The sequence below is a fragment of the Streptomyces flaveolus genome (genome assembly GCF_014648815.1).
Taxonomy (GTDB): domain Bacteria; phylum Actinomycetota; class Actinomycetes; order Streptomycetales; family Streptomycetaceae; genus Streptomyces; species Streptomyces flaveolus.
On record NZ_BMRV01000013.1, the window covers coordinates 1 to 54,841 of the forward strand.

Sequence of the window (54,841 nt, forward strand, 5' to 3'; positions counted from 1 at the left end):
ATCCGCCCGCACCCCGTGCGGTGCACGCACCGGCGCCATGCTGATGGGCCCGCACGACGGTGGAATCGGCCGCCATGTCCCAGCAGACCTCAACACCGCATCAGCCTCCGCGTCGACCTGCTGAAGCAGCCGCTCGCAAGTTCCCTCAGCCGAGGGCAGGCTGTGTCGTTCATAGACGGTTTTCCACGGGCCGACCTGTTCAGGTGAATCACGCCGCCGCGCGCCGGTCGTACCCCACGAAAACACCCGTCGATCACCTGCCGATGATCCCGCCCCGCCCGCAACAACCGTTACTGACCAGGGACGTCCCCAGGGACGCCCCTTCTTCATGTTTCCTGGGTTCAGCAGGCGTCGCCGGGGATGGATCCGGCGGAGCGGACCTCGATCCGGTCGCCCGCGAGGTGGTTGAGGAATCCGGCGGCCATCTGGGAGCGCAGGCACCGCCTACCGGGCGAAGACCGTGATCGTGGCGACCGGCTCGCAGCACCGCAAGCTGGGCTTGGCGGGCGAGGACGCGCTCTCCGGCCGGGGTGTGTCGTACTGCGCGACCTGCGACGGCTTCATCTTCCGCGAGCACGACATCGTGGTCGTCGGCGGCGGCGACACCGCGATGGAAGAGGCCACCTTCCTCTCCCGGTTCGCCAAGACGGTGACGGTCGTCCACCGACGGGACACCCTGCGTGCCTCCAAGGCCATGCAGGAGCGCGCCTTCGCCGACCCGAAGATCTCGTTCGCCTTCAACAGCGAGGTCGCAGACATACGCGAAGAGGGCGGCAGGCTCGCGGGCCTGACCCTGCGTGACACCGTCACCGGCAAGACCTCCGAACTACCGGCAACCGGACTGTTCGTCGCCATCGGCCACGACCCGCGCACCGAACTGGTCCAGAGCCGGCTGGACCTGGACCACGAGGGCTACCTCAAGGTCGCCTCCCCCTCCACCCGCACGAACATCCCCGGCGTGTTCGGCGCGGGCGACGTCGTCGACCACACCTACCACCAGGCCATCACCGCCGCCGCCAGCGGCTGCCAGGCCGCCCTGGACGCCGAACGCCACCTCGCGGCACCGGGTGACGAACACGCCGTCGCCGCAGCCCCCGCGTAAGAGCAACAGGACAGCACTGGGACACCTGGTGAGAGGCATCCACCGTGACGTGGACGCTGCCAAGCCCATGTTGAGGGGTTGCAGGACCGGCTGCTGCAGCACGGATCTGAGGCGGCTCAGGCGGCTGCCGAGGCCGGCCTTGTTCGTCGCCTCAGATCTGCTCAGTCCAGCACGCATCCGGCTTGCCTCGATGCTGCCCGGCCCCTCCGCCCGTCGGCGCGCCCGTGTTCCGCCACCGAAGACTGGTGGCCGCTCGAGCCGAGCTGAGGTCCCCGGGCGGCCAGCACGGCGGTGAGGTCAGTGGCTGGCGAGTTCGCCGGTGAGCTTGCCGTGGAGGTCGGCGCTGGGGTCGTTGAGGCCGATGATCTCCACCGTCTTGCCGCGCTGGGCGTACTTGGTCTCGATTGCGTCCAGGGCGGCGACGGAGGAGGCGTCCCAGACGTGTGCCGCGCTCAGGTCGATGACGACCTTGTCGGGGTCGGTGGCGTAGTTGAACTGGCCGACGAGGTCGTTGGAGGAGGCGAAGAACAGCTCACCGGTCACCGAGTAGACCACCGTGGTGTGGTCGGGGTCGGTGACGGAGGTGACGTTGGCGAGGTGGGCGACGCGCTTGGCGAAGATGACCATGGCGGTGACGGAGCCGACGACGACGCCGATGGCGAGGTTGTCGGTGGCGACCACGCAGGCCACGGTGATGACCATGACGGCGATCTCGCCCGCCGGCATCCGCTTGAGGGTCTTGGGGGCGATGGAGTGCCAGTCGAAGGTCGCGAAGGACACCATCACCATCACCGCGACGAGGGCGGCCATGGGGATGTCGGAGACGACGGGGCCGAAGACGATGCACAGCACCATCAGGAACGAGCCTGCCAGGAAGGTGGACAGGCGGGTGCGGGCTCCGGAGACCTTCACGTTGATCATGGTCTGGCCGATCATGGCGCAGCCGCCCATGCCGCCGAAGAAGCCGGTGACGATGTTGGCGATGCCCTGGCCGATGGACTCGCGAGTCTTGGAGGAGTGGGTGTCGGTGATGTCGTCGACGAGCTTGGCCGTCATCAGCGACTCCATCAGGCCCACCAGCGCCATCGCGAGCGCGTAGGGGGCGATGGTGGTCAGGGTGTCCATGGTGAAGGGCACGTCCGGCAGGCCCGGCACCGGCAGGGAGGAGGGCAGTTCGCCCTTGTCGCCGACAGTCGGCACCGCGACGCCGGCGGCGACCGTGATGACGGTGAGAATGACGATCGACACAAGCGGGGCCGGGATCACGGTGGTGATCTTCGGGAAGAACACCATGAGCGCGAGGCCGCCGATGATCAGCGGGTAGACGGGCCAGGGCACGCCCGTCATCTCGGGAACCTGGGCCATGAAGATCAGGATGGCGAGGGCGTTGACGAAGCCCACCATCACGCTGCGCGGCACGAACCGCATCAGCTTGGCCACGCCGAGCGCGCCGAGGACGATCTGAAAGACGCCAGCCAGGATGACGGCGGCCACGAGGTAGCCGAAGCCGTGCTCGCGGTTGAGCGGTGCGATGACCAGGGCGACTGCGCCGGTGGCGGCGGAGATCATCGCGCGGCGGCCGCCGACGATGGAGATGGTCACGGCCATGGTGAACGAGGCGAACAGGCCGATCGCGGGGTCGACCCCGGCGATGATGGAGAAGGAGATCGCCTCGGGGATCAGTGCGAGGGCGACGACCAGGCCGGCCAGGACCTCGGTGCGCCAGACCTTCGGATTGTTCAGCCAGTCGGGACGCAGGCCGCGCAGGTGCGCGGCCGGGGACAGTGAGAAAGTGGACAAGGAAGCGAGTACCTGTCGGGTTCGGGCACACCCCGCCGACGGGCAGGGGTGTGCGGGAGGGCGCGGAAGGCCGGGCCGGCATCCCGCGGACGGCCCGCTCGGCGGGCCGGAAGTCTGTGATGACGGAGCGGCAAGCGCGGCCGCGTACGCGGCCGGGGCTCTCGTCAGGGGCAAAGCATCACGGCGGGCAGGCAGCGGCGCAGGGCACCATGAACACGCGCACGCATTTCTCCCGCAAGGATCGAAGATCTTCGCCAGGGGCGCCATCGGCCCCGGCACGGCAGCGGGGCCGGACTCGAAGCCCGCGCCACACAGCGGAAGGCGGCGGGCGACCGTCCCTCAACATCGGCAACTCTACCCTAACGTTAGAGTAGAGGTCGGTGGGAAGCGGCAGCACCAGGGGCGACAACGGTGAGGACCACGGGCGTGGACAGCAAGCACATGCAGATCGGCGAGGTCGCCGCGCGGACGGAGCTGTCGCTGCGCACCATCCGGCACTACGAGGAGACCGGCCTGGTCATCCCCTCCGCCCGGTCCCGGGGCGGCTTCCGCCTCTACACCGAGGCCGACATCGCCCGCCTCATGGTCATCCGCCGCATGAAGCCGCTCGGCTTCACCCTGGACGAGATGCGCGACCTCCTGGATGCCACCGACCGCCTCGACTCCGATGAGCCGGCCGACATCGACGAGCGGGAAGCACTCCTGGAGCGGATCAGGGCCTATGAGCAGGCCGCCGCCCAGAAGATCGAGGACCTGCGCGTCCAGCTGGCCCGCGCCGAAGACTTCGCCGCCACCCTCCGCGCCCGGCTCGGGACCGCCCGCTATCAGCAGGGCGCCTCGGCCTGAAATCACCGGCCGGCGGCCTGCACCGCTCAGCGCACGCCGGGCTCCCAGGCGGCCACTGATGAGCGGTTTTACGAGGTGTCAGCTCGGACGCGGAACGCCAGCCCGTCCGGACTGCTCAGATGCTCTTACGGCCACGGCGCGACTGCCGCATCTGGCTGACTCCCATAAGGATGAGACCGGAGAACATGAGGGCGTTCGTGCCAAGGAAGCGCAACTCCCAGGACGGGCTTGGCACGAAGTGGAAGTAGAACAGCCCCTGGATCACGCAGGTCGCGCCCACCAGCAGAGCTCCGAGCCCATTGACCCGAGGGCGGGTGAGACGACGGCGTACCCAGGGCAGTGTCCAGCCGGTGCGCATCGACGCCATGCCCAGGGTGATCGCCAGCAGACCCAGGAACATGCCACTTCCAACGACCCATTCCGTGGGCCCCTCCCCATCGCCTGAACCCGCCCGCACCTCGCGAACTCGCCCGCTGATCATCCACCCAATGCCAAGAGCTCAGCCCGGCCGTCGCCGGCAGCGGTCTTGCTACCTGTCTAAAGGACGCGTCAAGAAACGCGGGGTGTGCCGGGAAGTCTGGTCGGCGTCCGTAGGGCCGTTTGCCCTTTTGCCGACACCCCGGAGGTTCGCCGTCTTGGCTGCTGCCCCGCGCTCCCGTTCCCCCTTCCTCGGCCTTCCGCCCTAACCAGAACGCCAGGCCGTTGCCCGGCGTTGCGCACGGAGACCGTCGGTGGGCTGGTCCTGCTGGCCGCAGCGGTGGTGGCACTGGTGTGGGCGAACAGCCCACTGGCCTCCTCCTACAGCACCCTTCGCGACGTCCGCTTCGGGATCCCGCACTGGGTTTGGACTTGTCGGTCGGCCACTGGACCTCCGACGGGCTGCTGACCGTCTTCTTCCTGGTCGCGGGGATCGAGCTGAAGCGGGAACTGGTGGTGGGCTCGCTGCGCACGCCGGCCACCGCCGCGCTGCCGGTCATCGCCGCCGCGTGCGGCGTGGCGGTGCCCGCAGCCTCCTATGCCGCCACCGCCGCGGCCGGCGGGGGCAGCATGGACGGCTGGGCGGTGCCGATGGCCACCGACATCGCCTTCGCCCTGGCGGTCCTGACCGTCATCTCCACCCACCTGCCGACCGCCCTGCGCGCCTTCCTGCTCACCCTCGCGGTCGTCGACGACCTCGGTGCGATCCTGATCATCGCGCTCTTCTTCACCTCCGACCTCAATTTCTGGGCGCTGGCCGGGCTGGTCGTCTTCTACCTTCTGCAGCGGATGCGGGTGCGCGGCTGGTGGTGGTACCTGCCGCTTGGGGTGGTGATCTGGGCGCTGATGTACAACGGCGACATCCACGCCACCGTCGCCGGCGTCGCCATGGGCCTGATCCTGCGCACCACCCGCGACGAGGGCGAACAGGATTCGCCGGGCGAACGCACCGGGCATCTGCTGCACCCGCTGTCCGCAGGGATCTGTGTGCCGCTGTTCGCGCTGTTCGCGCTGTTCGCCGCCGAGGTCAGCGTCTCCGGCGACGCGCTGGGCGAGGTGTTCACCACCCCCGAGCCCCTCGGCGTGGTCATCGGCCTGGTCGCGGGCAAGATCCTCGGAATCTTCGCCGGCACCTACCTGGCCGCCCGCTTCACCCGCGCCCAGCTCAACCCCGAACTCGCCTGGGCCGACGTCTTCGGCCTCGCCACGCTGGCCGGCATCGGCTTCACCGTCGCCCTGCTCATCGGTGCACTCGCCTTCCCCGGCACCGCCACCGGCGAGCACGTCAAGGCCGCCGTCCTCATCGCCTCCCTGGCCGCGGCCCTGCTGGCCGCGCTGCTCCTGCGCCGCCGGAACACCGTCTACCGCCGCCTGTATGTGGAGGAGAACATCGACGAGGACGCCGACGGCATCCCCGACATCTACCAGCGCACCCCAGGCAGCGGCGCATGACACGACCACGCGCGCACCGTCCACGGGCCACCGCAGCGGCATGGCTGCTGATCTGCATACTGGCCACCGTGGCCCTCATCCTCACCACACCAGCCTGGGGCAAGATGCTCTGGCTGATCGCTGCCGCCGCCCGGCGACGGGTGGCGCGGGATCCTGCCGACATCTCCCGCAAAGGGCAGCCCGACATCCAGAGCCTGGGCAAGCTGCGGTACGTCGTGGAGCAGACGTTCGCCCTGCTGCACCAGTTCAAGCACCTCGCCGTCCGGTGGGAACGTCGCCTGGACCTCCACGACGCCTTCGCCTCGCTCGCCTGCGCCCTCATCTGCCGGAGGAGATTCCGGAAGAGGTAGCTTGATCGTCCTGCGGCCGAAGCAGAGGCGGAAAGGAGGGACGAGTGTCCGAACAAGTGGTGAGGCCAAGCGAGGTCCTGGCCCAAGACGAGGTCCGACTGCTCCAACGGGCTCTCGGTGAATAGGGTGGGCCAGCTCGGTACAGCGATGAACTCGCCTTCGGTATGGGGTTTGTGGACGCTCACGATCTGCTCGGTCAGTGCCGCATCCTGATCCGCGCTCTGGGTGACGATGATCCAATCAAGCCGGTCGATTGGGCGCGGACCCTTCTGGCTGCGGAGATCGTCTTCGTCAGCGACCTCGTCGGCTCGGGCGTCGAGTGGCACACGACCACGGGGCTCACCGACGAGGCCACCCTCCCGCTCCTCCGGGCAATCCAGCGAAAGCTGGCCAAGACCGTGAGCGCCTACGACGGAGAGCGCCCGGACGCGTAGCCAAGATCGTGTTACGAGTTCTTAAGGTCTGGAGAGCGGGTGCAGGGTGTGCGGGGAACGATCCGGCGAAAGAGACGGACCCCCCACAGATGACCCTGTTCGGCGTCGAGCACATCTTCCCTCCGGACCAGGAGACGGACACCCTGGCCGGGACCGAGTTGCGCGAGCAGGCGGCCAAGGCAGTCGGCTCCCTGCTGAACGGCGAGATCCCCATGTACGGGGCGGCCTGCTCCGGGGTGATGACGGTGGATACACTCCTGCGCCGGAGGGGATCACGGGGTGAGTGAGATAGAAGAGGCGCCCGCGGAGCCTGGTTGGCTGCGCCGGACGTTGTCGCACAGCAGGCGCGGCCCGTTGCTGCTGATATCCGCGCTGGTGCTCGTGCTTGTGGGTACCGGGCTCGGTACGTGGGCGGCGGACACGTGGCCGTGGCCGAAGGACCGCTACTGCTGGGGCGCCTGGGAAGAGGACAGCGGTCCGGGCTTCCTCGGCGACGAGGCCTTCGGCGATGATGACGACGGGTCACGCACCGGCAGGGAGACGGCACCTACCCGCGAGCGTCCGACCGGCAGCTGCGAGGTCGCCATCGCCAGCGACTACAAGAGCAGTTACGACGGCGACAAGGTCACCACCGACCAGAAGGTGTCCGTCGAGTACGGCCCGGTCCCCAAGGCCGCGGAGGCCCGGCTCGCGATGGTCCAGGACGGTTTCCTGGGCGGTGACACGGTCCCGCTCCCGGACGGTCTACCGGGCACGGTGAACGGGCGCGGTGGTCTGCTGGTGCTCCCGAAGTCCTGCGATACGCAGGACGGCCGGCCGACCGTCGTCACCATGCACGCGTCCGGCACGTACGCCAGCGGCCCCTCGTACACCGAGAACGATCCGGCCGACCTGGGCGGCGCCCGGGAGGCGGCGGTGCTGCTCGTCGCGGCGGCCAACCGAGGGATGGAGGCGGCCGGTTGCGCGCCGCACGAGCCACTGAGGGTCAGCTCGCCGCTCTACGACCTGCCGGGCAAGCAGGAACGCGTCTTCAGCCCCTCTGACGACGTCTGCGGCATCCGCGGCCTGCGCCTCGACACGGAGGACATCGAGTACCAGATCGGCGCGGTCACCCGCGACCTGCAGACCTGCAGTGTCCGTGGCGATCGCGACGGCGTGCCATACCTGGACCTGGCGATGGTCGCGCAGCCCCGGCTGGCCGCGGTGTTCGACGGCATCGCGGGCGAGCGGCCCGCGGCCCGTGGCTGGCGCGGCACGGGCACCCTGGGCAAGGAGCACGCGATAGTACAGGCCGACTGCGCCGGCCGGCCCGTCGTCTTCCTGATGGGCGCCTCCACCGACCCCGGCCACCTCGCCGTCTTCGCCAACGCGGTCGCGGCCCGCCTGGGCTGCGCCCCCATCGCCCCCAAGGGAGCCGGCCGGTGAGCAGCACTGCGGACGAGCCGAACCGATACGAGCAGCCCCTGCCCGCCGAGCGGGAACTGCTCAGCGAACGGCGACTGCGCCGGTGGCACTGGCGCAGGCTGCTGCGCGGCCGGGTCCGGCCGCTGCTGGCCGCGGGTCTCGCCGGGATGCTGCTCGGCGCTGGGGGCATGGCCTGGCAGACGCAGGCCGGGCCGTTCGCGCCGGACGAGGTGTGCTGGGGCGCCCTGTCCCGCGACGACCTCGCCGCAACCTTCCGCAAGCCGGAGGACGTGAAGGCGGTCGAGGCTCCCGTGCTGCACAGTGGGCGATCCATGGACGGCCCCACCGGCAGTTGCCAGTTGACGAACAGCGACGGCGACGCATGGGCGCTCACCGCCCGGGTGCACCGGCTGGACGACCGCAATGGCGACGACGGCAAGTGGGCCGACGAGTTCCTCTCCGCCCGTCTCACCCCGCTCGGCGGCGGCCTGCTGGGCATGGCCTCGGACAACCGCGCCTGGCTCGCCATCCCGGACGGCTGCCTGGGACGCCCCGGCGACCTCGACGGGCCGACCGTCGTGGACATCGCCCAGGGCAGCTGGATCACCGACATGGAGCCGCGTACCAAGGAGCGGGATGGGATGGCCCGCATGGTCGTGAAGCTCGCCAACAAGGTCAGCGCGGACCTGGGCTGCACCGGCACGATCGCCGATCCGGTCGACCGCCTGCCGAAGGCCGCCCGCTACACCCGCACAGAGAAGCCGAACGCGCTCTGCGGCATCAAAGGGCTGACCCTGGGCAAGAAGCGCCAGCTGCACCAGTACCCCATGATCACCGACGGGCACGGCCCGGTGCGCACCTGCGACCGGGACATCACCGGCTCACAGCCGAAGCAGCGCCTGATGACCGTCGAGGACCCGAGACTGGCCGGGATCTTCACAAGAGTGGCGCTATACGAGGGCGACCGGGTGCGCTCCGCCGCCGGCTACGGCGGCCTCAGCCCTAACCTCGGCATCTTCCAGGCCCGTTGCCAGGCGGGCGAGACGGTATTCGTCGTACAGGCCAATGGGGACGGGGCGAGCGCGGACCTGCGCACCCTCTTCCCCCGCTATGTCGAGGCCGAGGCCGCCCGCCTCGGCTGCGGCCCGCTGAAACTGAAACTGCCACGGCCGGGCGAGGGTCGCTGACTCCCGCCCGGCCGCCGTGCCGTATGTCACCACGACCGTTATTGCGTGTGCCGGGTCGTCTGCACCGGCGTTGGTCAGATGGACCTCGCAGTGCGCGAGCGAGAGGGCGAGGGCGGCCCTGCTCTGGCGCTCGAGTCCCTCGTCTCCGGTGAGTGTGGGGAGGCTGAGGGCAGAGGCTCCTATGCCGGCTTCTCCCAACCAGAGGGCCACGGCTGTCGCCACGGCGGTACGTACCGGCGTTCCTGTACGTGACGTTCATCTGGCCGGCCCGAGAGACCGGTGCACGATGCCCGATACGACGGCCGTGACCCAGATGAGCACCCCCCTAGCCCACAAGGACCCCGAGCCACGCCCCTGGGGTCCTCCCTGGCAGCTGCCCGCTCCCGGGCCCTCGCGGTTCGCTCACACAGTGGCCTGCGCTGCCCGGGTCTCCAGACCTGACCGATGCTCGGCTGGACGGTGAGGCCGCACCCCTTGAAGGGGGTGCGGCCTCACCGTCCGTGTGCGCTCTCACGCACAGGAGACTGAGCCATACACACGGAACGGTCGTTCCCGCACACGGGTGTGCACGCGCGCACACTGCTCCGCCTTCGTCCCACTCTGCTCCGAACGGGCCATGGCCTCCACCTCGCACAGCCGGACACCATGACTGGGTGTCTCACCGCTCGGTTCGTGCCGCACATCCGAAAGCGAGGGCCCAAAGTGCCACAGGGCCCCTGTGAACGAAAGGATCACCACTGATGCCCAAGTCAACCAGGAAAGCGGCCGCCGGTCTTTTCGCCGCCGCAGTGTCCGCCCTGGCTCTCGCCCTGCCCGCCGCACCGGCCAGCGCAGCTGCGTCCGCACTGGACACGCTGACCTGCACCAGCACGTCCACCACCACCTACGACCCGCCCATCACCACCACCGCAGCCACCAGCACCCGCACCATCGACCAGACCTACGGCCCCTGTGTGGGCACCGGTGCCGCTGCAAGCATCACCGGCGGCACCCATACCTCCTCCAACACCACCCAGCGCTCCTGCCTGCAACTGCTGTCCACCGCGACCGTGAGCTGGACCATCAACTGGAGCAACGGACAAAGCAGCACTGTCACTGCCCAACGCGTGTCCAACCTTGTCGGCGCCGTCTTCACCAACACCTTCACCGGCACCGTCACCAGCGGCTACCTCGCCGGACGCAGCTTCATCGAAACCATGACCGCCCCTTCCCTGCAGATCACCGCCTGCACCCTGCTCGGCGGCACCGTCTCCAGCCTCGGCGCCGCGCACACCTTCACCCTCCTGTAAGCGACAAGGCCGGGCATGACCGCATCGGCTGTTCCGAAGGCCAGGGAGAGCGCCGCCGCGTGGGTGCGAGCAGCGGCGGGTGCGGCATAGCGGAGTGCGGCGTAGCGGCGGTCCTGCCGTCGCAGGGCGGCGTCTGCAGCGACCGCCGCTGTCAGCTCACGGCCCTCGGCCTCCGGGCCGCTCCGGAGGAGAGCCCCGGGGTGGCCCGGAGGCCAAGGACGGTGAGGTGTTCCGGCAGAGGATCCGCGTGGCCGTGGACCGCTGGACCACGGCCGCGCCCTGCGTGTCTCGCGCCGCCAGGCCCTGCCCGGCGCGCCTGGCGGGCGATCTGGCGGAGGCGGCGTCCGGCGATCCAGTGGACGCCCCGCCGGCGATCTAGCGGGTGGACCCGGTGTGCTCGCGCACAGTGGCCGCCTCGTTCACCGTAGTACCGGCCCCCGGCTCGGCGCTCTGCTTCGCGAAGCCGCGCCGACCCGGCAGGATGGCGAGGACGATCAGGGTTCCGGCGGCCATGATGATCCCGCCGATGAGGCTGGTCTGGGCGACTCCGTGGGCGAATGCCTGGTGGACGGCGTCCACGGCGGCCTGGGCTTGCTGAGGCCCGGCGGAGGGATCCTGCGCGACCCGCTCCGCGACGGCCAGGCCGGCGCCGACCGAGTCCTTGGCTGTCTCCATCGCCTCCGCCGGGAGCCGGTTGCCCACCAGGTCGGTCAGCTCGTCCCGGTAGGCCGTGCCCAGCAGCGAGCCCAGCACCGCGATTCCCAGCGCCCCGCCCAGCTCCAGCGCGGTGTCGTTGACACCGCCGCCGACGCCCAGCTCGGACTCGGGGAAGGAGCCCATGATCGTGTCGGTCGCCGGGGAGATGGCCAGTCCGAGCGCGAGGCCCAGCATCATCAGCGGCGCCAGGAAGTCCCCGTACGTCGACCCCTTGTCGATCTGGGTGAGCAGGAACATGCCCGCCGTGCCGATGGCCAGGCCGGTCACGGCCATCACCCTCACCCCCAGCTTCGGGGCGAGCGCCCCGGTCACCGCGGACCCGAGGAACACCGCACCGCCCAGCGGCAGCAGCCGTACACCCGTGTCCAGGGCGCCGTAGCCGAGAACGAACTGCAGGAACTGCGTCGTGTAGTAGATCACGGCGAACATGCCGAAGAAGAAGAACATCACCGCGAGCATCGAGCCGCTGAAGGGCCGCAGCGCGAACTTTCGAACGTCCAGCATCGGGTGCGGGTGCCGCAGCTCCCAGGCGATGAAGGCGACCAGACCGGCACCGGCGACCACGGCGCCGGTGACGGGGCCGACGCCCCAGCCGGCGTGCGGGCCCTCGATGGCGGCGTAGATCAGGGAGCCGACCGTGACGATCGACAGCAGACCACCGACGTAGTCGATCCGGCCCATGCCCTCCGCCTTGGACGGCGGTACCAGGGCGAGCGCGCCGAACACGGCGAGGACGGCGATCGGCACGTTGATCAGGAAGGTCGAGCCCCAGGCGTGGTCCTCAAGCAGCCAGCCGGAGACCAGCGGGCCGACGGCTACCGCCACCCCGGAGGTCGCGGCCCAGGCGGTGATGGCCTTGGCCCGCTCGCTCCGGGGGAAGGTCGCGACCACCAGGGACAGCGTGGCCGGCATCACGACCGCGGCGCCCACACCCATGATCGCGCGGGCCACGATGACCAGAGAGGTCGCGTCGACCATGCTCCCCATCACCGAACCGCCGGCGAAGATCAGCAGACCAAGGACCAGCGCGCCGCGCCGGCTGTACTTGTCGCCGATCGCGCCAAGGACCAGCATCAGCGCCGCGTACGGAACGGTGTAGCTGTCGACGACCCACTGCAGATCACTGCTGCTCAGGCCCAGGTCGGTGGTCATGTCTGGGGCGGCGACGATCAGCGACGTGTTCGCCATCACCGTGATCAGCAGGCTCAGGCACAGCACGAGGAGCGCCCACCAGCGCCGCGCGTACGGCCCGGCTATTTTCTCCACGGGGGTGTTCGCAAGGAAGGGCATCAGTAGCTCCTGAGAGGGACGGGGCGGACGAGCGGAATCACTTGATTGCTCGTGAGGGGAGCGGGCGACGGGCTGAGATCTCAGGGCTTCGAGATCACCCTGTGGCCCCTTTAGGGCTTCCCCCGGTGATCCTCTGGAGGGCCGCGTCGGTGTCCGCGGTGGCCAGCATCCTGTTGATGTAGTCACCGGCCAGTGCGCCGGCCGCCGCGGAGGCCCCGACCTGGGCGACCGGATCGGTGGCGTTGCCGGCCACCCACACACCCGGCACCTCGGTGGCACCGGCCATGCCGGAGGCGAAACCGCGGCCCGTCGGCAGGTCCTGCACCGGCAGGCCCAGACCTTCCAGGCCCTTGGTGCGGGCCTGCATCTGCGGGGTGACCGCGAGGACGCGGCGGGCCACGATCTGGCCGTCGGCCAGGCGCACTCCGGCGAGGGCGCCGTCCTCGTCGTTGACGACCTCGGCGACCGGGGTGTCGATGACGCGGATGCCGCGGGCGTCGAAGCGGGCGCGGCTGTCCTCGTCGAGGTCGGTGCCGTGGGTGAAGTAGGTCAGGTCCTCGGTCAGCTGACGGAACAAAAACGCGGGGCCGATGGAGACCGGTCCGGTGGCGAGGATGCCGATGGGCTCATCACGCACCTCCCAGCCGTGGCAGTACGGGCAGTGCACCACACTGTCTCCCCAGTGCTCGGCGAGTCCGGGCACCTCCGGCAGCACATCCGTGAGGCCGGTGGCCACCAGGATGCGGCGGGCGGTGATGCCGCGGCCGTCGGCCAGGGTGACGGTGAACCGCAGGTCTCCGTCCGCCGACGGGGCGGCGGACTGGGCCGAGACCACCTCGCCGGACACGACGCGTCCGCCGTACTGGCGCACCTGCTCCCGGCCCCGTCGAAGGATCTCGAACGGCGGGGTGCCGTCCAAGACGATGAAGCCGTGCATGGCCTCCGCGGGCGCGTTGCGCGGGGAACCGCTGTCGATCACGACGACCGAGCGGCGGGAGCGGGCGAGCATCAGCGCACCGTTCAGCCCCGCGGCGCCCCCGCCGATCACCACCGCGTCGACGGTCCCCTCGTCCAGTGCGTCGCTCGCGTACGCAGGAGTCGCCACAGCCATGGCCTCCTGCCTTTCCTTGTCGGTCATGGTTCGGTCAACCCTTCGAGTTCTGGGTGGATGGAGGGGGCAGCCGTTCAGGATGCCGAGGATGTGGTCGGCGACCGTCTTGGGCTGTTCGAGATGCAGGAAGTGCCCTGCACCGGGCATTCGGACCGGGCCTCGCCAGCCTCGAAGGCGTCGCAACGCCGGGCGGCGCGGAGGAGTTCAACGACCTGGGGCGCTCTCCATCGCGCCAGGTGTGCACGCAGCCTGTCCGATGAGCCCAGAACAGTTGTGTACTGAATAGTCAGAAACCTAGGCAGTTCTGTACTGAGTTGTCAAGTATTGACAGGTCGACCCTCGCTCACCACGGCGATGCCCGGAATGTCGAGTTTAGGCTTGCTGGTGACCACGGGCTCGGCCAGCAGCAATGCGCCGATCAGGGCGGGGGCGGCGAAGGCGGCGTTCACGTACATCACTCACCGCCACGACGCCTATTCGGTGAGCATGCCGCCGGGCAGCAGCCCGAACCGCTCGATGGTTTCGGGCCCGTAGATGTCGGCGAAGTCCCCGCCGAGGCGAGCAGCAGAAGACCGCAGCGCCACGCCCCGATCGAGACTCGGCGTGAACCAGGTAGGGGCCGGTTTGATGCAGGCGCCGGGTGTACTGCAGGGTCAGCCGGCCAGTCGGTTGACCTTGCGGATTTGCCTGTCGAAGGCGCGCGAGGGCACGATCCGACGCAGGACGCTGACACGTGCGGCCATCGAGCCGGCGGTGTACCGGAGCCTGGGCTTGGAATCGGTGGCGGCCGCGACGATCACCTTCGCGACAACGTCCGGGTTGTCGGCGTTACGGAAGGCCGTGGCCAGCACGTCTCGGGAGACCTCCCGCTGCGCGGCATAGCCCGGCACGGGCGAGTCGGGTGCCATGCCGCTCGCCTCGAAACCCGTGCTCGTGTAGCCCGGCTCGACCAGCAGCATCCGGACGCCGTGCTCGCGAAGCTCGTGATCGACGGACTCGGAGTAGCCCTCGACCGCATGCTTGGTGGCGGCATAGATGGCCATAAAGGGGGCTGGGATCAGGCCCAGTACCGAGGAGACATTGACCACGCGGCCACCGCCCTGGGCGCGCATGTGGGGCAGCACTGCGTTTGTCATCCGGATCAGACCGAAGACGTTGACATCGAAGACCTCCCTGGTCTGGTTGATCGAGCTCTCCTCACCGGCGCCGACCGCGCCCACGCCTGCGTTGTTGACCAGGACGTCGATCCGGCCGAACCGCTCGATCACCTCCTCGACCAGGGAGTGGACCGACTCGTCGCTGGCCACGTCGAGATCGAGGAACGTCACCCCGGCAAGCGGCTCGGCGTTCGCCGCGTTGCGGCTCGTGCCGACCACCGCGAAGCCGGCGCCCACGAGGGCGAGCGCCGCTGCCCGCCCGATCCCGGAGGAGGCGCCCGTCACGAGGGCCACTGGCTGAGCTGTTTGCATGGCGGTTCCTTCGGTTGTGGCATGACTTTGTCGTGCACTGTGCGGGGTCGCCCGCACTGAGGCCGACACGGTCCGCTCCGGCCCCCTGCAAGCCCGGACCAAGCCTGTCCGGTGAGCTCAGGACGGTTATGTACTGAACAGTCAGAAACCTAGGCGGTTCTGTACTGGGTTGTCAAGAACGGCGGGTCGGCCGTACCTTTTGTGTATGGCGAGACCACGAAGCTTCGACCGCGACCACGTCCTCCATGCCGCCGAGCGGCAGTTCCGCACCACGGGCTACAACGGCACGAGCGTCGACGACATAAGCGCCGCCACCGGCCTGGGTCGCGGCAGCCTGTATGCCGCGTTCGACGGCAAGCACGGCGTGCTGCTGCAGGCGATGGCCGGGTACTCCGTCCGGCTGGGGCAGTTTGTGCCGGAGGCGCTCGCCGGACCGGACGAGGGTGCCCTGGAACGACTGCGCGGGTTCTTGCTCCGCGCCGTCGAGGGGGTGCCACTGGCCGCCGATGTGCCCCCCGCCCCTGACCGGGCGGCGGCGGCCTGCTTCGCCGCCAAGATGGCCCTGGAGATCGGCGCCTCCGACTCCGAGGTGGAGCGCCTGGCCAACGACTGCTTCTCCCTGGTCGCGACGGCGGTGGCCGAGTGTGTGCGAGCGGCGCAGCGCAACGGCGACATCGACCCTGACGCGGATCCCGACGACCTTGCGTACCTCCTGCTGACCATCGTCCGCGGGATCGATGTCGTAGGCGCGTCCGGCCACAGCCCCGCCCGCCTGACCTCGATCGCGGAGAGCGCGTTCGCCATGTTGCCTCGCCCGCGCCACCACTGAGAAGGGCACGGCCGGCCCCGTTACGCAGGCCATCTCATGCAGTTGGCCCGCTTCTACGCCGCGGGAGGCGCGGCCCGTAGGTTTACACGCCGCCGTGCCCTCGTGTGTCGGCGCGTGCTGTGGTGCTCCGGGGATATGCAGGGTGGGCACTGCTCGGCGCTTCGACCGTGCTCTGCGCCGGTCTGACCTTCTTGCGGGACGCCCCAGCGCAGCGCCCCACGGCAACAGCCCGACATGCCTGACAGGTATCACCGAATGGGTCAAAACCCTGCGCTGCCCCGCACCGCGCCAGCAGCTGTCGAGGGTCCTGAACAGAGCCAGGCAGTTCTTCCCACAGGGTTCAACACGCTGCACTTGACAGGGAAGATCAGGTGCGCCGGTGTGGTCCGGGCCGCCTGCCTCGCACCGGCGCCGCGGCTGCGGGCCCGCTGCTGGAGCTGGCCGAAGTCGAGACGGCCCTCCGTGGCGACCACCAGCTCCCCGTCCAGGACCAGCGGCACGCGCAGGACCCGGCCGGCAACGCTGATCTTGGGAAAGGCGCCGCTGAGGTCGGCTCCGTTCCTCGACTGCAGGTGCGCACGGCCGGGGCTGGCGAAGAGCAGCGTCCGGTAGCCGTCGGGCTTCTGCTCGAAGACCAGCCCGCCCGGCAGCGCCCGCTCGGGCGGCAGCTCCGAGCGGGCCTCGGCGAGCATCGGCTGGACCGGAGGGATGAGTGCCACAGTCCAGGTGTATGCCGCGCTGGCGCCGGGCGCACCCGGCCCCGTGTCAGTGCCACCAGCGATGATGCCGTTATGACGATCACCATGCGCAGCTACGGCTTCACCTGGACCAACCCGGACGGCTACACGAAGAAGGCGAACCCGTTCCCGGCAGGCTGGGCCTTCAGCCTCAGCGGATTGTTGCGGCCGGGAGTCACCGCCGCCGAGAAGCCCGCACCCGACGCTCCGTCCAGGTGCGAAAGCATCCGCTCCGCGAAGTCCACAACCTCAGCCTCGGTGAGGTACGCGGTGAAGTCGGCCTTCAGCATGGAGCACCAGTCTGCGGTGACCTGCCAACAATCCTCGCCGGTCCACGCCAGCTCCAGCCATGCGTCATCGCCGCCGAGACGCATCCGCGGCTCGTCCATCGTCCCCTCCGACATCCCGCCCTGATCTCGAGATCTTAGAGCCCGGGTGTCCACCACTGTCAGTTGCCGAGCACCACCCAACACCCCGCGAATCAGGAACCTTCCCCATCAGAGCACTAGCCGAAGTCCGTGCAGGCAAGGTGCGTTGCGCAGGTCCGGCACCGGAAGGGGTGAGCGGTCGCCTGACCGTTGCTGTCCAGCGAGTTCGGGAAGTCGTCGAGTGGTCCGGCCAGCCCCAGGTGCGGAGGACCTGCCGCAGGCTGCTCCTCCCCGCCGTTCACCCAGGCCGACACCTGTGACGGCTGCGGCCTAAGGTGGCGCAATGATTCCGCCTGCCGAACGGACGGCTCTGGACCTGCTGGACGCCCATCTCGAGGCGCTGTGGGGGACGTGGGAGGCGTCGGACGTGCTTCCGGCGGAGCCGCCCGGACTCGCGGCGGAAGGAGCAGGCGAACTTGTCCACTGGGCCCTCGGCCGGCTCCGGAGCATCCCGCGCGAGCCCAAGGACGCCTTCGCCCGTGAGATCGGCGGCCTGCTCATGGAATTCCGGTCCCGTCGCAGCCCCTGGAACGCGGCGGTGCTGCGGCTGCTGTACGACCAGTGCGTCTTCGTCGCCACCGGCCCGCGGCGGCACGAGGACTGGACGCACGATGTCCACGCCGTGCTGCACCGGACGGTCACCGATCCCCGCGGCTGGCTCCGCTTGGACATGGACCACCCCGACCCCGCCCGCCAGGCCGTGCCGGCCTACCCTTTCGACCCGCCGGCCCCGGCCTACATGCCCGCCCATCTGCATCCCCTAAAGCCCCAGGCGGCAGTGGCCGCGCTGGCTGTCATGGCGGAGGAATGGCAGTCGGAGCAGGCCCCTGTCCGCTCCCGCCCGAACCGGGACGCCCTGCTGGCGGACGCCCGGCTGCTGCTCGACCGGTACGGGCCCGGCGCGCACTACTGGACCAACGCGACAGCCGCCGCCTCCACCCCGGCCCCCGACTTCCTCGCCTCAGGACTTGAGGGCACCGAAACCCACCGTTTCCACACCACCGCGTACATCGGCGGCCTCGACATCTTCGAGGACCTGGGCGTGATCGCGGTGAACGACGAAGAGGTAGGCGTCTTCTGGTCTATCGGGTCCTACTGACAACCACCAGGCAAGCGTTGGACGCGTGCGGGCCTTCGCCGACACAGTCCTCGCCGCGCCGGAAGCCCTCCGGCGCAGCGGTGGGCGCACAGTGACCCGGGGGCTTGGCCATGTTCGCGGCCAGGGCAGCGTCTTCAGCCGTCTCGGCCGCCGTCGGGGCTGCGACCTGACGCGTGTGGTCGTGGTCGTCGGCGTCGCCGGCCGCCGGACGACACACTGCCCCACATATTGTGATCATCGTAAAGTTTTGCGACGAGCGCAGAATGAATCCGCTTGAAGAACTGGTGGTCCTGCGCCACCCCCTGCCTGAGCCGGGCACCGTCACCCCCGAGGACTGCTACCCCGACGCCTGCGAACAGGTGGAGCAGCACCGCAAGGACGACATCGAGCGGCTCCAGGCCGCGAGCAACGCTCTGGAGATGAGCCCGCTGCTGCTGGTCCTGGAGGACCTCAAGGCGCAGCGCGAGAGTCTCGATGCCGCGCTGCGGCTGCTGCTGGCCTACGGGCGGGAGTTCCACGGCAGCCGGCCCTACGGGCTGGAGGAGCTCGCGCGTCACGCCGGATACAGCGTTTCCGGGGCGCGCACCGCCTACGGGGATGCGGAGGTCCGGCAGGTCGCCGCGCAGATCGGGCGGGAGCCGAACCGTCCCCGCCGCGCCGCTGCCGGACAGAGCCGGTGAGCCCGGCGCGCGACACTGCGGCGTTCCCGTCGGCTGCCGCGCCGCCCCTCCTCGGTGAACGCAGGGCGGCGGGTGGTGAGGCGGCCGGCGCAGATCGCGTCCAGGTCCTGGAGGACACGTTGCGGGACGTCCTCAGCCACATCCGGCCGCAGGGCAGCCCGCACTGGGAACTGAACACCTGCCTGGTGACCAACGAGAAGCTGGCCACGTGGTGGTCAGCGCTGGGTGTCACCCCCCGGTGGGAGACTACTTCCGACCAGTGAGCAGTGCCGTGCCCTGTGGACGTGAGGAGTCCAGCCAGCACCAACTCCTCCTGGTACGCGTGGTGTTTCGATCACGGCGTCCTGCACACCTTCACGCACGGCGCAGAGCCCTGGTGCACTGCCGCGTGGGTGCCGTTGGCTGCGGACACGGCCGAGGAGGCCGCCGAGGCCAAGCAGGCCGCCTACGGCGACGCTCTCTCCCTCGACGGCCTCCCGCTCGAGGAGCAACTGGACGTACTGGAGATCCGCACGACGAGGGCCTGACGCGTCACGGCCGGTCCCTGCCCCGGGCCAGAGGCCGGGGGCCGGCAGGCGCCCGTCTCCCCCGCGCTCGAATTGGGCCGCAGGCGGGGCGCGATGTTCATCTGTCGTCGCTGTCCTCGAAGCAGGACGCGATCTTGTTCCACATGAAGGCGGCCCTCCAGCCTGGCTCGCCCTTCACCCAGCCGAGCACGGTGGCGACGGCCTTGTCCCGCGAGACGGTCCGCGTCTGGTAGTGCTCGGCCGCAGCTCCGTCTCGGTGCTCCAGCTGGAAGGTGTTGTCCTGGCGCGTCAGCACCTGCACGTACCAGTCGCCGGGTTCCTCGTCGGTGACGCGTTCGACGATCAGCACGTCGCCGCGCTGCAGGTTGGCTATCGCCGCGCTGATCTTCGGCTTCGACGGCCGTCTGGCCACCACCCGCGCGCCATAACTCATCACCAGCACAACGGGATCATCGCGGACGCCTCTGACAACCCTGTCGTCCGATGTGCACGGGGGTGCGCGCTGCCCGTATAGTTGATCTTGCAAGGCAGGTCGCTGCGGCGGCCGTCTTACGCGCGTTGGTCGTCTAAGGAAAGACGCCCCGCTTCCTGCGGGGAAATGCAGGTGCAAGGCCTGCCCGGCGCTCCACCCGGTCCCGCCTCCCGACGTCTTGGGGGCGGGGCTTCTTCACATTTGGGGCGGGTCGCGGCGCGTGGGGCCGTTACTCACTATCGGGTGAACGCTGCCGGGTGGCCGGGGTGGCGTGACCTGGCGGTTCTGGCCTTGAGCTCAATGCTGGAGCGGGTTCTGACTGTGAGGGGGCGTCAATCTGGTGCATTTGTCGCATAGGTGGGTGTTGCCAGCGAGCGTCACGGCGATTTGGGGGATCAGTAACAGCGTTCACGTCGCCTCCACGAACCGGTCGACCGGCCTGCAACCTGTGCGTGCACGGCCGACCGGCCGAGCACGCACCACCACCCCGGCCCCGCGGCCAGCGGTGCCCGCACAAGCAGGGGGACCCTGCGTCGAAGTCCATCACCGCCCGCCGCCTGACCGCTGCCGCCCCCACCCTCGGCGCGCTGACCGCGGCCCTCGCGGTGCCGGCCACCGCCGCCGACCACGACCACCGGGCGCAGCGCCCGAACGTGGAGACCAGCGACGTCCAGTACAACTCCCCGGGCCGTGACGACCGCTCCAACCGCTCCCTCAACCGCGAGTGGGTGGAGATCACCAACAACAGCCGCCGCTCCGTCAACCTCGACGGCTGGACCCTGCGCGACGAGGACGGCCACCGCTACACCTTCGACCACTACCGCCTGGACGGCCGGTCCACCGTCCGCGTCCACACCGGCCGAGGACGCGACACCGACACCGACACCGACGTCTACCAGGACCGCCGCAACTACGTCTGGGACAACCACTCCGACACCGCCACCCTCCGCAACGACCACAGTCGCTTCATCGACGAGACGTTCTGGGGCCGCAACCGCCAGGGCGGCCGCCACTGACAACCGATGGTGCGGGTGAACCCACCGGCACCACCACCGCACCGTGCGGCACGCCCTCCCCCACGGCGGGGAGCGTGCCGCACGGCGCCGAAGGCGTTGCTCAAATGATGCTCAGTAAACGCACCTTTCCTCGTTGTGTACATGACGTCACGACTAGTGTTCGTGGCACTTGATCGCCACGGGAGCGATCCACCAGGAATTGGTGGCTTCATGACCAGTGCCCGCATATCCATAAATGTGCCGGCCGTTACCTGCCTGACTGTCATCGCCGGACTGACCACCGGCGGTACCGCAGTCGCTGAGGGGCCGTCACCGACGGCCACCGACGCCGCCGTCGTCGAGACCGCTGCGCCGGAGCCGGAAGAGACCGACCTCGTCGAAGGCGCTCCCACCAGCGAGGCCCCTGCGCCCACGACGACGCCCGCACCGGATCCCACACTGGGGGACGTGGACAGCGACCTGCCGACGTCCAAGCCCAGCGCCACCCTGGACGCGAGGGCCTGCGAGCCCGGCTACCGGTACACGCCCACCAGCAAGGGCAAGGACTACCACAAGGGGGTGGGCGCTGAGCAGACCAACTACAACGGCACATCGCGCACCGCGAAGTCCACTTTCACCTCCGAAGTGACCGGCAAGGTCGGTATCGCCTACAGCGGGGAACTGAAGGTCGGAGGCTCGGCCGCGGTCGTCGAGATTGAGGGCAAGTTCGGCGTCGAGCTGTCCGTGGAGCTGACGGCGAAGCTGGGCAACACCATCGCGGTCGACACTCCCTCGAAGCACAGCACCCACGCCCGCTACGGCGTCTACCGGCTCAAGTCCTACGGCTACAGTCAGTACCTGTACGCCAACTGCACCAGGGGCGTGAAGAAGAACGTGACCATCTACACGCCCCGCCGGGTCGGCTGGGTGCTGTGGGAAACCAAGTGAGAGCGCGGCAAAGAACGGTGACGTCGGCTCTTCTGCTGCTGATGGCGGTGGGCTGCACCTCCGGTGAGAGCACAGACGATGCTGCCGCGTCCTCGGCGCCCAGCACATCGAGGCCCGCGCCTAGTCAGCGGAGCGTTACGGTCACGCCGCCAGTGCTTGATCCTGAGTCCGGTGAAGTCTTCGCCGGGCGACGTGGTGAGACGCGCGGCAACGCGAGTTTCTCCTACGACGCCGGCCCGCAGGGCAAGGCACTCATCGTCGCGGTCAGCTGTCTGGGCCCCGGCACCATCAAGGTCACGGTGCCCGTCCTGGGAACGGATTTCCCGCTGGAGTGCGGCGCAGGCGAACCCGCCGTCACGTACAACCAACTCGCCATGCAAGCCGCCCACAGGGCCGGCACGGTGACCGTCATCGCACCCTCGACCGCCACCTGGGCGATCACCGTTGGACGCGGCAACACCGCCGAGCAGGAGTCTCCCACCCCGGGATGACGTGCTTTTCAATCCGTCCCACCGACGCCCGGCCTCAGGACTATCGGGGCCGGCCGTCGCCGGTGTCTAGGTCGGCACCGACCGTCTCACCTCGGCCGCGCCGTTCCCCAGACTGCAAGAGTCTGACAGTCAGGCCAGCACGGCGCGACTCTCGTCCTTGCGACCACCAGATACCTTCACGCCTCGGTCGCGCAGCCCGACGACGGCGGCCCGGAGCGTAGCGGCTGCGAAGGGTGTCCGTCCTCACCTACTCCATAAAGCGGGCCCTGGGGACGGCATGGCAGATCCCCGGGGCCCGTGGTCGGGGACGACGAGGAGTCCGTGCGGGCTTCAGGGGGAGCATCACGCAGTGGTTTTCGATGACCCGGCCACCGCGGTCGAGGCCGCCGCAGACGGCCAGCCTCGGGTAGGCCCTGATCTCCCGGTTGACGACGAACCGCCATCGCGAGGCGTTCGCCTTGCTCCCGCGGTAGTCGCCGACGAACGCCCGCAGCGTCCCCGGCAGGCCGTCCCTCGTGGTAACCGTGATGTCCTGGACGTAGTCGCGCGGTCCCCAGCAGCAGTCCCACGGCAGCTGTGAGCGCGCCCGTGACCGTGGCAATCCGCCCACGTGTCCTTCGTGCTTGGGCCATGGGTCTCTCCTTGTTCGTGTGCACTGCCTCGTCCCGCTGATTACTGGACCGGCTCGTACGTCACGGTCTGCTCCGGGCAGCCGGCCGCCACCTCGGCCAGAGCCGCCGCCTCCGCTTCGTCCGCCGACAGCGCCCAGCGCAGCTTCGTGCCCACCCACTCGGCGACGTACCGGCAGTGCACCTCGCCCGCCGGCGGCAGCCACTGGGCCGGGTCCGGGTCGGCCTTCGACCGGTTCGACCGCGCCGTGACCGCGACCAGACCCTCGCCGCCGCGCCCTGGTCGTTGGCGTACGCCTCACGGCGCTGCGCCGACCAGGCAGATGCCCCGCTGTCCCAGCTCTCCGCGAGCGGCACCATGTGGTCGATGTCCAGGCCGGAAGCCGACGTCACCCACACCTGGTCGTAGTAGGAGAACCACAGGCCGCCCGACAAGGCGCACCGCGACCCGACCGTGCGCGGCTCGACGGCCTCGTCCAGGAGGACCTCGTTGCGGGTGGAGCAGCCGTCCGTCGGATCGTCGCCGGAGTTCCAGTGGCGGAAGGCCTCGCGGGTATAGCCGTCGCGGGACTCGGTGGCTACCGGTAGACGGCTGACGGCCTCGGGCAGAGGCAGTGTCTCCGCGGCCTGGGCGGGAGTGGAGACGGCGCTGTTCGGCGTTCGGTGAGTGCGCCGCCCGTGTGGGTGCAATGGTCGTACCGGCGCAGAGCGCCGGTGTCCTTGCGCGCGGTGCTGGGGACGGGATGCCGTGGCCCGACTCGGGTAGGGCCACGGCATCCCCGTGTGGGGCACTCACAGTGCACGGACTGGATACCCCGGTGACGATGCGAAGGCACGCGGCCGATCGGGTACCGCGGGGCTCAGCCCACGCCTTCCACCGGCCAGAACTGCACCACGTACTGCTCCAGCCCGTCGGGCACACCGTTCCTGCTCGCTGCGGCGGCTTCCTGACGTCCCGTGCAGTAGATCCTGGTGTTCCACGTCGCCGGAGCGGAGGGCAACGTGATGTCCTCCAGGCCGGGCCCGCCCATCGACCACAGCCGCAGCGTCCCGGACCGGCACTCGATCCGCGCTTTGGCCGTTTTGTCCCAGGAGCCCTCGAGCAGCGGGGGCTCGTCTTCCCAGGCCTGCACAGTGACCCCGACGTGCTGCGTGTGCGCCGCCGTCGTCAGATCGATCCGCCCGGGCCGTGGCGTGCCGAAGTCCCCGGCGATGAAGTCCTGCGGGAACACCGCAGGAAGCCACGAGTCATCGGCATCCTGGAGGCACAGCCCGTAGTAGTCCGCCAGAACCCTGACACGCTGGACACTCAACGGCTTCACGCCGGCGATCCTACGGGGACGGCAGGACGGCGATCCGAGCCGGCCGCCTGCCCGCCAGGTTCCTGAGCGGCTGCGGGCCGCACGTGCATGCTCGGCACCGGCAGCCGGACGGGTGCCCACGCTGCTGGCGTCACCCGGGAGCCGCCCCTTCGGCCGCAGGCCCGGCGGCGCGGGCGACGGGGGCGTCTGAGGTTGCCGGGCGTGGAGTGCGGCACCGGGCCTGCCCACCCGGCGCGGGATGCTGCCGGGCAATGGCGCAGGGCTATCGCGGTCTGCTCGCACTGTCTCGTGCCCGCTTCGATGGCGGCGGCCCGCTGCTGGACGTCGAGGACCTCATATAGGGCGCGGAACTCCTCGAACAGTAGGCACGTCACCTGCCCCATCGGCGTGATCGGATTCGGCGGCGGCGCGAGCGTTGCTCGAGGCGGGCTGCTGGCCGTCGAGTCAGCGGGCGGGGGCGGTGCGGTAGGCACGTGCCAGCGCGTCGAATCGTCTGCGCTGCTCGTTGCGCGCGTCGCGGGCTTCGGCGGTCTTCGGGTCGAGCAGGTGACCAAGTGGGTTGGTGCGGCGCCGGAAGCCGATGCCTTCCCACAACGCCGTGATCTTCTGGTTCGCTTCGGTCCACTCTGTCTGAGACAGCGGGCGCCGGCCTTCCAGGGTCTCACTGACCTTTGTTTCGACGGCGACGGCGCTGCATCCGTCAGCCAGAGTCCAGACCGCCTGGGACGCGAGGATCGGTCCGAGCCCGAAGCCGCGCCAGGCATGGTCCAGTCGGACGCGGAAGAGGACCAGCAGGTCTCCGTCGCACGAAACCATGGCGTCGCGAAATGCCTGCCGGTAGCCGCCGTTGCCGAGGTCGTAGATGCCAAGGACCAGATTGAACAGGGCCTCGTCATAGAGTTCGGCATCGGCCCACGGGTAGGGACTGAACCGGGTGTCCTGGCGCAAGCGGAAGAGTGTCATGGAGCCGATGACGCCGCCGATGGTTCTGTTCTTGAACCGTTTCGCCCGTATGGACACCGTCCACTCTTCGAGGCCGTCACGATCCGTCTCCGAGCTCACATCGTGTGTGAGCTGGTACTTCAGCGTCAGTAGCCGCGGATCGGCAGGCAGGTCGCTGGGAGAACGGGTGAACGGCGTCATGATCCCGCACCCTAAAGGGCGCTAGCAGCGCGGCACGACCCCGTTCCTGCCCCGATCCGGCGTGCGAAGCAGACGGGCTCACGAAGATTGCCCGTCCAGCGCTCCATGCCGGTCAACGCGCCAGACGGAGGTCTTGTCCCTCGGCTACGACCAGCCGTCATCGGCGTCCCCGGCGGCACGACTGCCCCCTACGGGCGCAGGCCCGGCGAGGGCTGCCCGGGCCTGTTCCGTACACTGCCGGGCGGCCGCCTCGATGTCGGCCACCTTCTGCTGGACGTCGGGCGCCTCGCACAGGGCGCGGAACTCGTCGTAGGAGAGGGTGGGTTCGTCGTCGCCTGCCCCGTCGGCCGATCGGGCCGCTGTGATGAGCGCGAGGGCCCGCTGCTTGCGCTGGGCCACCTCGGCCCAGAAGGCCCCGTCGCGTTCTTCGGGGGTGGGCTGGGTCATCGGGTAGATCACGGCATCCGGGCCGGGTCCGTTGCCCACGTCCGGACCGGAGTTGGGGTCCATGTCCTGAGAGTGCCTTTCGGTCGGGGCTGGGATGGTGCGCGGCGCCTGGGGCCGGGTTCAGTGCATCTGGCTCTCCTGCGCTGCTGCCGGCTGCCTGATGGCCTGGGGTGTGCCGCGCAGGGCGCACCGAAGGCCCGGCAGCGCGAACAGTCGCAGAAGGCCGCCTCCCCCGGGGCCCGCCGGCGCCCGGCATCCAGCGGTTTTGGAGAGGGCCAGGCGCCGACGGTGTGCCGGGCGGGTGCCGCACTTCGGCAAGGGGCGGTTGAGGACGGGTCGGGCCGCGCGCGGGGCAGGAACGGGGGAATGCTGCACCCGGCGCGGCCCGGCGGTACTGGGCAGACGGCGCGCCTGCACCCCGGGGGTCACGGCGGCCGCTGCTCTCGCCCGGCGGTGCCGGACGCACACGGCGCACGAGAGGGGGTTCGTGCAGGGGCGCCCCCGGCTGAACGCAGCATGTGACAGGGGCCGGGGGGCGCGGGGCGGGGCGTGGTGGTCAGGGGCGGCTGGTGACGCGGGACCCGGCCAGCGGGGTGCGGTGAGTGGGTTCGGCAACCGGGGTGAAGCCGAACGGGTCGACGCTGAGGTGGATGGTCCAGTGGTCGGGGCCGGTGACCTTGACGACGTCGCCGACGGAGACCGAGCGGATGTCGGAGGGCCACCTCTGGCCGGTGTGGTCGGGGCCCTGATGGTTGCCGACGGTGAACGCGGCGTCGGCGGCGACCTCGTGGCTGTGGATCCGGTCGGTGGCGTGGAAGACCAGGAGCAGCGGCGTGCCGTCGGTGTGGGCGGCTACGGCGAGGGGATGGCGGGGCTGGTAGCCGTCGAAGCTGTGCGGGGCGGTGTTCATGAAGACGGTGACGGTGTACACACCCGGCTCACCGACACCGACAGCGGCGCCGGTGCCAGCGGTGTCGGCAGCGGTCGCGGTGACGTCAGCGGTCACAGCGGAGGTGGTGGTGACAGGGGCGGCGGCGGTGATGCGGGCGGTCACGGGACGGGGGTAGGTCACAGCAGTCGTCACAGTCGAACTCCCAACGGAACGGGGATTGACGGGCCAGACCATGCGACACCCGGCAGTTAGCCGAGCAAGCAGCGGCCGGGCCACCCCTGCCAGGGCCACAGGCCACCGATCCGTTAACGGCCGTCCGGGCCGGGTTCGATCAGGTCCTGCGTCGGCGCGGTCACCGGCCCGCCCAACCAGAACGTGAAGGCGCGGAGCTGCAGGTTCGCCCTGCGTGGCGGGGGAAACGGCGACTACGATCTCGCCCATGGAGACTTCCATGGTGCGGCCAGAGTCCTTGACCGTCCTTCCCGCATGCGTGTGGAGTGACAGCGAGCGGGACGCGATTCGGCTTGGGCATGTCAGCCGCGCGATGGAGGGCAAGTGGCATGTGGTCTGTGAGGGCGACACCGTCCATCTGCTGAGGAGCTGGACGGGACACCACATCTACCGAGCCGAGTTCGGCCCAGTGGACGCGTCCGAGGGCAGCGGGTGGCGCATCGTCCGGGCCGAGGCAGAACGAGATCCGGACCGCTACCAGGCTTTCGGAGCGGAGTTCGACGCGGTGATGCTGGAACTCGTACTGCGCACCTATGCCCTGTCCGAGCCCGCAGCGGAACTGCGCAGCCTCATGGTCTCGCTGGTCGCCGATGCCACGGGCCGTACCAACGCTCCCTCCGGCCTGGTGCAGATGAGTCTTCTCGGCATGCGTACAGATCCGCCCTCGGCCGATCGGCCGTGACCAGGCCTCGCCGCGGTGGTCGCCCCCGGCCGGAAAGGCGATAGGCGCGTTGCCCCGGGACCGGGGGCCAGAATGGGTTCCGCTTGCGGCAGTTGGCCCGCCGCCAGGCCTTGCCCGCGTAAGGGTCGGTCGGCATCCCGGCGGCGGGCTCGCACACGTCCAGCGTGGAGATCCCCACGGCCGCAGGGACCGTTCTCCGCTCCATGAGCTCGACGTACTCCTTAACGCGCTCCGGCTCGTTTCATGTCGGGGGAACCATGGGCACGACGAGCTCGTAGAGGTGGGCGTCCGAGCTGACGGCGGTCTCGAAGGTCAGGTAGTACGGGGTGTGCGGGTGCTGCGGGAGGCCCCAGAACTGATCGATCCCCCACGTCGTGACCTGTGCGCCGCTGAAGTAGTCGCCTTCCTTTTCGGGGATGACCAGCCGGGGTTCCACACGCAGGAGCAGTGGCCGGTACCGCCCTGGGTCAGCAGGGCGCCGATGGCATCGCAAAGGGCTGGCGTCACCCGCGGTACGTCCGTAGCCCTGGCCCGACCGCTCGGCGGGACTGGGGCCGGTCTGCTGCCCAGCCGTCTCTTCAGTAGGGTTTTCGCAGCCGCACCCGGTACTCAGAGGTGCGGGACGGCCGGTGGGCGCGGGTTGACTCGTCAGGGGGAGTTGCAGGTGTTTCGGACGGCTCGGGGGTTCGCGGTCGGTGCGGTGATGCTGATGGGGCTCACCGCTTGCGGTGGTGGCGGGGAATCCGCGGCCCGCGGTGACAGCACGGCGTCCGCTGACGCGGGCCAGGCGGGCGAGCGAGCCGCCGGCGAAGACCGGGGAGCGAAGGCACCGGTCGTACTTACCCAGGATCAGGTGCGCAGAGCGCTGGTCGACACGGAGAGTGCCCCGGACGGGTGGGAAGGGTTCGGCGCCGAGATCCCCGGGCCGGAGGAGTCCCTCAGGACGTGCCGGCAGGACACGGGGACACAGTGCGACGGATTCGTCGCTCTGGGATCGTCTTTCATCCGGCAATCGATTTCCGGCGGCCAGGTCGTCTTTCGCATCTACGCCTTCGGCACGCCGGGTGACGCGGAGGCGGCGATGAAGGGCTTGGCGGCCAGGGAGCGCAGCAAGGCCGGCAGCCGGGCCCGTCCCTTGGACGTGCGGCTGGACACGGACGAGACCGATGCGTTCACCGGCCCGGAGACAATGATCGTCACCCGCCTCGGCGGCACGCTGGTTCGGGTCACGAGCGAGGTTCCTCCGCAGACCGTGCCCTACGCCGATCTTGCCAAGCTCCAGACGGCACGCGTCCGACAGGCGGCCGCGCTGGAGGACGTCGGTCCGTGATTCCTCCGGTCGGAGACGCGTGGCCAGGTCGGCTGCTTCCTTCGGCGGCATGGACAGCACGCCGTTCTCGGTCATCAGAGCGTGGGACTGCTGTTGTTCGTAGGGGATGCCGGGCGGGAGGGCGGGGATGTGCCAGTGCAGGTGGGCGTTGCCCTGCCGGCTGCCGAGGGATACAGGTACGTCCGCTCCACTCCGCAGACCCCCTCGACGGCAAGTGCGACCCTGCGGACGACCCGCGTGAGCCGCAGGTAGGCCCCTTCATCGAGGTCAAGTACGAGGTGCTCGATGTGGGCCTTCGGCGCGACAAGCACCTCGCCCCGCACTGTGGGCCACCGGTCCAGGAGCGCCATGTGTTCCTGGTCAAGTCGAGGACCGTCTCGTGCTCGTAGTCCGAATGCCCTGCCAGGAACGAGCAGACGAAGGACGGCCCGCTTCGCGCGCGGACCGTGCAGACCCCGAGGGCCACGGGCCCGGCCCTCGGGGGTCATTTACACTCCCCCCGCCACCCTGACGGCGTCCGAGACGCACACCCCGACCACCTTCCGTTCACCCCAGTACGACCGCCACCGCCAGCGCGCCCACCAGGGAGTCGATCCGGTCCAGCAGTCCTCCGGCTCCCGCCAGCCATCGACCGGAGTCCTTGACCCCGGCACCGCGCTTGACGAGGGACTCCACCAGGTCGCCCGCCGGTCCGCCCACGGCCACCGCGACCGCCGTCTGCCAGCTCCACGCCGACAGCAGTGCGAGTACGGCACAACCCGCGGCCGCGCCGCACAGCGTGCCACTCCACCGCTTGGCCGGAGACAGCCGCGACAGCAGCGGCCCACCCAACCGCTGCCCGGCGAAGTACGCGACCACGTCGGCGATCGACACTGCGGCGAACAGCGCCAGACCGAGCGCGCCCAGCGGCGCCAGGGCGGCCAGCACCCCCAACCAGAGCAAGCCGAGCAGACCCGTGCCGAGCCGCCGCAGCCCGTCGTCGGCATCGCCGCTCACCAGTAGCACGGCGCCCAGGGCCAGCGCCCCGGCACCCACCACCCGGCCTACCTGATCGGGCGCCCACGCGGCCGTGACGATCAGAGCCATCACGGCCGACGCCAGCACCGCCTGGTCAGGGCGGGGAAGCCGGGCCAATGCCCCGAATTCCAGCACCGCGACCACCGCGACGACTCCGGCAAGCAGCGCGATCCCAGGCCGCCCCCACCAGAACGCGGCCGTCACCAGCGGCACGCCCGCCGCCCACGCACACCACCGGGTGACCAACTCCCTTCGCCGTGTTGCCCCCACCGCCATGCCACTCACCAGCAGAGCACCGCCCAGCCACGGTGCCAGCGCGGCGACTGAGGTCACTGCGCTGCCCCGATGGTCGACAACGTGCGCTTGCGCGTGGACAGGTCGTTGAGGGCGGCTCTGAAGGCACCCACGATGCGGGCGTTCTCACCGGTGTCGCGGACCGCGACACGCACGGTGCGGCCTTCGTACGCCGACGAGAGAGGTGACAGGTCCCGCAGGTATACACCGTGTCGCTGGCATTCCGTGACCAGGGACGCGGCGCTCGGTCCGCCCCAAGGCAGAGTAAGGGTGAGGAAGTTGGCCACCGACTCCTCGACCGTGACCAAGTCGTCCACAGCGGCCAAGTCCGCGGCGAGCTGCGTACGCAGCTCGTGCGTGCGCTGCAACCGACCGGCGTAGTAGCCCGGATCGCGCAGCGCCGCCACCGCCGCGAGCTGGGCCGGCAGGCTCACCGCCCACGGTGGCGTCCACCGGCGCAGCTCCGCCGCCGTCCCAGGTTCGGCCACCAGGTACGCAGCCCGCACGCCGGACAGGGCGTACGTCTTCGACATCGAGGTGCAGACCACCACATGCGGATCCCGCGCGGCGAGCAGGGCGAGTGACTCGGACGGATCGACGTAGCCGAGGTACGCCTCGTCGATCCACCACCGGGTGTGGGCAGGCGCCGCGTCGATCACCGCGGCCAGCTCGGCGGCGGGTGTGTGGCGGCCGGTCGGATTGTTCGGGTTGACCACGACCACGAGGTCGTATGAGCCGTCCGCGACGACCGCCGACAACCTCTCCGGATCGATGCGCCAGTCCTCCTCGCGCCGCAGCCGGAACCGGTCCACGCGGCAGCCGATCACCCGCTCCGTGACGTGGGCGTACTCGCCGTAGCCCGGGTCCATCAGCAGGACCCGGCTCGCCGGCGTCAGCCACCGGCCGAAGGCCTGGAAGATCAGGTCGGAGGAGCCGGAGCCGACAGCGAGCGTCTGCGGGGGCAGGTCGCGGACCGAGGCGAGCTCCGCGAGCAAGCCCTCCGCACCGGTAGGGGGAGAGGTGCGGGCGATCCAGCCGGCGTCCCCGGTGAGGGCGGCGTGTGCGGCGGGGGCCGGCGGGAACCATGCGTCGAGCACATCGGCCGTGACCACCTCGCGACGCCGTTCAAGCGTGCGGAAGTCCGCCCCGATCGCGGTGAACGAGGCACCGCCGTGCTCGCAGCCGTCGGGCCCGGGCGCGAACGGAGTATCCAGTTGCCAGTCCACGCCGGCAGCCAAGCGCGCGAGGGCCGCGGCATGCCGTCCTGTCGCACAGCGGGACAGCTCCGTCACCTCCCCCGTCAGCACCTCGAAGTCGACTGCACCGCTGCGGACGGTGCGGCCGGCTGGACACAGGCCCGCCGCACGGTACATGCCGATCAGGTCGGAGCGGCCCATGGCCACCACGTGCCGTCCGCCCCGGGAGACGATCCAGCGCAGTGCCGCGTACATCAAAAAGACGCCTGCCGCGCTGGAGCGGGCCTGCGGCTCGACGGTGAGCAGCCGCACCTCGAAGACGTCGGGACCGTCCAGCAGCGGAAGTTCGGCCCGGGTCAGGTACTTGTCCAGCCCGTACCGTCCCACCCACGGCGGCGTCATGCTCACGAATCCGACTCGCTCCGCATCCCGCGCCGCGACCAGATAGACGTTGTGACCGTCCAACCCGTCGACCAGTCGCCCCTCGCTGTTGCGCGGGTGCTGGCCGAGCTCCTCCGCGTAGACACGGTGCCGGAGTTCATGGATCCACACCATGTCGTCGGCGTCGGCGGAGCGCAGAGTGAGCGGACGGCTCATCGGAACCTCTTCGGTCGGGACCAAGGCGGTTCAGTGTGACGTCGGCCGATCTCGGTAGGTCAGGGTAGGACAGCTCGGACGGCCTGAGTACGCGTACTCAGGCGGTGAGTCGCTCGACTGCCACTGAAGCCATTGGCGTGTTCGGGTACCCAGGCGGGCTGCACGGAAGTGCTGCTCCTGGTCGTCAGAAGGTCGGTCCACGCCGCGACGCAGTGACCAGCTCAGCCACCGTGGCCAGCTTCTTGCGTGGTCTGCCCGGTCCGCCGCGCAAGCGCTCGGCCCGGTCGATGACCACCATGCCACGCGCGTCGACGAGGCGCGGTGCTCGGCGTCGGGCCAGCGGCAGGAAAGATTCCACCGAGTGGGCGGGCGGCGCAAGGACGTCGGCGACAGCGTCGGTGAGCAGGCTGCTGACCGTTTTGGCGGCACGCCTGGCTGGCGCCGATGCCTCCCGACGAACCGCGCTTTACCCATCCGACGACCCCGGCAGACTCCGGCGACCCGGCCCGCGTCGTGCGGAACGGTTTTCGTCACCTCGTCGAACAGCAACCCTGCCGCAGGTACCGGACCACCACGACAACGGCAGCGTCTGCCTAACCCCACCCCTCGCCGCAGGCAACTCTTCGACCCGCAACACGCGGGCCCTTGGTCGCGCCGCGCAGGTAGCGGACGGGAGCCAGTACGGCCCTCGCCTACCGAGGTGTCGCCGGGCCTCCGATTATCCAGCGGTCTGCTCCCTGCACCCGCAGGGATGGTCCCGGCCGCCGGCTGGAGACGGATTTCGATGTCGGGATGTTGGCGGTATCCGGCGGTGGCTTCGTTAACTTGTGAGGACAGCGTTTGTCGACGAGCTTCAACGGCGATAAGTGGCCAGGGAGCCCGCGAGTGTTCACGGGAAATGAGGGCACTTCGGGAGATCTGGTGTGATTCCTGTCGGTGCTCTGAAGGCGCGGTTCGGTTCAACCGAAGGAGGCAACCGCTTGTGTCTCCAGTAGGGGGAGACAGCAGGGTGGAGCACATGAACGGCGACGCGCTCTACGCGATTGGTGACCTTGCGCGGCGAACCGGGCTGACGGTGAAGACCATTCGGTTCTACTCCGACGCGGGGATCGTGCCGCCGACCGACCGAAGCCCGGCCGGTTACCGCCTCTACGACATCGACGCCGTCACACGTCTCGACTTCGTGCGCACCCTGCGCGAACTCGGGCTGGGCCTTCCCGCCATCAGGAAGGTGCTCGACCGGGAAGCCTCGGTACCCGAGGTGGCGGCGGCACACGCCGACGCGGCACTCCATCCCAGGTCCGGGCTTTGCGGTGTGGTGGTGCTGCGCTTATGGAGCCAGTCGGCGAGCTGCCGGGTGACGCGGACCTCATCCGTGTCGTGCAGGAGCCAGGCAACAGCGAGTTCACCCGGCGTGTGTTCGCGCAGACCGTCGGGGCCGGTGGTGACGATGGCCAGCGGGCGGGCGCCGGTGTCCAGGTCCAGCCAGCGGCGCAGCGCCTCCTCGCGGCCGTAGACGACCTCCTGAACGGTGATACGGGCAGGGTCGAAGCCGGGACGGGCGATGCCCGTCTCACCGAGCCGGGGAGGCTCCGACTCGGGCCCGCCCACACCAGGGCATACGCGTCCGCTCCCTGCCCGGACAGCCACGGACCGAACTCACCAGGCGGGGGCGCGCTCTGCTCACTCATCCACGGGGCCTTCTGCTCGAACGGCGGGGGCACGCCGCACAGACCCGGGGACGGCGGCTGAGGAGCAGACTGCCCGCACCGGGGACAGCCGCTGACCCGGTGAGCAGCGGCGTTCCGCCCGGCGGGAGGGGTGCGGTGCCGGTCAGCAGCAGCGTTCCGCGAGGCGGGACGGGTCCAGCGCGGACGATGTGGCTCCGCGGTTGTGCGTGCGCGTACTCAGGGGCAGCACAGCCTTCAGGGCCACGGTCAGGTGCTTACCGGGCCGACGCCGGGCCGGAACGGACCCGGGCGCGGAACTGACAGCGGCCGGCACATGGGCGCCGCGCTCGGCCTACCAAGGTCCCGGCTCGCCGTCGGTGACGAATCGTGTCAGGGACGCTTCCAGCAGCTCCAGGAAGTGCCGTAGGCCACCGGCGACTTGGTCGAACTCCGGCTCGTCCAGCGACGGGTCCCGGGTCCGGTGCACCTTCCCGTCGCGGGTTGCGACGTAGGACAGGCCGCCTCCGTTCGAACCGATGACCAGGCCCAGAGCCTCCGGACCCGTGCCGACGTCGACCGTGCCGAACTCCTGAAGCCTCCGAAGAGCGTCGCCGGCCGAGTCGAGGAAGATGCCGTTGCCGACATCGGGCCAGACGAGGCCGCCGATGCTGTCGTAGAAGGCGGCAAGGTCAGCCGGGATGCGGCCAGCGCGAGCCAGCGCGCGAGCAGCGGCCTGGTCACCGCAGCTGGCAGGCCGGACCTCGTTGACGCCAGGAGGAAAGCCGTGACGGCGCTCGAAGTCCGCTGTCATGGCCGCAAGGGCCTGGGAGACTCTGCCTGTCCACGCGGCCAGCCAGGTGGACAACATCGACGATGCGCTCATGAGGCCGGATCATGGCAGGCGCCACGGACAGGCCACCGCAAGCTCCAAGGCTTCGTCCTTGTCCATAGCTGGGGCCGGGCCCTTCAGCGTCCCTGCCCGGACCTGCGGCGGCCCGAGCGCTGAGAGGTACGCCGGGAGCGCCGCACGGAAGCCAAAGCCGCATCGTCGGCGCCCAAGGCGGCCGGTGAGGAGAAGCCTCCGGCGACGACCGGCCGCGTGGGGGCCAGCGCCTGCGCCTGCACGGCCTGTGCGGCCTGCGCGCGGTCGGGGGTGCGGCGGGGGCGTTCGGCCCGGGCGAGGACGGTGGCGTTGGGGATGAGCGGGGCGCAGGTTTCGCAGACTTCTTCGACGCTCCAGACGCGGCGCATGACGGGGTCGTGGCGCAGGATCATGAGGACGGCGCCGGCGCAGTGCGTCTTGGTGTCGGGGTGGGCGCCGCAGTGCTGGGAGCCGCAGTGGCACCAGGCGTTGGGGCGGACGGTGGCCGCCTTCGCGTGGGCAGCGGCGTGCCGGGCGGCGAAGACTCGCAGAGCGGCGAGATCGTCGGAGCGGGCCGGCATCCGACAGGCAGCGGTACTGCACGTGACCGAGGCAGCGGTATTCTCCGAGCGGATCAGCGGGGACGAGGACCGCCGCGACTTCGACTGGGACTGGTGCTCGGACGTCCTGTTTGAGGACCACGATGTGCTGATGCTGTTCGACGCCTCTCTCGACGGGATCGAGGACAGCACCAACTAGATCAACCAGGCCCTCGGCCTGACCAGTCTGGCCCCCGCCGACTGGTTCGTGCCCTTCCGCCCGGGACAGGCCCGCAATGCCGGTCGCGGGTTTCGCCACGGAGCCGGTGTGCGACGGCGCCCGGCAGCTGCCGTCACCGCGTCGTTGCCCAGGCGGTGGTTCGGGTGGACGGCCTTCAGCGGCTGGCCGCCGACCCGACGGCGCGTGTCGGCCACAGCGGAGTGCCGGCGGGCTGCTGCGGCTCGGTCAGGCGCCTGTCCGACCTGCCGTGAGCGGCAGGGCCCGGACGTAGCGCCGCAGCGGTGGCCGGGTCGTGGCCTGTCGGTGTGGAGGGGGCGGTGCGGCGGGAGGGGCGTGATGCGGCGTCGGCGGGGTGCTGGGCTGCGGAAGTTGCGTCCGGGGGGCGGGAGGTTGCGTACCTGGTCGAAGGTGCGGCCGAGGGTCACGGACAGGGCGAATTCGGTCTGGGTGTCGGCGTAGCGGTGTCCAGGCGGCCTGCTCGGCGCCCCCGGCCGGAGTGGCTGCGCCACAGGGCCGCGGCCTCGTTACGGGATAGCGCCGAGGGTTCGGCGAGGGGGCGAGCACGGCGCGCAGCGCCACCTGCGCCTGCGTTTCGGGCGGGCCGGGCGGCGGCCCGCCCTTGGCGGTGTGCAGTGCGTGGTGTTCTTCCAGGTATGCGGTGCGGGCCCTATCCGTCCAGTCAGCGGTGTCCCGCCACAGCGCAAGCACGCGTCGCAGGTAGGCGTGGGCGGCGGCCCGGATACGGGCGGCGTCGAGGTGGTCCCGGGTGGCGGCCAGCCCATGGCCCGCGCGCCACCTCCCATGGCGCAACCGGCCCGCAGGCGAAATCACCCGCCGAAGCTCGGTCAGGAGCGGACAGCCCGTTGTGTGCATGTCCTGCCAGATTCAGTGTGGCCGCCGTTGCGCGACGTCGGCGAGCACCGTGGTCACCAGCTTGTCGACGGTTGCCGGGGACGGTGGGCCGGGGTCGCGGTCCGCGAACAGGAGATGCCCGCCACCGACCAGGGAGAGGGTGAGCGAGTCGATGTCGGCGTCGGCGGCGATACGGCCCAGGGCGCGCTCGTCGGCCAGGTAGGCGGAGACCGCGGTCGTGATCTGGGCGAGGATCGCGATGCCGCCCCCGGGCCGGGCCTGCCGCAGCCGTGCGCGCAACTCGTCCCGGAACGTGATGAGCGGGATGATCGCCACGGGAACCGGCCCGAACAGGGTGGTCAGCGCGCCGGTGAGGTTGCCGGTCACGGTGCCGGTGCCGACGGCCTCGCGCAGGGCCTGCCCTTGCGCCTCGAGTTGCGCGGCCCGGTCAAGTACGAGCTCGGCGAGGAAGGCATCGAAATCGGCGAAGTACCGGTGCAGGAGGCCTTTGGCGCAGGCCGCCTCGTCGGTGACGGCCCGGCTGGTCAGCCCGTTCGGCCCCTCCCGCAGCAGCACGCGTTCGGCGGCGTCGAACAACTGCCGCCGCGCGTCGCGAAGGTGTACCCCGGTCGGCACGAACAGATCCCCTCCTACGCCGGGCTTTCGACACCCGTTGGCAAGTGGGCAGTTGCCCACTAAAGTGAACGCATGCCCACTCTACCGCGGGAGCAACCCGAACCGGTGCGGCCCCATCAGGCCCGCCGGACGGCGGAATCGTTCGGCACGGACGCGCAGCGCTACGACCAGGCCCGACCCGGCTACCCCGACGACCTGGTGGCACGTATCGCCGCCCGGAGCCCGGGGCCCGACGTGCTCGACGTCGGCTGCGGCACCGGCATCGCGGCCCGCCAGTTCCAGGCTGTCGGCTGCACCGTGCTCGGCATCGAGCCGGATGCGCGGATGGCAGGCCTCGCGCAAGCGCGCGGCCTGCGGGTCGAGGTGGCGGCCTTCGAAGCCTGGGAGCCGGCCGGCCGGGCGTTCGACACCTTGATCGCCGCCCAGTCGTGGCACTGGGTGGACCCGGCCGTCGGCGCACTGAAGGCGGCACAGGTGTTGCGCCCGGGCGGACGCCTGGCGATCTTCGGACACGTGTTCGAGCCACCTGTCGAGGTGGCCGAGCCGTTCGCGGCTGCTTACCGGCGCGTGGCGCCCGACTCCCCCTTCGCCGGCCAACCGGCGCAACGTCCGCTGGAGATGTACCGGGCGGGGTACAAGAAGATTGCCGACACGATCCGCGACACCGGGCAGTTCGACGAACCGGAACAGTGGCGCTTCGACTGGGAGCGGTCCTATACGCGCGACCAATGGCTGGACCTGCTCCCCACCACCGGCGCCCTCACCCGGCTCGGTCCCGATCAGTTGGCCGAGGTACTGGACGCGGTCGGCCGTGCCGTCGACGCTCTGGGGGGCGGGTTCACGATGCAGTACACCACGCTGGCGACCACCGCCGTACGCGCCGGCATTCCTCAACCGCAGCCCGTACCCGCGTGACACCGGGGTCGCAATCTCTTTGGAGAGCACAGCTCCACGCACGGCCCCTCGGGGGTGAAGGCCACCAGGCGGTCATCGGGCCCGTCCAGGTCCAGCCAGTTCAGCAGCCCGACCGCGAACGCGGGGTAGAGCGGCAGGTAGTCGTCCAGCCTGGCGGTCAGCTCGGCGAGCCCGGCCTTCCGCACCACGCGCTTTTCAGCCCACCGGCGACGCGCGACGCGGGGGGCGGAACCGCCCGCAGCAGCTCCCACAGCGGACGCGAGCCCGGACGCCCACACGGCGAGCGTGTGGCGGGCGACGACGTGCAGCCGCTACTGCCTGGCGAAGGCTACGCCCGGGCCGGTCACCCGGCCGTTCGTCACGATGAACGCGACGTCCGCGCCATGCACCTGCCGGGCCGTGCCGTTGAGGACCTGCAGATCAGGCGTTCCCACCGCCGAGCCCTGAGCGCCGTTACGGCGGTGCTTGCACTGGATCACCCAGCGCCGCCCGAACGGATCCGTTGCCTTCACGTCCGCGCCCTGACCACCGCGGCCGCCGACCCGCTGGGCATCCCGGCAGCCGTCCCTCTGCATCACCGTATCGCGTCCTCGAACCGGGCGTGGTGGAGCGCGTCCAGCTGGTGCAGCGCGTAGCACCCAGGGCAAACACCACACGCAGGCCCTGCTCTGCCTCGCCCGACGCCGAGCCGACGTTCTCTTCGCCATGCTCCGCGACGGAGCCTTCTACGAATTCCAACCGGCTGCGGCCAGGTGAGGAGTCCAGACCGCTCGATCAGTCCTCCAACCGAAGCCGCTGACGAGCGGCCTCCAGCCGCTGGGCGTAGTCAGGGGCGGACAGCTCAGAAAGCGTCTTGTCGAGCGTTCCGGCGATTCGATGGATCGGTGCCCAGACCGCCGGGTCGTCGACAACTCGGCTGTGGTCCGTCATCTGGAGCTTCTCCAGCCAGTGCGACAGCACCAGTGCCTCGCCGCTCGTGAGCTTCATCGCGGACTGCCCATCGTCAACGCGCTGAGCGACGCCTGGGGTTGGACGTCACACCCACCTGCAGGGAAATCCGTCTGGGCCCGTGTGCCGCCGCCACGCGTCGACGGTACGTCTGGTGCAACCTCACCGTCGTGCAGCAGTGCCTGTTGAGCGGGCGCAGCAGACGTCCGCGATCGGCACTGCTTGTATGAGGCCTCGTCGTCACTGCGGTAGCCGCGCTCGCGGCCAAGTACTCAGGTGACCGCGCCTGTAACGTCGCGTGGACGACTGAGCGGCCGATAGGGCCCCCTCCACCAATCAGCTCGTCGTGACCTGCCGGCGACACTTGAGGGCGGAACGAGACGGGTGTCGAGCAGGCGCTGCACGAAGTCCTGCTCGCCGAACTCAACGGGCCCTCGACTGGACGTCCCGATGCACCGGCTGACCACGTCAGAAGGCTCGGTGGCGCTTCCAGGCGCCGACCGAAGGGGGCAAGGGTTGGCGCACGTCGAGGTAGCAGCGCGGCCGCACCCCGGGTCATCTGGCATCGCGCGTTCGTAGGCTCCCCGGATGTCGTTCGCCCACCAGGCTGCAAGCGTCGCGTAGAAGGCGAACGCGGCTCCCGCAGCGGCGCCCGGCGCTCCCCGCGCTCACGCATGGGGACTTCGCAACGCACTTCCGTACCTTGAAGCCATGGTGAGAACGCAACCAGGCGCGGCAGACGGCCATTTGATCCAGCTCGCAGCCGCATCCGGACTGAAGCTGAGCCCTTACCAGCTGGAACGGTGGCGTGCGGCCGGGCTGGTCCCCCGGCCTGGGGATACACAGGTGAAGATCGGCAGCGCCACGGTTCACACACCGCGGACAGCTGCTCTCGTTGCCGGACTCCTGGTGTGTGCGTCACGGTGCAGGACCACCGATGACCTGGCGCTTCTGGCGTACTTCAACGAGGTTCCGGTCCCCTTGGATCCCGTGCGCACAGCCCTTCTCAAGGCGTACTTCCCCCAGTACAGCCAGGCCCGTGAGCGAGAGGACGAAGCCTTGCAGCGAATTCCAGCGGAACACCGCGGCCAGGAGGGATCCTGGTACGACTGGGCAGAAGTCGCAGCCTCCCTGGACATGGAGAACAAAGCGGCCGTCCAGCAGATGAGAAACAATCTCCGACGACGCCGCGACCTGGCGACAGCATCGCGTACCGAGCTCGATGGGCGGGTCTGTGGCGTGCTCACCTGGCTGAACGCGCCGGCGCTGCCGACACACGACAGCGTGTTCATGGCGGATCTGTGCGCAGCCATGGCCTTCGACGGGCCACCCGAGCAGTCGCGCGCAGCGTGGCTGCTCGCAGCGCTCTGCCATGGCGAACAGCTCGCAGACCGCAGCGAAACCTCCGGCGTGGAGCGACTTGACACTTTCCTGGCCGTGACCGACGACGAATTGCCGTCCCTGCGGGAGCAGGTGCGCGAATCGCTAGACACCATGTGGCACATGGCAACGGAGGGACGCCTCCACCGATTCGAGGTGGACTCCGCCGGGATGGCCCGCATGGCAGGCCGCATGCTCGTTGAATGGACCACCGTGCGCCGGGCGCACCCTCCGGGATCACGCCCCGCCCAGTTGCTTGTAGAGAGTCTGCGCAGCCTGTGGTCCCTGTGTTCGACCGACTCCGTCGGAGAAGGCCGCGCCGCGTTCCAGTGCAGGACCCGGCCCGGACGTTAGTCGGCGATGCCGCTCACGCATCCCATGCACGTCAGAGCCAGCAGCTCGCGATCCAGCGCAGTCGGCGACTGGACGCTCCAGTGAAGATCACGTAGAGCCACGTACGTGTCCGCTGCAAGGAATCGGACCGCAAGTCGGCGGCGGACTGGTGCAACCGCGGTGATCGGCGCCTAGGACGCGCCGATCACAGCCCTCCGGCTCCTGGCCTCGCGGCGCCCAGACGAAACAGAACGGTCAGTAGCTGACAGAAGCCCACCCCTTGAGGCCACCCGAGCGGGCGGCCCGGGTGGGCTGCGTCAGCTACCCACTGGTGGCTGATCGCGGCAGGGAGCCCGTCTGGTGTGTCAGAGGCCGGACGCCAGAGCCCGCCGCAGGCCGACGACCGCCGATGCGGCATGGCCGCACGCCTGACCCGCGGGCACGGCGGCGCTGAACGCAGTCGGCAACGCGCCATGGCCGAGGCCCGCACCCGGTACGGGCATGGCCACAAACAGGACGCCGCAGACGAGGACGCACACTTGGAGAAGCCCGTCCTCCGACGTCTCAGTCGCGTCTGGCGGTCCCCGGAACCGTCGAAAACGATCAGGGCTATGCGTCGCTGGCGTGATCGGCCGTCGACGGAGCGGGGAATGCGGCCAGCGCTACGTTTCCTCAAGGCACAAGAATGGGGCGCCGGCCAGGGCGTTCGCGCCACTGCTCGGCCTCGGGGTCCCATGTGAATCTGACGAGATGCCCGTTTCTGCGTACGGTCATCGCCGTCCAGTTGCCCGGGGGTGCCCAGCAGATTGTCGCTGCCGCGCCAGGGCGTCGGTCGGCGTCGCTGACTGGCGCATCGGCGCCGCACAGTGCAGGCAGTTGGGCCAGCGCTTCGGGCGCGATGTTCACTGTCATCTCGATCTGCCAGCCATCCTCCGTGCGGAGGTGGATGGCATAGACGTCGTCGGCGGGCTCGTCGAGGCTCGCCCGTGCCTGGCGCCCGATGAACCGGCGCAGGATCTCACGGGTTCCTGTGCTCATCCCCTTCGCAAGAGCGTTACCGAAGTACGTCGAGATCGCCTGCAGGAACGGTGTGGCTGCCATGGTCGCTACGACGAGGACCACGTCCGACGCCACTTCAGCAGCAGGGCTCGCAGAGCCCTGGTCGTCCGGGGCATCGGGCACATCTGGGACGTTTGGTGCGCTGCTCATGAACCCCCGCTCGATCACGTCCAGCTGTCAGTCGCGTCCAGCGTATTCACCGGCAGCTGTCGAAGTGCGTGCTTCGGCGTAGATCGCTCAATGTGCAGTATCCGCAGTGCGTGGGCAGTGAACCGCCCTTGACAATTCGCGGCCAATGCTGCCGACGCCTCACGCATCGTGAATCCACCACCACGGCTGGTCGACCGTCGCGGCTGAGTGCGATCCTGCGCAAGATCATCATCTTCCTGGTGTGCCACGGCCTTGTCCGCACCCGCTCGACGAGGGCGCTGCTTCGCCGAGGTGGTCGGCAACGCTCAACGCAGTCGGCCAATTCGCCGGCAAGAGCGGGATTCAGCCCAAGTCCGCGCTCCCCCCTGAAGCTTGTCAGTGACGTGTGCTGCAGTTCCCACGTGCGTGAGGACGGCCGCGAAGTGGTTGAGCAGCCCCGGGCCAGGGGCTGCTCAACCGCCCTCCCGCAAAGGCAGCCAGGGCGCGGCGTTGCTCTTCCTCGCGGGCGATCTGCCGGGCGAGGACGTCGGGGTCGACGTACGGGTCGACGGCGGCGAGCACCAGGCGGCGGAGTTCGGCCGGCTCCAGCGCCTCCACCTCCCACCGCACCGGGCGGCGGGGGTCGAAGCCGTAGCGGCGGGCGAAGCCGGCCACCTCGGATCACCGCGCTTGCCCTCGGTCGCGGGCAGCTCGTAGGCGCGCACCTGCTCGTATTTCAGCAGCACCCGCTCGGTGTGGCTCCAGCAGCCCGTTCGCGCCACCCAGTCGCGCTCGATGTCCTCGCCTGAGCAGTCGAAGTCGCCGACCACCAGGAGCACGGCATCGCGCGGGTCGGCGGTGACGCGGTCGTGGACGACGTCGGCGTATGACTGCGAGTCGAAGCCACGGACCACCAGGACCGGGATACCCGCGTCGGCGAGCCGGCCGGTCAGCTTTTGGCGCAGGGTGTCCTTCTCCGCCGCGACGTACAGGGCGTGCTCCTGGCCCTTGGTGCGGTCAAGGCGGAACCAGCTGGGCCTCTCCGCTACGAACGCGTCCGCGCCCGTCCAGGCGGGCGGGACGTGGACCTCGCGGACGGTGTCGATCAGGTCGGAAAACCGGCCCTCCCGGCGGGCCTTGGCCAGCTGCGCGGACAGCCGCGGTACATCAGCGCCGTGTGCGGCAGCGCGCCCTCGGAGACCAAGCGGTGTACATCACCTGGCGCAGCGTGACGCCGCCCTCGTAGCTCTCCACGATCTCCCGGGCCCGGCCCACCACGGCCGGCCACCGGATCCGCTCCGACGCCATACCGGTAGGGAGCGGACCAGGTCCACGGTGTGCTTGGCCGCGTCCTTCGGGAGCAGCCGGCCCCACTCCCAGTACCGGCGCAGCTTGACGGACAGGTCGTGCGCGTCCTCGGAGCGGCGGTCGATCTCCAGCAGTATCACCGGCACCCCGGCGTCCGGCGCCCGCACCACCAGGTCCGCACGCTGCACGTACCCGTACGCGAGCCGGTGCCCGATCTCGTTGGCGAAGCCGAGCCGGTGACCGATCCCGGCACGGTGGAGTTCGGCGGCCGACGAGGTGACCGCCGCCGCGTGGTCGTCGTAGCTGGTGCCGAGCAGCTTCCCGGTGACCGGGTCGTACTTCCTCTCGCGCAGTGCCGAGACCCGTATGCCCTTCGGCTCCAGCAACTTCTTCGCCTCGCCGTGTCCTCTCTTCGTCAGCACCCACATCTGCCGCTGGTCCTCCCGGACCGCTTCGATCCTCACCAGGTGGTGGTCCTCCAGATCCAGGAGGTTGTCCCGCACGAGCTTGTCGTGCTGGTTGCCCGGACGGGTCAGCTTCCACAGCTGGTCAGGCGTAGCCCTCTGGAAGATCCCGAGCGCTTGCAGCAGTTCCCGGCGTCGAGGCCCGGACGAAGTCCTCCTGTGCTTGGGACGCCTTGCTACATCTACATGAGGGGTTGTCGGACCTGCGGCGACCCCCTGTCCGCCGCGCCTGACCTGCGGAAACCTCCGGCCGGTGGTGACGGGGCGCGGAGGGGGTGGTGGAGGGGCCCACGGAGGGGGCCTGTTCGGTCCGGTCAAGGGGCTGCTCGGAATCGCCGGCGGTCGCCAAGGGATGCTCCCGGAGGTGGGACGGGCCTGTCCCGCCATTCACCTTGCACAGGTTCGGTTCTCGGCCTTTGTGTGACGCAGCCCTCGGAAAACCCCTCCTCCGTGACCGCATCGTGATGGTCCGGTGACAGCGAACCTGGACCATCTGCCACCGAAGTTGGACCAGCGCTCGGTCCGTGACAGCGCAGTTGGACCGGGAGCTGAGAGACCACAGCCGCGGCGTCACTGTCGGCACCTTGGGTGACCAGTGCGAGGCCACGAGGTCGACGAGGGTGCCGGGACACGTCCACGCTTGACCTCAACCATGGTTGAGGGGCGATGGTCGAGTCATGACTACTCACGACTCGACGATTCTCCTCTTCCGGAACACCATGCGTATCACTGACGGTCACCTGGAGGGCTTCCGTGACGCGATTGCCAGGGCCGTGGCGTTCGCAGAGCAGAACGGGCCGCAACTGATGGTGGAGACCTTCGTGGACGAGGAGCGGATGCTCGCCCACAGCTTCCAGCTCTATCAGGACTCCGACGCGGTCCGCACCCACTGGAAGCTGGCGGACCCATACATCCAAGAGGTGATGAAGCACTGCCAGGTGGAGCGCTTCGAGGTGTTCGGTGAACCGGACGCCGATGTGGCAGCGGGCGTGCGGTCGGCGCTCGGCGAGCAGTGTGCGCTTACGTTCAGCCCGCGCATCGCGGGCTTCGTCCGCTTCGCCGCCCCCGGGCTCCGCGCATAGCTCCCGCCTCCTCACCGCTCGGCATCAGGGGGCAGGCCAGACGCCAGCGGTCCAACTTCGATGGCAGACGATCCAGGATCACGGTCAAAGGGCAGTGATCAACCCTGTGACGGCTGCTGGTAGTTGGCGGACGACCGGAGGAATCCCGCAGGTGACGAGTGTGTGACCGGACGTAGTTGGCGAGTTTGGTCGACCATAGTTGGCGAGCCCATCGCCGTTCCCGTCACTGAGGGTCAGAGGTCGGCTGACAGTGCCCGGCTGTGGGTTGGCAACCGGAGGCAGCCTGTTGGAGGCGCGTGGCCGCCGGGCGGTCCGCAGGAGGGCCCTGGGGGTGGTGCGTCAGTCCGAGGCGCCGCTGCGCCGGGCGTAGGAACGGGCGGCGCGGGTGCGGTCGCCGCAGCGTGTGGAGCACCAGTGGCGCCGGCCGTGGGTGCGCAGGAGGAACCGGTCGCAGGGGGCTGATCCACACGCGGCGAGGATGTCGGCGTCGGGGCCGGTAAGCAGGTCGGCGGCGTCGGCGGCGAGGGTCGCCAGTGCGTGGTTGACGGCCTGGTCGGTGGGGTGGGCCTGGACGCGGCGCAGGCCCTGGGCCCCGTCCCAGGCGAGGAGAGGGGCGGTGGGCACGGCCGTGAGGGCCTCGTTCACCGCGCGCAGGGATTCCTCGGGCGGGGTGGTGGTGTCGACGCGGGCGGCGAGCAGGGCGCGGATGTGGGCGCGCAGCGTGCGCATCCGCTGTGCGCACACCTCGTACAGCTGCACGTCCGGGGTGGTCAGGCCGTGAGCGGCGAGCCAGCGCATGGCGGATTCCGGGGCGGCGAGCAGGTCGTAGCTCTGGCCGGCGGGCAGGGTGGCGGCGGTGTCGGCGAAGTCCAGGGAGCGGTACCGGTCGGCACCCGGCGCGGGGGGCAGAGCGGTCGGTGTCACGTCGATGGCCAGGGCGTCGTCCATACCTCTCATGGTAGCGCTTGCATTTTTCCGTGATGCCTGCCTAGCCTGACATCACGCTAACCGCAGGTTTTTTTCGTGAGAAACGGAGACGTGATGTCCCAGCTCAACGCCAGCCAGTTCCCGGTCCGCACGTTCGGCGGTCCGACCGCCCTGTTCGAGTACGGCGGCCTGCGCTTCCTGACCGACCCGACCTTCGACGGCCCCGGCGACTACGCCTCGCCCGGTGGCCCGACCCTGACCAAGACCGCCCCCTCCACCACTACCCCTGCCGACCTCGGCCCCATCGACGTGGTCCTGCTCTCCCACGACGAGCACGCCGACAACCTCGACACCTCCGGCCGCGCCCTGCTCGCCGACGTCCCCCTCACCCTCACCACCCCCGCCGGCGGCGAGCGCCTCGGGGCGAAGGCCAAGGGCCTGGCCGACTGGGAGTCGATCGAGCTGGAGCGTCCGGGCGGCGGCACCATCACTGTGACCGGGGTCCCCGCCATCCACGGCCCCGGCGCGCGTGAGGAGATCGAGCCCCTCGCAGGCCAGGTCGTCGGCTTCGTCCTGACGGGCGAGGGACTGCCGACGGTCTACGTCAGCGGTGACAACGCCTCGCTCGACGCGGTCAGGGAGATCGCCGACCGCTTCGCCCCAATCGACACCGCCCTCCTGTTCGCCGGCGCCCCCCGCTTCCCCATGCTCTTCGACGGCAACCTGATCGTCCTGGACAGCGCCCAGGCGGCCGAGGCCACCCGGATTCTCGACGCCCGCCGTGTCGTCCCGGTCCACCACGACAGCTGGGCCCACTTCACCGAGGGCCGCGACGAGCTGGAGGCAGCCTTCGCCGCCGCGGGCCTGACCGACCGCCTGGACCAGGACTGGGCGCAGCGCGCCTGAGCCCGGACCGCAGCTCAGGAACCGAGACCTCGTGCCAGGGTCGGGGCTCCCCACACGCCGATCCCCGACCCTGGGAGCACCCCCGCGCGGCGTCCCCTGCGCCGTGCCAGAACGACACAGAAGGACCGATCACATGTCCACCAGCACCAACGCCGACCTCGTGCACCGCTTCTACCAGGCCCTTCAGCAGGGCGACTACGACACACTCACCGGCATGTTCCACCCGGACTTCGTCTTCTACCCCCAGATCGACAGCCCCCGGTCCGGCGCCGCAGGGTTCATCGACGCGGAGAAGAAGCACGTCGACGCCTTTTCCGGCATCCGCCTGAAGGTCCTCGACACCGTCGCCGAAGCCGACAAGGTCGGCGCCTACGTCGTGGTCGAAGGAGACCAGGGCGGCGACTACTACGGCATCCCCCCACGCGGAGCGCACGTACGTTTTTCCATGTTCAACTTGTTCACGTTCAAGGACGGGAAGATCATCGAGAAGCGGGCCCACTACAACCTGGCCGACATCATGGACCAGCTCACGGCCGACTCCGCCGCCTGACGACACGGACTTCGACAGGGCCACCCTGCGCCCCCTCCACCGCCGCACACTGACGGCACCCGCCTGGAGCGAACCAAGCTGAGACCAGGGGAAAATCCCTGGTCACAAAGTGCACCGACCACATCGCTCCACGCAGCACGCGCGGAACGTACAGCGGTCACTGACCGGCTATGCACAAATCCGGATCGGGTCGATGGACGCCAGGGGTATGAAGGCCACGATCTCGATCGCCTTCGCCGTCGGCAGCGGCAGGTCCCGGAGCTCCTGATCGGTGACAGGGATGACGTGGTCGCGGGAGACCTCGTAGCCCTTGCCGATCTCGGAGGAGACACCTTGCGGTTCTCCAGCTCGCACACCTTGCGGGTCCGCACGCGGGCCATGTCGGCAAGGTGCACGCGGTGGAAGCGGATCGAGTGGTCCTCGGTGGCACCGACCACGTGGATCGGCACGCTCCAGGCCGAAACGAGATGGCGCCGGACCAGACCCTGCGGGGCATGACGTACCTCCGTGACAGCCCCAAGCATCTCCAGCCTACGGACAGCGCCAGGATGCGCACCACGCTTCTTGACTTCGGCGTCGCCTGCGTCTGGAACGACGTTGCCTGTGCAAGCAATCCGCCGGAGGAAGGTCCCGCCGTCGCCGGTGGCGCGGCTGCGCCGCTTCCCGGCCGCGGGCGCGGCCTTTGGGCCTCCGTAAGGGGCGAGAGCTGGCTTCGGCAGCTTCTGGCCTGACGGACCGGGAGTTCCGCGTCCTCGTCTGGTGCTGGTTCGCCACGGAGACGAGCGAAGAGGCCATCATGCGTACGGGGGCTGATATCGCGACAGAACTAGGTATGAGCCCGGATGCTCTGTCGAGAGTGGTGAAGGTCCTCAAGCAAGCTCGGCTGCTGGTCGAGGCGGGCGGTCTCGGGCGGACCACCGTCTACCGGTGCACGCCCTACATCGCCTTCATCGGTACCGGCTTCGCCCACCGTGAAGCCGTGAAGGACTGGAACCCACCAGAGACCAGGGTGCGCGAGCCCCGTGACCGCCGGCGACGAAAGAAGGGCGAGGCCTGATGAGGATCCACGACGCAGAAGACGTGCAGTACCTGCTCAGGAATCTCCCGCACCCGTAAGGAACTGCTCGAGGCTGGTTGGCTGGAGTGCCGTTCGTAGACCGTCCTCCACGGCCCGAACCGTTCCGGAAGATCACGCCACTGCACCCCGGTCCGAACCCTGTGCAGAATCCCGTCGATCACCTGCCGGTGATCCCGCCACCGGCCACAACGCCCGTTACTGACCGGCAGGAACGGCCGCAGCCGCTCCCACTCGGCATCACTCAAGTCACCCCGCCCCATGTCCAGAGCAACGACCCGGACGTGAAGCGGTCCCATGATCGACCGGACAAGTCCTAACCGGCCGGCTGCAGTTCCCAGTAGTGGGGCTCGATGGGGGCCTGCCGCACCACGAGCCGGGCGGTGACACCGGGATCGTCCACCAGCTTCCCGTACGAGCCGGACCGGTCGGCAGGCGTGTGCTCGATGTCGGCCCACACCACGCTGCCAGGTCCGGCGGAGCCGTAGGAGACGGTCCACTCGGCGTACTTGTCGTTGCAGTTGTTGACCGACACGGTGTGCTGCGATGTCACCATCAGACAGGTGCGAGGGTCCGAGCCCGGTGTGGAGACTTCCATGGTTCCGTTGGGGCGTTGCCGTACCTGCCAGTTCGCCGAGGTCGACGCGCCGTCCGTGCAGGCGCCAAGGGACACCACGCCGATGTTCGCGTGCGTCTTGGGCCACACCAGGCACTTGCCGTCCTGGAGAGCCGCGAAGCGGTAGACGCCGTCGACGAGCGGGGCGGCGTGGGCGGGTTGCGCGAGTGCCGCGGCGGCCGCGACGGCGGCGGCCAGTACGGACAGGAAGCGTGAACGCATGGCGGGGACTCCTCGAACAGCCGTGGTCGAGAACCGATCGCACGGCACAGGCGTGGTCGGTGCACAATCCGCCGGAGACGACGGCGACTCCTATCCTGGAGGGCCGGTCCGCCCGGCAGCGGCCTGTGACGGTCGCCGTCACTCGCCTGGTTGAGCCGCGTCACCCGATGGTGGGTGTCAGGGCGTGGCCTCGCTGATCAGCTCGGGCTCGGGCTCGCGTACAGGCTCAGGCGCGGGCCGGCGCCTGCTCGGCCGGGGTCTTGCCGGCCGTGGCATCCTCCGTGCCGGTGTGCGCGGCGGGGATCAGCAGGGCACCGGCTGCGGAGGCCACGGCCACTCCGCAGCCGGTCAGCAGCCTGGTGCGGAAGCCGTCCTCGATCTCGAGGCTCGTGGTTGTCCACGAGAAATGGCAGCAGCAGTGTGGCGGCCTGCCCTCGTGAGGGCGGGGGGCGTGGCGCTGACATGTGGGGATCGGTCGGTCCCGTCAGCGAGCCGGTGGTGTGAGGGCAGTGCGGTCGAACGGGCCACCATGGGAGGCGGCGTACGCGACGGCGTCGTTGACGGCGTCGAGGCCGAACGGCCGGACCCGTTCGGCGGCGAGGTCCAGGGTGCCCGAGGCGAGGAGCCGGATGATGCCGACGTTCGCTGTACGCGGGTACATCCACTGGCCGCGCACGGTGATCGAGTTGCGCATGATCCATGGGTACGGGAGGGCGAGGTCGTCGCCACCGAGCATGCCGACGCCGCCCATGAGAACGACGCGGCCGTATTCACGCACGGTCATGGCTGCCGTGCGCGCTGCCGAGCTGGGTGCGCTCGGCGGTAGCAGGTCGATCACCATGTCGATCGGGCCGTCGGCCGCCGCGGACATCGCCGCGCGGTCGCCGGCCTCGTCCCCGGTGAGCGGCACCGGACGCAGACGCGGACCGAACCGGTCGGCGAGCAGGTCGAGCGTGGCCCGGTTGCGGCCCGGGGCGACCACGCGGCCCGCCCCCATGGCGAGCGCGACCGCGACCGCACTGCTGCCGAGGTTGCCGGTGGCCCCGCTGACGAGCAGCGTCTCACCGGCTGCGAGCCCGCCGGCCAGCAGTCCGCCGTAAGGAATGACGTGCACGGCGAGAGCGGCCCAGCGGGCAGGGTCGTCCCCCGCCGCTGCGGGAAGCGGAAAGACGTTCTCCGTCGGAACCCGCATGAGCTCGGCGAACGACCCGTCGTGCAGGTGTCGGGCGAGGCGCGCGCCGCCCTCGCCGCGGGAGCTCCAGCCCTGAAGCGTGATGTCGGGCGTCAGGGCGTCGTCCCGCGAGCGCACCGTCGAGTCGCACCACACCAGGTCGCCGGGGCGCAGCCGGGTGGCGTCCGGGCCCACGTGGACGACCCGTCCCACGCCGCCGATCCCGGGCACGACGGGAGGGACCAGGGGGTAGTTCCGCTCGCCGCTGAAGACCTCAGCCGCGTACGGGGCCACACAGGCGGCAAGGACCTGGACCACCACCTCACCGCCGCCGGCCTCGGGATCGGGAACCTCCCGCACCGTGAGCGGGGCACCGAACTGCGTCAGAACTGCTGCTCGCACCTGATGACCTCCGTGTTCGTCCTTGTTCGTCGGGATCGACACTAGGAACCCCGGCGGCATGCGGGAAGCGACGATCAGGCATCTGTGGTATGCGTGCACCGCATGGACATCTCCAGCACAGCCCTGCGGGTCCTGCGGCAGATCGCCGAGTCCGGCAGCTTCACCGCAGCAGCCACCCGGCTCGGTTACACCCAGTCGGCGGTCTCGCGCCAGGCCGCCTCCCTCGAACGAAGCGCGGGCACCGCCCTGTTCGAACGCCGCCCCGACGGGGTACGGCTCACCCCGGCGGGACTGGCTCTGCTGCGTCACGCCCGCACGATCCTGGACTGCCTGACCGCGGCCGAACGCGACCTCACCGGGACCGTCCCGCGTACCGAACTGGTGCGGCTCGGGCTGTTCCTGAGCGCGGGCGCGGCCATCCTGCCCCTCGCACTCACCCGCCTCGCGGCGACCGACCCGCAGATCACGGTCACGACGACCGAGGGCACCACGCCCTCCCTGGTCCGGGCACTGCGCGCGGGCTCGATCGACCTCGCCGTACTGACGTCCCGCCCGCCCCACCGGCCTTTGGACGGTGAGTCGCCGCGCCTGCACGTCGAGACCGTTGCGGACACCGAACTGGTCGTGGCGGTGCCTTCGACCGGAGCGTTCGCCGGCCGCACCGCGGTGCACGTCGACGAACTGGTCGACGCCCCGTGGATTGCCGCCCCGGCGTCGAACGCCGAGCCACTGCTCGGCGTCTGGCCTGGCCTGCCCGGACGGCCGGACATCGTCCACTGCGCGCGCGACTGGCTGACGAAGCTTCAGCTGGTCGCCGGTGGCTTCGGGGTGACAACGGTGCCCTGGCGGCTCTCGCCGGTGCTGCCGCCCGGGGTGAGCCTGCTGCACGTCGAAGGCGCACCCCCCGAGATCCGCCGGGTTCTCGTGGCGCGGCTCCCTGGCCGCCCCACCCCGGCGGTCACCGCCGTCACCCGAGCGATTGCCTCGACCACGTGATACGTGCCGTCGGCCGTCAGAGCCGGTGCCGTAGACGTAGGTCAGAGCGTCACTGTCGAGGTGAGATGCGACGCGCCCTGGACGGAGGGCGAGGAGCGGTACCACCCGGCAGAGATCGTTCTGCAGAGCGACTTCGTCAACGGGCGGGTCCGCCTGGTCGTGTCCCCCGCGGATCTGGACGAGTGGGAGCGCTGCCTCGACGCCCTGGAGGCTGAGGAGGGAGCCGTGTGGCCGGCCGGTGACCGCAGCGCCTGGATGGACATCGTTCCCGACGACCCGTTCGAGGTGACTGTCCACGATTCACCGTCCACACAGATCGCATCGGTGGCGCCGGCGCGCGACACCACGTCGCCCGCGTCTCCTGCCGGTCCCGCACGAGCTGGGAGTCGTTCACGCCGCCTACCTTTTATATGACTTAGGTCCTTCGTTCGGGCGAGTGAGAGTGTCACTGACAGCTACCAGGGCATGCCATTTGCGTGCGCTAGGTGACGACCGTTCCCTTGATCCGTTCAGTCGGCTCCCTTCCTCCTTCTGCTCCCCGGCCCGCTCAACGCGGCCTGGTCCGGCATGCCTGCAGACAAGAGTGGCTTTCCGCCAGGTCTGTTGACCCGTCGCGAGCCTCGCCGGCTATCGGAAGCGAGGTGACGGATCAGAGCTCCATCAGGTCGTCACTGCCCCAGCTGCACTCATCGAGAACCCGACAGCACAAGGAGATCTGTCATGACCGAGGCTCACGCCACCGAGGCCCCCGAAGCACCAGCCCCGCAGGACCCCTCCCTCCACATCCCCACCGACCGCAACGTGTGGATCGACCACCTGGCCAGCTCGCTGCATCTCAACAGTGAGGGCTTCCACGGCGCGGAGAACGGCCACACCCATCTCTTCCACGACCGGGACAACGCGAACACGCTCGGCGAGCAGTGGCGCTTCAAGGCCCACTGGGACGGTACGTACACCATCACCAACGCCGACTCCGGCCGCGAACTGACCACCGGCGCCTCCGGCCTGAGCTACAAGAAGGTCGTTCTCTCCGGCTCCCTCTTCCCCACCGGCCAGAAGTGGCGTGTCCAGCCATCGGGCCTGTACGGCAGCTTCAGCCTGCACCCGGCCGAAGACCTCACCGTCGCCGTCTCCCCGCTCAACAACACCGACCTGCACCTGTACCTGCTGCCTTTCCAGCAGTACCTGACGCAGTACTTCAAGGTGGTGGAACGGAACACCTGACTCGGCCCTGAACGGCCGACCGCACCGGACCCGCACCGGTGTGGCCGGCCCCAGCCAGTCCCCCCCCCGAGGTGCGGGCGACTGCCCTGCGGTGCGGAGCAGGGCGACGGCCGCCGCTGACAACCCACGGGCGGTCCCGGTGAACCCCACTGGCACCGCCGCCACCGCACCATGCGGCACGCTTTCTATGGCAGCGGACGGCGTGCCGCACGGCCGCGTAATGGTTTCCTTCCTCAGCGACTCCGCATAGCGGGCCTCAAGGACGACATGGCAGATCCCTCAGGACCTAGTGGTGAACCGAGGGCCCCGTGCGGGTTTCAGGGGATGATCACGCAGTGGTTCTCGATGACCCGGCCACCGCGGTCGAGGCCGCCGCAGACGGCCAGCCTCGGATGGGCCCGGATCTCCAGGTTGACGACGAACCGCGCACGCGAGACGTTCGCTCTGACAGGTGAACCCGACCTCAACCCGGTCGACGGGGTATGGGCGCACGTCAAACGAGCCTGGCCAACCTCGCCGTCGTAGCCCTCGACCGCCTGGAAACGCTTGTCCGTAATCGACTCAAACGCCTCCAGTACCGGACAGACACCCTCGACGGCTTCATCGCCGGAACCGGCCTCGCCCTGGACATCCCTACATCGCCCTGACCAGCTGAAATCAGACAATGCTGTGCAGTCCGCCGGCTGGCAGGAGACGCTGATGCAGTGAATCAGGTTCAGGAGATCGTGGGGCTGGTCGGCGGTGTGCTGGGCCAAGATGTCATCGGCACCTACCTCCACGGCTCCTCCGTGCTCGGCGGCCTCAGGCCAGCCAGCGATGTGGACGTGCTGGTCGTCTCCCGGCGGCGAATGGACGAGCAGGATCGACGGGCACTCCTCGGTGGGCTGCTCCGGATCTCCGGCGACCGAAACAAGGTACGCCCGGTCGAGGTCACCGTGGTCGTCCAGTCCGAGGTGCGGCCGTGGCGGTATCCGCCGACCGGTGACTTCCTCTACGGCGAGTGGCTGCGTGCCGAGTACGAGGCTGGTCAGGTCCCCCGGCCGGAGCCGATGCCCGATCTGGCCCTGCTGATCACCATGGCGCTGACCGGCGACCATCCCCTCACCGGCCCGCGCCCGGCGCAGGTCCTCGACCCGGTCCCGCAGGCCGACCTCGTCCGGGCGAGCGTGGCAGGTATCCCCGGCCTGCTCGACGACCTGGACAGTGACACCCGCAACGTGCTGCTGACCTTCGCCCGCATCTGGTCCACGCTCGCCACTGGCCAGATCAAGTCGAAGGACGCCGCCGCCGACTGGGCCCTCGCCCAGCTCCCGCCCGAGCACCGCGCCGCCCTCGAGCATGCCAGGCAGCTCTATCTCAACTGCCCCTACTCCGAGGAGAGCTGGAGCGATGCATTGCAGGCGCAGGTGCGTCCGCATGTTGACCGCGTGCTCGCTGAGATCGACCGGCTGCGCACCCGAACCCCGCGGATGTGAGGGCCGCCATCTCAAGTCCCGGGTGTCACATCTGACGGTGGTCCACCTGTGGGTGGACTGGTTCGAGGACCGCACCACGTCGGCGACGGCTTTCGCTGAGGTCCTCGGCAACGACATCGACCGCGTGGTCGCCGAGCGATCGGAATGCCTGTTGCGCCGGGCCCGTCGGGTTCTGGGTGGCTCGGGCCCGGTGCCGTGGCCGGTGAAGGAACGCACGTACCGCGCCGCTGTACAGCTTCCCGCCCTGCACCCCGCGCTGTTCCGTGCTCTGCGGGCGAGCTTCCACGACGTCTGCGGCGACCTGGAACCGGCAGCCGCGCTCGCTCTCCTCGACCGCCTGGATCTCCCCGCCGACACCCCACACCGTACTGAAATGCGCCACGTTCTCGCCGCGGAACACCACAACCACTACCGCAGCCCCGGCGCCTGGGACGAGGCGGTTCACTCTTGCTCCTGAACCGGGGCTGGCGCTCAGCCGAACATGCCGGCATAGGGGTCTGGTTCGCCGGTCATCGGGTCCAGGCCCGCGTGGAACCGGCGTTCCTGTTCCTCGTGGTGGACGAAGGTGCCTACTCGACCCCACAACCCGAGGTCGCTGAGGGGGCATTCGTCGAAGTCAGCGGTCATGAGGCGTCTGAGGAATGCGGCCATGCCGCAGTCGAACAGGGCCCAGTGGGGACTGTCGTGCCGCCTCCAGACGACCACGGGCCACTGGTCGGGGTCCGGTCCGGTCATCAGCCAGCCCAGCTCGTTCGCGTTGCATCCGCTGCCCCAGGGCAGGACCCGGTCAGCACCCAGCTGGATCCCGGGTACTCCGCCCTCCATGGCCCACAGTTCCCGGAACCCCGCAATGTCACCGGCGATCGAGGCCTGCCAGCCTACGCAGCGGGGACGCCGAGCATGTCCCGTATCCCTTCCACCCGGAGCCCGGAGGGCTGGTCTCAT

At 69.7% G+C, this 54,841-nt stretch carries 57 protein-coding genes and 10 pseudogenes; 33 read left to right on the top strand and 34 right to left on the bottom strand.

Features of this window, described 5'->3' with window-relative positions:
* Positions 1–350: 350 nt before the first annotated feature.
* Positions 351–425, bottom strand: a pseudogene (locus IEZ05_RS36490) (phosphotyrosine protein phosphatase); the annotation flags it as partial.
* Here IEZ05_RS36490 and IEZ05_RS26530 point away from each other — a divergent pair.
* Positions 413–1,102: pseudogene (locus IEZ05_RS26530) on the top strand (NAD(P)/FAD-dependent oxidoreductase); the annotation flags it as partial. The pseudogenes IEZ05_RS36490 and IEZ05_RS26530 overlap by 13 nt on opposite strands.
* Before the next feature lie 297 nt (positions 1,103–1,399).
* Here IEZ05_RS26530 and IEZ05_RS26535 read toward each other — a convergent pair.
* The gene (locus tag IEZ05_RS26535; RefSeq protein ID WP_189232792.1) at positions 1,400–2,902 is read right to left on the bottom strand and encodes a SulP family inorganic anion transporter; all 1,503 of its coding nucleotides are present in this window, start codon (positions 2,900–2,902) and stop codon (positions 1,400–1,402) included.
* 426 nt (positions 2,903–3,328) lie between these two features.
* Here IEZ05_RS26535 and IEZ05_RS26540 point away from each other — a divergent pair, with 426 nt between their 5' ends.
* Positions 3,329–3,748, top strand: a complete 420-nt coding sequence (locus tag IEZ05_RS26540) for a MerR family transcriptional regulator (RefSeq protein ID WP_189232793.1) — start codon at positions 3,329–3,331, stop codon at positions 3,746–3,748.
* Between the two features lie 115 nt (positions 3,749–3,863).
* Here IEZ05_RS26540 and IEZ05_RS26545 read toward each other — a convergent pair whose 3' ends face one another.
* The gene (locus tag IEZ05_RS26545) at positions 3,864–4,148 is read right to left on the bottom strand and encodes a hypothetical protein (protein WP_189232794.1); all 285 of its coding nucleotides are present in this window, start codon (positions 4,146–4,148) and stop codon (positions 3,864–3,866) included.
* 235 nt (positions 4,149–4,383) lie between these two features.
* Here IEZ05_RS26545 and nhaA point away from each other — a divergent pair.
* The 7 genes and pseudogenes from nhaA (at position 4,384) to IEZ05_RS26580 (ending at position 10,341) form a co-directional block, all read left to right on the top strand.
* Positions 4,384–5,677: pseudogene (nhaA, locus tag IEZ05_RS26550) on the top strand (Na+/H+ antiporter NhaA).
* On the top strand, positions 5,674–6,027 hold the full coding sequence (locus tag IEZ05_RS37115; protein WP_189232795.1) for a hypothetical protein: 354 nt from the start codon (positions 5,674–5,676) through the stop codon (positions 6,025–6,027). The pseudogene nhaA and the gene IEZ05_RS37115 overlap by 4 nt, the downstream one beginning before the upstream one ends.
* A 173-nt stretch (positions 6,028–6,200) precedes the next feature.
* Positions 6,201–6,461, top strand: coding sequence for a hypothetical protein (locus IEZ05_RS26560; RefSeq protein WP_189232796.1), 261 nt, complete (start codon positions 6,201–6,203; stop codon positions 6,459–6,461).
* A gap of 89 nt (positions 6,462–6,550) precedes the next feature.
* A complete protein-coding gene (locus tag IEZ05_RS26565) occupies positions 6,551–6,748 on the top strand; it encodes a hypothetical protein (RefSeq protein WP_189232797.1) in 198 nt (65 codons plus the stop codon).
* Positions 6,741–7,886 carry a hypothetical protein gene (locus IEZ05_RS26570; RefSeq protein WP_229869865.1) on the top strand — a complete coding sequence of 382 codons (1,146 nt, stop codon included), beginning with the start codon at positions 6,741–6,743 and terminating at the stop codon, positions 7,884–7,886. The genes IEZ05_RS26565 and IEZ05_RS26570 overlap by 8 nt, the downstream gene beginning before the upstream one ends.
* Positions 7,883–9,052: a hypothetical protein gene (locus IEZ05_RS26575; RefSeq protein WP_189232798.1), complete on the top strand. Its 1,170-nt coding sequence runs from the start codon at positions 7,883–7,885 to the stop codon at positions 9,050–9,052. The genes IEZ05_RS26570 and IEZ05_RS26575 overlap by 4 nt, the downstream gene beginning before the upstream one ends.
* 740 nt (positions 9,053–9,792) lie before the next feature.
* A complete protein-coding gene (locus tag IEZ05_RS26580; protein ID WP_189232799.1) occupies positions 9,793–10,341 on the top strand; it encodes a hypothetical protein in 549 nt (182 codons plus the stop codon).
* Between the two features lie 375 nt (positions 10,342–10,716).
* On the opposite strand, the gene IEZ05_RS26585 is transcribed toward IEZ05_RS26580, so the two are convergent.
* From IEZ05_RS26585 to IEZ05_RS26600, 4 genes are all read right to left on the bottom strand, one after another.
* A complete protein-coding gene (locus tag IEZ05_RS26585; RefSeq protein ID WP_189232800.1) occupies positions 10,717–12,348 on the bottom strand; it encodes an MFS transporter in 1,632 nt (543 codons plus the stop codon).
* A gap of 94 nt (positions 12,349–12,442) precedes the next feature.
* Positions 12,443–13,459: an NAD(P)/FAD-dependent oxidoreductase gene (locus IEZ05_RS26590; protein WP_189232996.1), complete on the bottom strand. Its 1,017-nt coding sequence runs from the start codon at positions 13,457–13,459 to the stop codon at positions 12,443–12,445.
* Between the two features lie 317 nt (positions 13,460–13,776).
* Positions 13,777–13,908: a hypothetical protein gene (locus IEZ05_RS36850; RefSeq protein ID WP_268255235.1), complete on the bottom strand. Its 132-nt coding sequence runs from the start codon at positions 13,906–13,908 to the stop codon at positions 13,777–13,779.
* A gap of 204 nt (positions 13,909–14,112) precedes the next feature.
* Entirely contained in the window at positions 14,113–14,928 is an 816-nt protein-coding gene (locus tag IEZ05_RS26600) for an oxidoreductase (protein ID WP_189232801.1), read from the bottom strand.
* A 205-nt stretch (positions 14,929–15,133) separates the two neighbouring features.
* On the opposite strand from IEZ05_RS26600, the gene IEZ05_RS26605 reads away from it, so the two are divergent.
* Complete coding sequence (locus tag IEZ05_RS26605; RefSeq protein WP_189232802.1) at positions 15,134–15,757, top strand: TetR/AcrR family transcriptional regulator; 624 nt, start codon at positions 15,134–15,136, stop codon at positions 15,755–15,757.
* A 260-nt stretch (positions 15,758–16,017) separates the two neighbouring features.
* Here IEZ05_RS26605 and IEZ05_RS26610 read toward each other — a convergent pair whose 3' ends face one another.
* Positions 16,018–16,476, bottom strand: coding sequence for an ATP-dependent DNA ligase (locus IEZ05_RS26610; protein WP_229869866.1), 459 nt, complete (start codon positions 16,474–16,476; stop codon positions 16,018–16,020).
* Positions 16,477–16,598: 122 nt separating this feature from the next.
* Positions 16,599–16,883, bottom strand: coding sequence for a hypothetical protein (locus tag IEZ05_RS26615; RefSeq protein ID WP_189232803.1), 285 nt, complete (start codon positions 16,881–16,883; stop codon positions 16,599–16,601).
* 322 nt (positions 16,884–17,205) lie between these two features.
* On the opposite strand from IEZ05_RS26615, the gene IEZ05_RS26620 reads away from it, so the two are divergent.
* The 4 genes from IEZ05_RS26620 (at position 17,206) to IEZ05_RS26635 (ending at position 19,228) form a co-directional block, all read left to right on the top strand.
* The gene (locus IEZ05_RS26620; RefSeq protein ID WP_189232804.1) at positions 17,206–18,021 is read left to right on the top strand and encodes a hypothetical protein; all 816 of its coding nucleotides are present in this window, start codon (positions 17,206–17,208) and stop codon (positions 18,019–18,021) included.
* Positions 18,022–18,284: 263 nt separating this feature from the next.
* Positions 18,285–18,701 carry a hypothetical protein gene (locus IEZ05_RS26625; protein WP_189232805.1) on the top strand — a complete coding sequence of 139 codons (417 nt, stop codon included), beginning with the start codon at positions 18,285–18,287 and terminating at the stop codon, positions 18,699–18,701.
* Positions 18,698–18,964 carry a hypothetical protein gene (locus IEZ05_RS26630; RefSeq protein WP_189232806.1) on the top strand — a complete coding sequence of 89 codons (267 nt, stop codon included), beginning with the start codon at positions 18,698–18,700 and terminating at the stop codon, positions 18,962–18,964. Before IEZ05_RS26625 ends, IEZ05_RS26630 begins: the two co-directional genes overlap by 4 nt.
* A 21-nt stretch (positions 18,965–18,985) precedes the next feature.
* Positions 18,986–19,228: a hypothetical protein gene (locus tag IEZ05_RS26635; protein ID WP_189232807.1), complete on the top strand. Its 243-nt coding sequence runs from the start codon at positions 18,986–18,988 to the stop codon at positions 19,226–19,228.
* Positions 19,229–19,325: 97 nt separating this feature from the next.
* On the opposite strand, the gene IEZ05_RS26640 is transcribed toward IEZ05_RS26635, so the two are convergent.
* A complete protein-coding gene (locus IEZ05_RS26640) occupies positions 19,326–19,643 on the bottom strand; it encodes a hypothetical protein (RefSeq protein WP_229869867.1) in 318 nt (105 codons plus the stop codon).
* Positions 19,644–20,242: 599 nt separating this feature from the next.
* Here IEZ05_RS26640 and IEZ05_RS26645 point away from each other — a divergent pair.
* From IEZ05_RS26645 to IEZ05_RS26655, 3 genes are all read left to right on the top strand, one after another.
* Positions 20,243–20,716 carry a lamin tail domain-containing protein gene (locus tag IEZ05_RS26645; protein ID WP_189232998.1) on the top strand — a complete coding sequence of 158 codons (474 nt, stop codon included), beginning with the start codon at positions 20,243–20,245 and terminating at the stop codon, positions 20,714–20,716.
* Positions 20,717–20,926: 210 nt separating this feature from the next.
* Entirely contained in the window at positions 20,927–21,643 is a 717-nt protein-coding gene (locus IEZ05_RS26650) for a hypothetical protein (RefSeq protein ID WP_189232809.1), read from the top strand.
* 152 nt (positions 21,644–21,795) lie between these two features.
* Entirely contained in the window at positions 21,796–22,134 is a 339-nt protein-coding gene (locus IEZ05_RS26655; protein WP_229869868.1) for a hypothetical protein, read from the top strand.
* Positions 22,135–22,806: 672 nt separating this feature from the next.
* On the opposite strand, the pseudogene IEZ05_RS26660 reads toward IEZ05_RS26655, so the two are convergent.
* The 5 genes and pseudogenes from IEZ05_RS26660 to IEZ05_RS26680 form a co-directional block, all read right to left on the bottom strand.
* Positions 22,807–23,540: pseudogene (locus tag IEZ05_RS26660) on the bottom strand (HNH endonuclease family protein).
* 83 nt (positions 23,541–23,623) lie between these two features.
* Positions 23,624–24,085 (bottom strand): hypothetical protein, encoded by a 462-nt coding sequence (locus IEZ05_RS26665; RefSeq protein ID WP_189232810.1) that lies wholly within the window; start codon positions 24,083–24,085, stop codon positions 23,624–23,626.
* Positions 24,086–24,529: 444 nt separating this feature from the next.
* Positions 24,530–25,228 carry a hypothetical protein gene (locus IEZ05_RS26670; RefSeq protein WP_189232811.1) on the bottom strand — a complete coding sequence of 233 codons (699 nt, stop codon included), beginning with the start codon at positions 25,226–25,228 and terminating at the stop codon, positions 24,530–24,532.
* Positions 25,229–25,372: 144 nt separating this feature from the next.
* A complete protein-coding gene (locus IEZ05_RS26675; protein WP_189232812.1) occupies positions 25,373–25,738 on the bottom strand; it encodes a hypothetical protein in 366 nt (121 codons plus the stop codon).
* A 493-nt stretch (positions 25,739–26,231) separates the two neighbouring features.
* Positions 26,232–26,729 (bottom strand): hypothetical protein, encoded by a 498-nt coding sequence (locus IEZ05_RS26680; protein ID WP_189232813.1) that lies wholly within the window; start codon positions 26,727–26,729, stop codon positions 26,232–26,234.
* Between the two features lie 277 nt (positions 26,730–27,006).
* On the opposite strand from IEZ05_RS26680, the gene IEZ05_RS26685 reads away from it, so the two are divergent.
* Complete coding sequence (locus IEZ05_RS26685; protein WP_229869869.1) at positions 27,007–27,480, top strand: hypothetical protein; 474 nt, start codon at positions 27,007–27,009, stop codon at positions 27,478–27,480.
* A 241-nt stretch (positions 27,481–27,721) separates the two neighbouring features.
* Here the strand turns inward: IEZ05_RS26685 and IEZ05_RS36500 are convergent, their stop codons facing one another.
* A complete protein-coding gene (locus IEZ05_RS36500) occupies positions 27,722–27,916 on the bottom strand; it encodes a hypothetical protein (protein ID WP_229869870.1) in 195 nt (64 codons plus the stop codon).
* 267 nt (positions 27,917–28,183) lie between these two features.
* Between IEZ05_RS36500 and IEZ05_RS26695 the strand changes: the two genes are divergently transcribed.
* Positions 28,184–28,810 (top strand): hypothetical protein, encoded by a 627-nt coding sequence (locus tag IEZ05_RS26695; RefSeq protein ID WP_189232814.1) that lies wholly within the window; start codon positions 28,184–28,186, stop codon positions 28,808–28,810.
* Positions 28,811–29,356: 546 nt separating this feature from the next.
* Here IEZ05_RS26695 and IEZ05_RS26700 read toward each other — a convergent pair.
* The 3 genes and pseudogenes from IEZ05_RS26700 to IEZ05_RS36505 all read right to left on the bottom strand — a co-directional run.
* A complete protein-coding gene (locus IEZ05_RS26700; protein WP_189232815.1) occupies positions 29,357–30,160 on the bottom strand; it encodes a phosphatidate cytidylyltransferase in 804 nt (267 codons plus the stop codon).
* Positions 30,157–31,914, bottom strand: a complete 1,758-nt coding sequence (locus IEZ05_RS26705; RefSeq protein WP_189232816.1) for a histidinol-phosphate aminotransferase family protein — start codon at positions 31,912–31,914, stop codon at positions 30,157–30,159. Before IEZ05_RS26705 ends, IEZ05_RS26700 begins: the two co-directional genes overlap by 4 nt.
* Before the next feature lie 184 nt (positions 31,915–32,098).
* Positions 32,099–32,490 (bottom strand): annotated as a pseudogene (locus IEZ05_RS36505) (ferredoxin-NADP reductase); the annotation flags it as partial.
* Positions 32,491–32,932: 442 nt separating this feature from the next.
* Between IEZ05_RS36505 and IEZ05_RS26710 the strand changes: the two are divergent.
* A pseudogene (locus IEZ05_RS26710) lies at positions 32,933–33,241 on the top strand (helix-turn-helix domain-containing protein); the annotation flags it as partial.
* Between the two features lie 695 nt (positions 33,242–33,936).
* On the opposite strand, the gene IEZ05_RS26715 reads toward IEZ05_RS26710, so the two are convergent.
* Complete coding sequence (locus tag IEZ05_RS26715) at positions 33,937–34,467, bottom strand: SMI1/KNR4 family protein (protein WP_229869871.1); 531 nt, start codon at positions 34,465–34,467, stop codon at positions 33,937–33,939.
* A gap of 83 nt (positions 34,468–34,550) precedes the next feature.
* Positions 34,551–35,027 (bottom strand): hypothetical protein, encoded by a 477-nt coding sequence (locus IEZ05_RS26720; RefSeq protein WP_229869872.1) that lies wholly within the window; start codon positions 35,025–35,027, stop codon positions 34,551–34,553.
* Positions 35,028–35,049: 22 nt separating this feature from the next.
* Between IEZ05_RS26720 and IEZ05_RS26725 the strand changes: the two genes are divergently transcribed.
* A complete protein-coding gene (locus IEZ05_RS26725; RefSeq protein WP_189233017.1) occupies positions 35,050–35,205 on the top strand; it encodes a hypothetical protein in 156 nt (51 codons plus the stop codon).
* A 906-nt stretch (positions 35,206–36,111) separates the two neighbouring features.
* Here IEZ05_RS26725 and IEZ05_RS26730 read toward each other — a convergent pair.
* Complete coding sequence (locus IEZ05_RS26730; protein WP_189232817.1) at positions 36,112–36,714, bottom strand: TetR/AcrR family transcriptional regulator; 603 nt, start codon at positions 36,712–36,714, stop codon at positions 36,112–36,114.
* A 72-nt stretch (positions 36,715–36,786) separates the two neighbouring features.
* Between IEZ05_RS26730 and IEZ05_RS26735 the strand changes: the two genes are divergently transcribed.
* Positions 36,787–37,629: a class I SAM-dependent methyltransferase gene (locus tag IEZ05_RS26735; protein WP_189232818.1), complete on the top strand. Its 843-nt coding sequence runs from the start codon at positions 36,787–36,789 to the stop codon at positions 37,627–37,629.
* On the opposite strand, the gene IEZ05_RS26740 is transcribed toward IEZ05_RS26735, so the two are convergent.
* The 3 genes and pseudogenes from IEZ05_RS26740 to IEZ05_RS26750 form a co-directional block, all read right to left on the bottom strand.
* Entirely contained in the window at positions 37,605–37,817 is a 213-nt protein-coding gene (locus IEZ05_RS26740) for a hypothetical protein (RefSeq protein WP_189233018.1), read from the bottom strand. The two genes, IEZ05_RS26735 and IEZ05_RS26740, sit on opposite strands and share 25 nt — an antisense overlap.
* Positions 37,787–38,263: pseudogene (locus tag IEZ05_RS26745) on the bottom strand (restriction endonuclease); the annotation flags it as partial. The pseudogene IEZ05_RS26745 and the gene IEZ05_RS26740, both read right to left, overlap by 31 nt.
* Positions 38,264–38,403: 140 nt before the next feature.
* A complete protein-coding gene (locus IEZ05_RS26750) occupies positions 38,404–38,616 on the bottom strand; it encodes a hypothetical protein (RefSeq protein WP_189232819.1) in 213 nt (70 codons plus the stop codon).
* Positions 38,617–39,423: 807 nt separating this feature from the next.
* Here IEZ05_RS26750 and IEZ05_RS26755 point away from each other — a divergent pair.
* Positions 39,424–40,311: a hypothetical protein gene (locus IEZ05_RS26755; protein ID WP_189232820.1), complete on the top strand. Its 888-nt coding sequence runs from the start codon at positions 39,424–39,426 to the stop codon at positions 40,309–40,311.
* Positions 40,312–40,962: 651 nt separating this feature from the next.
* Here the strand turns inward: IEZ05_RS26755 and IEZ05_RS26760 are convergent.
* The 3 genes from IEZ05_RS26760 to IEZ05_RS26770 all read right to left on the bottom strand — a co-directional run bounded on the left by IEZ05_RS26760 (position 40,963) and on the right by IEZ05_RS26770 (position 43,289).
* Positions 40,963–41,499 (bottom strand): hypothetical protein, encoded by a 537-nt coding sequence (locus IEZ05_RS26760; protein ID WP_189232821.1) that lies wholly within the window; start codon positions 41,497–41,499, stop codon positions 40,963–40,965.
* A 452-nt stretch (positions 41,500–41,951) separates the two neighbouring features.
* Positions 41,952–42,392, bottom strand: coding sequence for a hypothetical protein (locus tag IEZ05_RS26765; protein WP_189232822.1), 441 nt, complete (start codon positions 42,390–42,392; stop codon positions 41,952–41,954).
* Positions 42,393–42,692: 300 nt separating this feature from the next.
* Positions 42,693–43,289, bottom strand: coding sequence for a hypothetical protein (locus IEZ05_RS26770; RefSeq protein WP_229869873.1), 597 nt, complete (start codon positions 43,287–43,289; stop codon positions 42,693–42,695).
* A 638-nt stretch (positions 43,290–43,927) separates the two neighbouring features.
* On the opposite strand from IEZ05_RS26770, the gene IEZ05_RS26775 reads away from it, so the two are divergent.
* Positions 43,928–44,332 carry a hypothetical protein gene (locus tag IEZ05_RS26775; protein ID WP_189232823.1) on the top strand — a complete coding sequence of 135 codons (405 nt, stop codon included), beginning with the start codon at positions 43,928–43,930 and terminating at the stop codon, positions 44,330–44,332.
* Between the two features lie 339 nt (positions 44,333–44,671).
* On the opposite strand, the gene IEZ05_RS26780 is transcribed toward IEZ05_RS26775, so the two are convergent.
* Positions 44,672–45,289 carry a CGNR zinc finger domain-containing protein gene (locus tag IEZ05_RS26780; protein WP_373298855.1) on the bottom strand — a complete coding sequence of 206 codons (618 nt, stop codon included), beginning with the start codon at positions 45,287–45,289 and terminating at the stop codon, positions 44,672–44,674.
* Between the two features lie 84 nt (positions 45,290–45,373).
* Between IEZ05_RS26780 and IEZ05_RS26785 the strand changes: the two genes are divergently transcribed.
* Positions 45,374–46,165 (top strand): MBL fold metallo-hydrolase, encoded by a 792-nt coding sequence (locus IEZ05_RS26785; RefSeq protein WP_189232825.1) that lies wholly within the window; start codon positions 45,374–45,376, stop codon positions 46,163–46,165.
* Between the two features lie 133 nt (positions 46,166–46,298).
* Complete coding sequence (locus IEZ05_RS26790; RefSeq protein ID WP_189232826.1) at positions 46,299–46,715, top strand: ester cyclase; 417 nt, start codon at positions 46,299–46,301, stop codon at positions 46,713–46,715.
* 177 nt (positions 46,716–46,892) lie between these two features.
* Here IEZ05_RS26790 and IEZ05_RS36510 read toward each other — a convergent pair.
* Positions 46,893–47,211, bottom strand: a pseudogene (locus IEZ05_RS36510) (Ku protein); the annotation flags it as partial.
* Positions 47,212–47,547: 336 nt separating this feature from the next.
* Here IEZ05_RS36510 and IEZ05_RS37120 point away from each other — a divergent pair.
* Positions 47,548–47,772: a hypothetical protein gene (locus IEZ05_RS37120; RefSeq protein WP_373298859.1), complete on the top strand. Its 225-nt coding sequence runs from the start codon at positions 47,548–47,550 to the stop codon at positions 47,770–47,772.
* 95 nt (positions 47,773–47,867) lie between these two features.
* On the opposite strand, the pseudogene IEZ05_RS36515 reads toward IEZ05_RS37120, so the two are convergent.
* From IEZ05_RS36515 to IEZ05_RS26805, 3 genes and pseudogenes are all read right to left on the bottom strand, one after another.
* Positions 47,868–48,089 (bottom strand): annotated as a pseudogene (locus tag IEZ05_RS36515) (transposase); the annotation flags it as partial.
* A gap of 17 nt (positions 48,090–48,106) precedes the next feature.
* Positions 48,107–48,628, bottom strand: a complete 522-nt coding sequence (locus IEZ05_RS26800; protein WP_189232827.1) for a hypothetical protein — start codon at positions 48,626–48,628, stop codon at positions 48,107–48,109.
* A 484-nt stretch (positions 48,629–49,112) separates the two neighbouring features.
* Positions 49,113–50,201, bottom strand: coding sequence for an alcohol dehydrogenase catalytic domain-containing protein (locus IEZ05_RS26805; protein ID WP_189232828.1), 1,089 nt, complete (start codon positions 50,199–50,201; stop codon positions 49,113–49,115).
* Between the two features lie 102 nt (positions 50,202–50,303).
* On the opposite strand from IEZ05_RS26805, the gene IEZ05_RS26810 reads away from it, so the two are divergent.
* The 6 genes and pseudogenes from IEZ05_RS26810 (at position 50,304) to IEZ05_RS26830 (ending at position 54,353) form a co-directional block, all read left to right on the top strand.
* Positions 50,304–51,197 (top strand): LysR family transcriptional regulator, encoded by an 894-nt coding sequence (locus IEZ05_RS26810; RefSeq protein ID WP_189232829.1) that lies wholly within the window; start codon positions 50,304–50,306, stop codon positions 51,195–51,197.
* A 3-nt stretch (positions 51,198–51,200) separates the two neighbouring features.
* Positions 51,201–51,611 carry a DUF5959 family protein gene (locus IEZ05_RS36520; RefSeq protein WP_268255236.1) on the top strand — a complete coding sequence of 137 codons (411 nt, stop codon included), beginning with the start codon at positions 51,201–51,203 and terminating at the stop codon, positions 51,609–51,611.
* A gap of 306 nt (positions 51,612–51,917) precedes the next feature.
* A complete protein-coding gene (locus tag IEZ05_RS26815) occupies positions 51,918–52,421 on the top strand; it encodes an RICIN domain-containing protein (protein WP_189232830.1) in 504 nt (167 codons plus the stop codon).
* A 456-nt stretch (positions 52,422–52,877) separates the two neighbouring features.
* Positions 52,878–53,068 (top strand): annotated as a pseudogene (locus IEZ05_RS36975) (IS630 family transposase); the annotation flags it as partial.
* A 57-nt stretch (positions 53,069–53,125) separates the two neighbouring features.
* Positions 53,126–53,896 (top strand): aminoglycoside adenylyltransferase family protein, encoded by a 771-nt coding sequence (locus tag IEZ05_RS26825; protein WP_189232831.1) that lies wholly within the window; start codon positions 53,126–53,128, stop codon positions 53,894–53,896.
* 52 nt (positions 53,897–53,948) lie between these two features.
* Positions 53,949–54,353, top strand: a complete 405-nt coding sequence (locus IEZ05_RS26830; protein ID WP_229869875.1) for a hypothetical protein — start codon at positions 53,949–53,951, stop codon at positions 54,351–54,353.
* Positions 54,354–54,367: 14 nt separating this feature from the next.
* Here the strand turns inward: IEZ05_RS26830 and IEZ05_RS26835 are convergent, their stop codons facing one another.
* Positions 54,368–54,721 carry a hypothetical protein gene (locus IEZ05_RS26835; RefSeq protein ID WP_189232832.1) on the bottom strand — a complete coding sequence of 118 codons (354 nt, stop codon included), beginning with the start codon at positions 54,719–54,721 and terminating at the stop codon, positions 54,368–54,370.
* Between the last annotated feature and the right edge of the window lie 120 nt (positions 54,722–54,841).

Excerpts from the sequence above, each read along its gene's own strand:
- IEZ05_RS26545 (WP_189232794.1), bottom strand. The coding sequence starts at position 4,148 with ATGTTCCTGGGTCTGCTGGCGATCACCCTGGGCATGGCGTCGATGCGC.
- IEZ05_RS37115 (WP_189232795.1), top strand. The coding sequence starts at position 5,674 with ATGACACGACCACGCGCGCACCGTCCACGGGCCACCGCAGCGGCATGG.
- IEZ05_RS26565 (WP_189232797.1), top strand. The coding sequence starts at position 6,551 with ATGACCCTGTTCGGCGTCGAGCACATCTTCCCTCCGGACCAGGAGACG.
- IEZ05_RS26580 (WP_189232799.1), top strand. The coding sequence starts at position 9,793 with ATGCCCAAGTCAACCAGGAAAGCGGCCGCCGGTCTTTTCGCCGCCGCA.
- IEZ05_RS26585 (WP_189232800.1), bottom strand. The coding sequence starts at position 12,348 with ATGCCCTTCCTTGCGAACACCCCCGTGGAGAAAATAGCCGGGCCGTAC.
- IEZ05_RS26590 (WP_189232996.1), bottom strand. The coding sequence starts at position 13,459 with ATGGCTGTGGCGACTCCTGCGTACGCGAGCGACGCACTGGACGAGGGG.
- IEZ05_RS26600 (WP_189232801.1), bottom strand. The coding sequence starts at position 14,928 with ATGCAAACAGCTCAGCCAGTGGCCCTCGTGACGGGCGCCTCCTCCGGG.
- IEZ05_RS26605 (WP_189232802.1), top strand. The coding sequence starts at position 15,134 with ATGGCGAGACCACGAAGCTTCGACCGCGACCACGTCCTCCATGCCGCC.
- IEZ05_RS26615 (WP_189232803.1), bottom strand. The coding sequence starts at position 16,883 with ATGGACGAGCCGCGGATGCGTCTCGGCGGCGATGACGCATGGCTGGAG.
- IEZ05_RS26620 (WP_189232804.1), top strand. The coding sequence starts at position 17,206 with ATGATTCCGCCTGCCGAACGGACGGCTCTGGACCTGCTGGACGCCCAT.
- IEZ05_RS26625 (WP_189232805.1), top strand. The coding sequence starts at position 18,285 with ATGAATCCGCTTGAAGAACTGGTGGTCCTGCGCCACCCCCTGCCTGAG.
- IEZ05_RS26650 (WP_189232809.1), top strand. The coding sequence starts at position 20,927 with ATGACCAGTGCCCGCATATCCATAAATGTGCCGGCCGTTACCTGCCTG.
- IEZ05_RS26670 (WP_189232811.1), bottom strand. The coding sequence starts at position 25,228 with ATGACGCCGTTCACCCGTTCTCCCAGCGACCTGCCTGCCGATCCGCGG.
- IEZ05_RS26675 (WP_189232812.1), bottom strand. The coding sequence starts at position 25,738 with ATGGACCCCAACTCCGGTCCGGACGTGGGCAACGGACCCGGCCCGGAT.
- IEZ05_RS26685 (WP_229869869.1), top strand. The coding sequence starts at position 27,007 with ATGGAGACTTCCATGGTGCGGCCAGAGTCCTTGACCGTCCTTCCCGCA.
- IEZ05_RS26695 (WP_189232814.1), top strand. The coding sequence starts at position 28,184 with ATGCTGATGGGGCTCACCGCTTGCGGTGGTGGCGGGGAATCCGCGGCC.
- IEZ05_RS26705 (WP_189232816.1), bottom strand. The coding sequence starts at position 31,914 with ATGAGCCGTCCGCTCACTCTGCGCTCCGCCGACGCCGACGACATGGTG.
- IEZ05_RS26715 (WP_229869871.1), bottom strand. The coding sequence starts at position 34,467 with ATGAGCGCATCGTCGATGTTGTCCACCTGGCTGGCCGCGTGGACAGGC.
- IEZ05_RS26720 (WP_229869872.1), bottom strand. The coding sequence starts at position 35,027 with ATGCCGGCCCGCTCCGACGATCTCGCCGCTCTGCGAGTCTTCGCCGCC.
- IEZ05_RS26735 (WP_189232818.1), top strand. The coding sequence starts at position 36,787 with ATGCCCACTCTACCGCGGGAGCAACCCGAACCGGTGCGGCCCCATCAG.
- IEZ05_RS26750 (WP_189232819.1), bottom strand. The coding sequence starts at position 38,616 with ATGAAGCTCACGAGCGGCGAGGCACTGGTGCTGTCGCACTGGCTGGAG.
- IEZ05_RS26760 (WP_189232821.1), bottom strand. The coding sequence starts at position 41,499 with ATGAGCAGCGCACCAAACGTCCCAGATGTGCCCGATGCCCCGGACGAC.
- IEZ05_RS26775 (WP_189232823.1), top strand. The coding sequence starts at position 43,928 with ATGACTACTCACGACTCGACGATTCTCCTCTTCCGGAACACCATGCGT.
- IEZ05_RS26780 (WP_373298855.1), bottom strand. The coding sequence starts at position 45,289 with ATGAGAGGTATGGACGACGCCCTGGCCATCGACGTGACACCGACCGCT.
- IEZ05_RS26785 (WP_189232825.1), top strand. The coding sequence starts at position 45,374 with ATGTCCCAGCTCAACGCCAGCCAGTTCCCGGTCCGCACGTTCGGCGGT.
- IEZ05_RS26790 (WP_189232826.1), top strand. The coding sequence starts at position 46,299 with ATGTCCACCAGCACCAACGCCGACCTCGTGCACCGCTTCTACCAGGCC.
- IEZ05_RS37120 (WP_373298859.1), top strand. The coding sequence starts at position 47,548 with ATGAGCCCGGATGCTCTGTCGAGAGTGGTGAAGGTCCTCAAGCAAGCT.
- IEZ05_RS26800 (WP_189232827.1), bottom strand. The coding sequence starts at position 48,628 with ATGCGTTCACGCTTCCTGTCCGTACTGGCCGCCGCCGTCGCGGCCGCC.
- IEZ05_RS26810 (WP_189232829.1), top strand. The coding sequence starts at position 50,304 with ATGGACATCTCCAGCACAGCCCTGCGGGTCCTGCGGCAGATCGCCGAG.
- IEZ05_RS26815 (WP_189232830.1), top strand. The coding sequence starts at position 51,918 with ATGACCGAGGCTCACGCCACCGAGGCCCCCGAAGCACCAGCCCCGCAG.
- IEZ05_RS26835 (WP_189232832.1), bottom strand. The coding sequence starts at position 54,721 with ATGGAGGGCGGAGTACCCGGGATCCAGCTGGGTGCTGACCGGGTCCTG.